Origin of the sequence: Methylomonas sp., assembly GCF_023228165.1 — a bacterium.
In the GTDB taxonomy this organism is placed as follows: domain Bacteria; phylum Pseudomonadota; class Gammaproteobacteria; order Methylococcales; family Methylomonadaceae; genus Methylomonas.
The window spans coordinates 1-57671 of the sequence record NZ_JALOBS010000015.1 but is presented as its reverse complement, the minus strand read 5'-3'; the positions used below and the strand labels follow the sequence as shown (position 1 = coordinate 57671).

The following is a 57671-nucleotide window of genomic DNA, read 5'->3' as shown; positions in this document are numbered from 1 at the left end:
CGGCGCACTTGCCAGCGAGGAAAACGACATTGTAGTCATTGATCAGAAACCGCATTTATTGTCCGCACTGAAAGGCCGGCTCGATATCGCCACCATCGAAGGCAACGCGGCTCACCCCAGCATACTTGAACAAGCCGGGGTCGGCACGGCCGACATGGTGCTTGCGGTAACCAATAACGATGAAACCAACATGCTGGCCTGCCAGGTCATCAATACCCTATATACCAAGCCCAAAACCATCGCCCGGGTGCGCGCCCTGGACTTTTTAAACCACCCGGAGTTATTCGCTCCCGGCGGTATCGATATCGTGATTAGCCCGGAACAAGTGGTCACCGAAGCGATTCACAACCTGATCAAATACCCTGGCGCCTTGCATGTGTCGGAATTCGCCGAAGGCTTAGTGCGCTTAGTCTCCATCCGCGTAGTACCCACCGGTTTTCTGACCGGTAAACGCATACAGGCGGTCAAGGAAAAACTGGCCGACAGTATGATTCGGGTAGCGGCAATTTTCCGTAACGGCAAGGCCATTGCCGTCAACGGCGAAGCCTTGATTGCTACCGGGGACGAAGTATTTTTCGTGTGTCCGCGCGACAAAGTCCGCAAAACCTTGGTTGATTTACACAAATTGGAAGCACCCATCAAATCCATCATGCTGGCGGGCGGCGGCCATGTCGGCAAACGGTTGTCGATGGCGTTGGAAAATAATTATCATGTCAAGGTCATCGAACAAGACATTAACCGGGCCAAGGAAATTTCCAACGACTTACGCAATACGTTGATTTTACACGGCGATTGCACTGATCAATCTTTGCTGCAAGAAGAAATGATTGAGGAAGTGGATTTATTCTGCGCTATCACCAATAACGACGGCGTCAATTTAATTTCAGCCAGTTTGGCCAAAAAACTGGGCGCTAAAAAAGCCATCTGTTTAATCAACAACACGTCTTACTTACAGCTGGTCGACGGTACCGATATCGATCTGGCCATCCAACCCAAGCTGGAAACCCTGGGCAGCATACTTAGACATGTCAGAAAAGGCGATGTAGTCGGTGTCAGTTCGGTGTGCGGCGGCAGCGCGGAAGCTATTGAAGCCATTGCCCACCGCAGCGTGGCGGCCAAATCCGTGGTGGGTCAACGGGTCGATCAAATCAATCTTCCCGACGGGGTAATTTTAGGCGCGTTGATTCGGGATAAGGAAGTGATTCCGGTTCACCACGACACGGTTTTTGCCGAAGGCGACCACGTGGTAATGTTTGCGCTGGATAAAAAACTCATTAAGGCCATCGAAGGTTACTTTCAACCTATCTAAACCCCATTATCGATAAAGGCCAGGGTCTTTTGCGGCAAGGCTACCGGCTCGGCGCCGTTTAATGAACTGACACTGTCTTCGTGTACGGCCGTCATGAACCGCAGCAATTGCATTTCCACCTTGAGCTTTTCCACTGGATCCGGTTCGTCCCACATCCTGTTCAGCAATTGTTTGGCGTGATGATGAATAGTAAATGCCACGGCTTCAGGCAAGTGGGCAAAATTTTCCCGTAAACTGAGCTTGAGTTTGTCCAGCGATTGTAAATATTGCTGATAATCTTTCAAATCCTGCTTGCACTGGATTTTCAACATAGCCAATTCGTTACTGCGCCTAGTCTCGCCCATCGCCAACTCGTGCGCCAATTGCCGGGCCTGTTTTTTCAATTGCGCCACCAAGGCCTGTTCCGCCAAGGCCCTGGCTTGGCGTAAGGCGGCAACATCCTGCTGCCGGGCTAAATGCCAGTGCAGATTCTCATCGCGGGTGCTGCGCCAAAGGCCCAGCACCCCGTTCAGCCAGCGATTGAAGATCGACATAACACCTGATCACGTAATGCCAGTATCGCCTGCGGATTGGCTTGATTGCGATGCTGCTTAAGATGTTTTTGCAAGGATTTAAAACTGTCCGGCTCAACAGACTGCTGCAATTCCGCCGAAACAGCCTTGAAAAGTGCGCGGCTATGTTTTTTATTGTCGGCAATCAATAGACGCTGCCGCTTCAATTCATATAAATAGTGTATCTGGCTCTTTTCCACCAGCAGCCGTTGCCTGGCATCGCTATGCAGCTGCCGCAACATAGCGACTCGCCGCAATGCCACGGCGTCCCAGCGAAAATACACGGCCAATTCCACATATAAGGCGTGTATGAACAGCCCGCATCCCAGCATTAAAAGCAACAAAAAAGCCGACAATATAATTTTACCCGCCAAGGGATAAAACCAACTCGCCCAGTTAAACCATCCCAACTGCCAGCAACTGAAACCGACAGTCAGCAGCAGCATCGCCAGACTACAGGTAAACAACACCGCATAAAGGACTATTTTGGTCATGGAAAATCACGACGGTCGTTCGATAAACTCAAGCGCATTACCATCCCGGTCCCGACAAAACAGCGCTTTACGTCCGGAAATACTCATGGTGAATGACATACCCGCTTTTTCCAGCTCGTCACGCAGCGCATTCACCGAACGGCAATGCAAGGCCACATGCCGGTCTCTTCCCCCATGGGTAGGCCTACCGGAAGTCGGATCGGGATTGTCCAGCTCCAACAGATGTATCTGCTGTTCACCGATTTGCAACCAAGCCCCAGGAAAAGGCAAAGGTGGGCGTTCAGTAGGCTGCATCCCCAAAATATCCCGATAAAATGTCAGCGATTGCTGAGTATCGGAGACAATTAAGCTGGTGTGATGAATGGTTAGATCGAATTTGGACATAGCAAAGACCTGTAATTTTAACGCCCGGGCATTATAACGCGGCTAGTTCGGTTCCCCCTGGGTTTTCATCCAGCCCAAACCATCCTCCGTACTCGGGCCCGGCTTGTATTCCGCCCCCACCCAACCCTGATATGGTAAAGCGGCGATCAGTGCAAACAGCTGGGCAAAATCCACCACGCCGCTGCCGGGTTGGCCCCGGCCCGGACAATCGGCGAATTGTATGTGCCCCACTTTATCGATGTGTCGGGACAAAAATGCCGCGCAGTTCTCCAGCATCCGGCTCATGTGGTAAATATCGAATTGCAGGCGCAATTGGGGATGGTTCAACTCGCCTAATATCGACAACATTTGGGCGGAACTATCGACCATAAACCCCGGCATATCGTGACTGTTAATCGCTTCGAATACCGTCGCCACCCCAATACCGGCGAATATATCGGTCGCATAACTCAAGTTGTCTTTAAAAGTCTGCCGATACTCGGGTAAGCAGCGGATATCCAGACACCGGCCCGGCAACACATTGATGCAATCCGGCTTTAACACCTTGGCATAATCGAATGCCTGCGCGACGGCAGCTTTAAACCGGGCCTGTTTTTCCGGCACCGCGGCCAACCCCTCGCCTCCCCGCAGCAAGTCATCGGCATCGACATTAAACAACACCAGCTTTAAATCGTGCTCGCGTAACGCCGTTTGAATGGTCTCGGCCGACATGTCGTAAGGAAACTGCATTTCAACAGCGGCAAAACCCTGCTGTTTGGCGGCCTGGAATCGCTCCAGCAACGGCAACTCGGTAAACAGCATGCTGAGATTGGCGCTAAAACGCAGCATCAGACCGACCGGTATAACTTAATCAGGGTGGACGGGTCTTGCTCCAAAAAGCCCCGACTGCCGTGTAATTGCATCAATTGGGCTGCCAGCCCTGACATAGGCATGGCACTGCCATGCGCGGACGCCAGAGCGCCTGCCATATTTAAATCTTTCAACAAGGTTTTTACCCGCCACTTTACCGGCTCGAATTGATCGGCCGCCATTTCCGGAGCGACGATTTGCAGCGGTTTGGAATCGGCAAAGCCGCCGGCCAAGGCCTCGGGAATTTTGGCGCTATCGACCCCGGCGCGCTCGGCCAGCGCCATCATTTCCGCAATTACCAGCACATTGCAACTGACGATCATTTGGTTGCAGATTTTAGTGGCCTGCCCGCTGCCGACCGGCCCCATATGCGTCAAACGACTGTATAGCGGTTGCAACACATGCCTAGCGACCGCAATATCCTCCGCCTCGCCACCCGCCATGATAGCCAAACTACCCTGTTCGGCACCGGCCGTGCCGCCCGATACCGGCGCATCGAGCCAATGCATGCCGCAACGCTGTTTTACGCTATCGGCTAATTGCCGAGTAGTTTCCGGCGCTATGCTGGATAAGTCGATAATCAGCTTACCGGCACTGCCGTGCGGGATTATCTGCTCATTGACCACGGTTTCGACCACACTCGTATCGGCCAGACATAATAAAATAACCTCGGACGCAGCGACCAATGCCGCAATACTGTTGCAAGCCCGAGCCCCGGCCTGGGCAACGGTGGTCAGTTTGTCGGCGCTACGGTTCCAGACATTGACCTGAAACCCCGCATCCAGTAGCCGCAGGGTCATGGGTTGTCCCATTAAACCGATACCGATGAATCCCAGCGCATAGTCTTTTGTCGTCATGCTTTATTCGTAAAGTGTTTCGCTTAAATCCGGCGCCTGTGGCAGAGTTTCCTTGGCAATACGTTGATTGTAATCGTGTCCGGCCGCCGCGCTGTTACGTCCGCTTTGCATCAGATTGGCATGCACCAGATTAAACGCTTTGTCGAAATCGGCATTGATGAAGCCGCGCGCCAATTGTTCGCAGATATTGTACAAAGCGGAATAATGAATAGTTTCGCCGGACGAACAATGGTTGATTTTGTCCGCCAAAACCCGCATCACGGACAACACCGAACCATCTTGCCGCCAGGCCACCGAGGTGGACACCACATCGTCGCCACGGCAGGCAATGGCTGCCAGAGCGTTGTAAGCCAAATCCACCAGACCGGCCAGAATCTTGACCAAATCGCCGCCGGTAATGGCTTTAAACGCCTCGCTGCCGCAGTCCATAAGTAGCGCTTGGCGCATGACGATATCCATATCCGACAAATGAGTGGTGTCGGGATATTCGGGTTGCTCGATACCGAATTGGTCGTGAAAAGTGCGGACGAGCTGTAAATGTTTGTTCATGTCGTTCTCCTGTAGAGATGCAGTAGTGCACGCAGTGTATAAGGCAAGTTGCAAATCGCAAAACCCGCCAAATGGCGGCTTAGCTTATGCGTCGCCGGGCCTGAATTAACGAGATAATGACTACGATGATCAACACGGCCAAGGAGGTTTCCAATAACAAAAAAGCCGCGATTTTGAAATAGGCAAAGCCGGGATGCACGAACAACACCAACCAGCCGGCGGCTTCATCCGCAATAGCGGATCCATACACAATAACACTGAGCCATACTTTAACCATGGTCGGCAAATGCGTCATCAACATTAAATGCGTCAATGTCAGCACCAGCATACCCATGGCAAACAAATGAAAATGCGTCACTTCCAACAGGCTTTGATAGCTTCTGGGCTGGGTAAATTCCTGTTCGGAGCCCAAATAATAAGCCAATACCGAATCGACGCTGAGATTCATTTTATGGAAATACATCAGGCCGTTGCTCACCCATAACAGGGCTACGTAAACCAGAAACATCAAAATCAGAGTATTCATCAGCAATTGGCGATTTTGCTCACCGGTGACAAAAAAACGCATCAGTTTTCCGGCTGTTTCAACATGACCTGAAAGACGGCCATCACCTTACGGGCACTATTGAGAGCAGCTCGAGTGCTCAGGGTTGCCCCGGAGACCCCTTGAATATCTTTGCCGAAACTCAGATCTTCCAGCTGATGATTGAGTAACTGGGCAAACCAACGCTCGGGCGGTTGATATTCGGGCGGCTCATGAAAGGCCAGTGTCACCACCTGCCGCAAGTTGCCGTTGGGATCGAGCACAATCAACAGAGTTTCCGGTTTGGTTCTGACGTTGTGCGACTCGATCGCCGCATAACCTATGACAGCGTCCTGTTTTTTGCCGACATAAAAACTGAACAATTTGGATTCCAGTTTGACTTTGGCCAAACGTTCTATTTCCGCCATTTGCTCAGCGGACGGAAATAACGACTGCATTTCAACCGTTGCATCATCTCCGAAGGCCAGCGTCATGGCCTCTTCCTTGCTGTAAAACACCTTAGCCCACCCCGGCAACATCCAAAAAGCCAACAAAAACAGCAGAAAAACCACGGGCACGGATTTATGTATTTGCATAGACGATTACAATCAAACCAGTAAAAACAGCCTTTATGATAGAGAGTGGCCGTGGATTTGCCAATCACTTTGCTCATCCACGGCCAGAAGATTGCAGTTGGTGAGATCGCGTCACGAAACCGCCGGTTGGTTTTTTTAGAAAATAAAACCGACACCCAGATTAAAGTCGTCCGGCGCTTTACCCGCTTTTTGATTGAAATTGCGGTAATCGGCCTTGATAACCACGTTCGGTATCGGTTTGTAGTTCAAACCGATCTGGAAGATTTCCAAGTCCTTGCTCAAGTCGTCCACAAACCCAACCGGTACGCTGGCCAGGGTATCCATTTTTTCGTAGCGGAAAAACGGTGCCAGGTATTGGGTACTGTCGGGGAAAATATGCGGCAGAATGTCGTAACCAAGCTCGCTGTACCAGCCGTAGTTTTCGGAACCGATGGTTGTTTTGTTTGCCGCGCTCAATGCCGCTGCATCGCCGATCCGGCCAAACGAGCCCAAGGTACGGAACTCCAAGCCGCGATATTTCCATTGCAGATGCGCTTCGTATAATTGGGTCGTTACTTCTAATTTATGGCCGTTGAAAAGTTTGTTCTGCCCCGAATTGCCGATATAGGCCGAACCGCCTATGGTCACACCCGGCAAGTAATCCGGCGCATAATCCAGGCGACCGACATAGGCCAAATCTTCCGCTTTGGCTTGCGCACCTGATTGCCGACCGCTACGAATGCCACTACTACTGAAATTGTCGGCATTCATGCCATTGACGACGTAGGTGGTGTACGTCAAACCGGGTGCCAGTTCGCCGAACAAACCGGCACCGATTTCGCGCCAGGTACTCGGGATAATACGACGTTCGACTTCCGGACGGTTGTTACCGAAGAAGAATGGCGGCTCATGTATCTGGTTGATAAAGCCCATCGGCATCAACACCATACCCGCCCGCACATTAGCCATGTCGTTGATAAAAAAGTCCAACGCAGCAAATTCAACAGAAACTTCCCCGCCTTTGCCGGTAGAAGAATGTTCGAATTCAATTTCACTGTTGAACAGAATATTGTCGGTAAACTTGTAACCGGCATAAATAACCAAGCGTTCAAAATCCGCATTATCCGGATTAACCAAATTGCCGTCCGCGTCTCTACCGCCTTGATCATCGACCCGAGCCTGATAATTGGCCTCGCCATATCCGCCAATCGAAAGTCCTTTACCCACCTGATAAACCTTGGATGCTGCAGGGCCTAAACCATAGGCGCTCTTGTATTCGGTTTTTTCAGGCACCACCAATTGGGTGCGCAGCTTTTCCACTTCTTCGGTCAATACGTCGGTTTTGCGCTCGATTTGGCTGACATCACCTGCAACCTTCTTCTCTGCCACAGTTTCCAGCTTTTTGGTCATGCTATCGATTTGCTGCTGCTGCGCCTGGATGATTTTCCACATATCTTCCATCGTTTGTGGTTTTTCAGTCGGAATGCCAACGGCACTAACCTGCGCATTAGCCGCAAGTAGCGTTACAGCGGCAGCCAATTTTGTGGTTCTTGATTTCATGTCACTCTCTCTCCAGTAAAAGGTCGAGGAGAGTATAAGTCAAGAGCTAGCGGTAATGCAAACGATTCTCATATACAAATAAAGGAGACGCCCAACCTCCTCTTCTTCCTCTACTGTACTTACTCAATCCCTGCAATCAGTTTGAGTTTATCACTGCGAGCCATCCGTTTTATTTCTGCCTCCCGCTGTGCCGCAGAACCTCGGCTGTGCCCAGCTTCTGCAAAAACGATGCGACTGGGCTGACAACGCCTGAAATACTTTGCGCCCTTACCTGCTTGATGCTGTAAAAACCGGCGTTGCACGTCGGTGCTGATACCGGTGTATAAGCTATTATCGCTACATAAAACGATGTAGACAGACCATTCCATGGCAGGAGCTGTCAATTTCGCGTTTTATTCAACCAAAAATTCACTGCCGCGGCGACCGCTAACCCGACGCAGATATAGGCATACCGCACAATAAAAATCAGCGGACCACTCGGATTATGGGTAGCGGCGTCCTTGATGCCGGGCGTTACAATCAAACTCCACAACAAAGCCGCCAGAAAATACACGATCACCCCCGAAACACCCCATGACACGGGCGGACGCCCGGAACGCGCGGCGGTACTATAAAACCATACCCCAACCAATGAGGCCGCAATCACACCTACCATAGTTATCTCCTGTTTTTGTCATTTTGACTGGCTTAACTGTTGAATACCTTGATTGGCCAGACTATCGGCTGTTTCATTTCCTGGGTCGCCCGAATGGCCTTTTACCCAAACCCATTCGATGCCGTGCCGTTGGATTGACTGATCCAGGCGACGCCACAGGTCTTCATTTTTGACCGGCTTGTTAGTGGTGGTTTTCCAACCGCGCTTTTTCCAGTTGACCATCCATTCGGTAATACCTTGCAGCACATATTTAGAATCGGTGTGTAATTTAACCGCGCAGGACCGATTCAAAGCCTCCAAAGCCTGAATGGCCGCCATTAGCTCCATCCGATTATTCGTGGTTTCCTGCTCACCGCCGCACAGCTGTTTTTCTTGGCCCTTATAGGACATACATACGCCCCAACCACCGGGTCCGGGATTACCTTTACAGGCTCCGTCGGTGTATATCGTTACAATCTCAGTCATATTATTGTTTGGTTCTTTGTAAATTCGACTCGAGGCCGATATTGGCTGCCGCCAAGCGGGTTTTACCTTTGGTCGCGGGCGTAAGCGGAATCAAGGAATACTGTCTCTTGACGGCTTTTAGTCCATAAGCCATGGAAAACAGCGCTTTTATGGGTGCGGAAAACCCGCCATGCGTGATGGTAAAGGCATCCAAACCGAATTCCGCTGTATGCAATATTTCAAAATTCAATAATTTCAACCAATCAGACAGGCGAGAACGCGTCATAAAATGTGCACGCCAAGACTCCCCGACTTTTTTATCCCATAAAAACTGAAAGCGTACATACAAACTAAGCGAATTGAAATTCAAAATAACCAGTTCTCCGCCGGGCTTTAACACCCGGTGTACCTCACGCATGGTACGAAAGCGCTGCGCATCAAATTCCAACATATGCGGGATAATCACCAGATCCATCGATTCGGTTTGTATTGGTAAACTGTAGGCCTTTGCATTCACTTTTAAGGCGTGCGCGTCGCCCATGCCTTTCCCGTCAAGAATTACATAATTTCGGTACAGCGAACAATCGACAAATTCGCTCTCCCAATCCAGCCCACCAATTTGCAACTGATTTTGCTTGCAGCTTACGGTAATGCAGCGTTTCAGGTATTTCGCTTCCATGGTTTGCAGCAATTTGCCTCGCGGTGTTTGATACAGTGCAAATAAAAATTTTCTCTTCATCTAATACTCGCCCAAGTGGAAGGATTGTTGGCTTAATCGATAAAGCCATGGTAGCATCTAATTTTTTGATTTTAAGAGTAAAGACAATGCCTCGCTCAATTTCTAAAAAATCGGCCCGACATCTGTCCTATTTGCTGCCTATTCTACTGGCAACAGGTTGTAGTCAAACCGCTCATAAAGACCCATTATCGCCATCAACCAGCAGCAAGTTTTCCGTTTTTACCCGCAGTCACAACAATAATCACCGCTTTAATAAAGACGACGATTCAAAAGAACATGCGACGGTTTGGGATCGCATGCTGTCGCTGTACGCATTGCCTGAAATAGATAATGCCAGGATCGATAGAGAAGTAAACTTCTACCTGAAAAATCCCGAATATTTGAGCCGGGTTCAGCAACGCGCGGAACCCTACCTGTTTTTTATTCTTAACGAAATCGAAGCTAAAAATATTCCCGGCGAAATGGCGTTATTGCCAGTCGTGGAAAGCGCATTCAGACCCGACGCGGAATCGCCGGCAAAAGCCTCCGGCCTTTGGCAATTCATCCCGCCCACCGGCCGGTTATACGGTTTGGAACAAAACAGTTGGTATGATGGACGCCGCGACGTCATTGAGTCGACCCAAGCCGCCACCACCTTTTTGAAACAACTCAGCGAAGAATTCAACAACGATTGGCTGTTGGCCCTGGCCTCCTATAACGCCGGCAAAGGCAATATCAAACACGCCATGGATAAAAACCTTAGCCGTGGTCAAGCAACTGATTATTGGTCGCTGGATTTAAACAGCGAAACAGCCGCCTATGTTCCCAAGTTGTTAGCCATCGCTAAAATTTTCGCCAATCCGGAAAAGTACAATCTCAATTTGCACCAAATTGCCAACGAACCCTACTTCGAGCTGATTGACGTGCAATCCCAAATAGATTTAGGCAAAGCCGCGGAATTAGCGCAAACGCCGATGGATGATTTTTTAAAACTGAATCCGGCTTTTAACCGTTGGAGCACGGCGCCTAACGGCCCACACCGCCTGTTGATTCCTGTCGAAAAAGCCGATAGTTTCAAAGAAAGACTAGCCGAACTGCCTCATCACGAGCGCATCAAATGGGAGCATCACACTGTCGGTAAAAAAGAATCTCTAAAATCCATTGCTCAGAAACACCACACAACGGTCGAACAAATCCAGCAAGTCAATCATTTGGATGACGACCTAGCCGCTCAAGGCAAAACCTTGTTGATTCCGATGTCTTATAAAAACATCAAGGGATATGAAGAGCCGGTGGTGGCCAGTTCCGAATCTAAAGCACCTACTCACGTCAGTGTGAGCAAACAGGAATACACGATTAAAAAAGGCGACACCTTGTGGAGCATATCCCAACATTTCTCAGTCGATAAAAACGACATCTTGAGCTGGAACAAAATGTCCGGCAAATCAACTTTGAAACCCGGCCAAAAGCTGACTATCAAAAAGACAGGCGGCAATATTCAGGTAGCTTCTACCGCACCGAGTTTTAAACAAATCAGCTACACCGTCAAACCTGGTGACACTTTATCTAAAATTTCCAGACAATTTAAAGTAAATGTCACCGACTTACGTAAATGGAACAACGTGCCTAAAAACCGTGCCGACATCAAACCCGGCTCGAAATTAAAGATCACGGTTGAAGTAGGTCATTCTTCATCATAATCCACACGTTTTAAAGTACTGAATTAAATGCAAAACGGCGTAGCCATGTTGAAATGGCTACGCCGTTTTTCTGTTTGGCACCTAAATAATTGTAGCCGTTACTCAAGCCGGCATTATGCACTGTTAAGACGATCAAACCGCTAACGGATTCTCCAGCAAAAATTATTCTGAGTGCTTTACAATGTCGGCATGCATAACATTGCCGACGTAGCCCAAACACTATTCCCCGACTTATCCGCCAACGACCTCATCTTGGTCAACAACGCTTTGTCACTAGTTGAACAGGCTTGCGCGAATAACCCGCAAGCTTGCCAGAACCCGCGTCCAAAAGGTATTGATGTTGCGAGCATTTTAACTACCGTGCATATTGATATTTACTCCATTCTGGCTGCGGTTTTAAGCGACTCCAGACTGGATGACTATCTGGACGAAACCACCATAGAGATCCAGTTCGGCCCGGTAGTTGCCACGTTGGTAAAAGACGTCAACTGGCTCAACAAGGTCAGTATTTACAATCTGGATATGGCTAATCAGCCTAACCAGACCGAAATCCTGCGCCGCATGTTACTGGCCATGACACATGATGTGCGCGCCGTATTGATCAAACTGGCTTATCGCATTCAACGCCTGCGCGGCCTGGACCAGGAAGACGCACAGCTCCGCAAATTTATCGCCCGAGAAACCCTGGATATCTACGCACCGTTAGCGAACCGCTTGGGCATCAGCCAATTCAAGTGGGAGCTGGAAGATATGGCTTTCCGCTACCTGGATCCAGACCGCTATCGCGGCATCGCCAAATCCTTGGCGGATAAACGCGTGCAGCGCGAAGCATGTATCGAAACATTTCTGCATGATTTGCAACAAGCGCTGAACGAACACCGCCTCAACGCCAAAGTGTACGGCCGCCCCAAGCACATTTACAGTATCTGGTGCAAAATGCGCCGCAAACAACTGCCCATTGAAGAACTCTACGATCTCCTGGCGGTAAGGGTGATAGTGGACGATGTCACCGCTTGTTACACCGTGCTGGGCCTGGCGCACGGACGCTGGCAATACATACCCAAGGAATTCGACGACTACATCGCTAATCCCAAGGAAAACGGCTATCAATCCCTACACACCGTGGTGGTGGATAAGCAAGGCAACCGCATGGAAATCCAGATTCGCACCCGCGCCATGCACGAATTTGCCGAACTGGGGGTTGCCGCGCATTGGCGTTATAAGGAAGGCGGCAGACACAACACCGCCTCGGAAAAAAACATCACTTCGCTACGTTTATTGCTGGAAGAACGTGGTCACGACAACCTACTGGAAAGCTTTCATACCGAACTATTTTCCGACCGGGTGTTTGTACTGACCCCCACCGGCAATCTAGTGGATTTGATTAAAGGCGCCACCCCGCTGGATTTCGCCTATGCCATTCACACCGATATCGGCCATAGCTGCCGAGGCGCCAAGGTCAACGGCCAGATCAAACCCTTGACCTATCAACTGCAATCCGGCGAACAGGTGGAAATCATCACGGTCAAAAACGGCCAACCCAGCCGTAACTGGCTGGATCCGAATTTGGGTTATCTGAAAACGCCGCGGGCGATCGGCAAAGTCAAAAGCTGGTTTAAACAACAGGAACTCGGCGACAACATCGCCGCCGGCAAAAACCTGCTGGATAAGGAAAGCAAACGGCTTGGCGTGAAAAAGGTCGATTTAAACGACTTGATCCGCCATTTTAAAATGGCGGATGCCGATCATCTGTATCAAGCCATTGGCCGAGGAGACATCAACAACCGCCAACTGGCTGGAGCGCTGAAAATACCTGAACTGGCGCCGGTGTCGTTTAAACTCTCACAACCTAAAACCAGCAGCATATCGACCGTTACGGTGGCCGACATGGATAACCTCGTCACCAGTCTGGCGCACTGCTGTTCGCCGGTCAACGGCGACGATATCATTGGTTACATCACCCACACCCGAGGCATCACTATCCATCGTACGGACTGCAGCAACATTCTGCACCTAACCCCGGAACAACAAACTCATTTGGTCACGGCTGAATGGAGTGGCAACCATCATGCCCGCCACAGCGTACCTATCGTCATCGAGGCCCTGAGTGGGCAAAATTTGCTGATCGAAGTTTCGCAACTACTGCATTTCGCCAAGGTGCAAATCACCGACGCCTCGCTAAAAACCAATTCAGACCAGTCGGCGACCTTGACCATGCAGTTACAAATAGAAAATACCGACCAGTTGAGCCTGGTACTGGGACGGATCAGCCAGCTGGCGAATGTTGTGGAAGTCCGGCGCAAGGTGTGATCAAACCGCGCAAGTATGGTGATTGACGCTTTAGCTAGCTCTGCCGCCCTGATCATTGCCGAGATTTTCAACGAAAGCCTTGAAAAAATCACCCGGCACCCCCAGTTCGCCACAGTCCCGTTTTTTAACTTGCATGAGTGTAAATATGACTGTAGAAGCAAAAAAAGAAACCCTGGGTTTTCAAACCGAAGTGAAGCATCTGTTGCATTTGATGATTCACTCGCTGTACAGCAACAAGGAAATCTTCCTGCGCGAACTGATCTCCAACGCGTCCGACGCCGCCGACAAGCTGCGCTTCGAAGCACTGGCCAACGACGGCCTGTACGAAGGCGACAGCGAACTGAAAATCCGCGTTGCTTTTGACGAAGCCCAAAAAACCATCACCATCACCGATAACGGCATCGGTATGAGCCGCGAGGAAGTGCAAGATCATATCGGCACCATCGCCAAATCCGGCACCAAGCAATTCTTCGAAAAACTCACCGGCGACCAAGCTAAAGACAGCGAGCTGATCGGCCAATTCGGCGTGGGTTTTTATTCGGCTTTCATCGTGGCAGACAAGGTCACCTTGACTACCCGTAAAGCAGGCGCATCGCACGAAGAAGGCGTACGCTGGGAATCGGCCGGCGAAGGCGATTACAGCATCGAAACCGTCGATAAAGCCGAGCGCGGCACCGAGATCGTGCTGCACCTGAAAGAAGGCGAAGACGAGTTTCTGAATGGCTGGAAATTGCGCTCCATCATCAAAAAATTCTCCGACCACATCTCCCTGCCTATCATCATGGACAAGGAAATCCCGGCGGAAAAAGACGACGAAGGCAACGAAACCTCACCGGCTAGAATAGAAGACGAAACCGTCAACAGCGCATCCGCCTTGTGGACCAAAAACAAAGACGACATCAGCGCCGAAGAATACAACGAGTTTTACAAACACGTCGCCCACGACTTTCAGGACCCGCTGATACATGTGCACAGCAAGGTCGAAGGCACCAACGAATACACCTTGCTGCTGTATGTACCCGGCCGCGCCCCTTTCGATTTGTGGGACCGCGACGCCAAACACGGCGTCAAACTGTACATCAAAAAAGTCTTCATCACCGACGATGCCGAGCAACTGATGCCGCGCTATCTGCGTTTTGTGCGCGGCATTATCGACACCGACAGCTTACCGCTGAACGTCTCTCGGGAAATCCTGCAACAAAGCAAGCAAATCAGCAACATCAAAGCCGGTTCGGTGAAAAAAGTACTGGGCATGCTGGAAGATTTAGCCGAAAACGACGCCGAAAAATACCAACTTTTCTGGGAACAGTTCGGTAACGTCATCAAGGAAGGCCCGATCGAAGATCACAAAAACAAGGATCGTGTCGCCAACTTGCTGCGCTTCTCTTCGACTCACACCGACGATAAAACCCAGAATGTCTCGTTGGCGGATTACGTCGGCCGGATGAAGGAAGGTCAGGACAAAATCTATTTCGTTACCGCGGACAGTTTTGCCGCCGCTAAAAACAGCCCGCATCTGGAAGTGTTCCGCAAGAAAGGCATCGAAGTCTTGTTGTTGGCCGACCGTATCGACGAATGGCTGGTCTCCAGCCTGACCGAGTTCGACGACAAGCACATGCAGTCGATCGCAAAAGGCGAACTGGACCTGGACAAATTCGACACCGAAGAAGAGAAGCAACATCTGGAAGAAATCAACAAGGACTTTGAATCGGTACTGAAACAAATTCAGGACGTGTTGAAAGACAAAGTCAGCGAAGTGAAAGTCAGCCATCGCTTGACCGATTCCCCGGCTTGCTTGGTAACCGGTGCTTACGACATGAGCCTGAACATGGAGCGCATCATGAAAGAAGCCGGCCAAAACATGAATATGATGGGTATGGGCGGCAGCAAACCGATTTTTGAGATCAATCCGGATCACGCCATTGTACAGGCTTTAAAGAGCGAGCAGGACGATGCCCGTTTCGCCGACATCAGCCACATCCTGTTCGACCAAGCCATCCTCAGCGAAGGCGGTCAATTGGATGATCCTTCAGCGTTTGTGCATAAGTTGAACGGGTTGTTGCAAGGGTTGTTGAAATAACCTGTTTTGATTTGGGAAAGGCCGGGAAACCGGCCTTTTTTATTGGTTTTGAGATTTTTATGATAAAAAATGCCTTATATCCTCTCAATTTTGGATGATATGCAGAAACTATTTTAATGCCTTGTTTGAAGTGAGAGAAAATGAGCGAGTTTAAAGAACAGGCGGAGTCATATGCGCAATGCCACCAAAAGGTGTTTGATGCCATCAATAACTACAATACAAAGATTATCTCATTCGGTTTTGTTGCCTTTTTCGCGATGGCAACCCAAGTTAAAGACGTATCGCCACGGTTGCCTTTCATGGTTGCCATTATTTTTATGAGTCTTTCAATCACAATTTTTGTTATGCACGAGTTAGTACGCACGGTCATGTACAACAGTTACGTTAGTGGAAAATCAAAAGCCTTCAAAGAACTTCCCGACAACAATTTGCTGTCACAGATTGAAGACAGCCACGTGGCCTTTCAATTAAGGTTCCAAGCTTGGAATAATTATTTTTTCTATCCGTCGTTAGCCTGCGGTTTTATTGCACTTGCAATTATCTTTTATTGCTATCTTGCGGCTATTATTTGCTAACAAGCACGCGTAGCTCCGATTAGCGAAGCGTAATCGGAGGAATGTAAATCCACGCGCGATTTAAAATATATTGTTTCGCTATCGCGAAGCCTTATTTAACGCCGGTTCGCGGACCGGCAACCGCGATACTTTTCTTTGCGCGGCCAAAGAAAAGTATCCAAAAGAAAGGCCGCCCCATGCCGCTTTTTCCCTGCGCTCCTCGAGTTTGAACGGGGTTTTTCGAAGGGGCATCCAAGCCCCTGCGAAAAACGCGATGCATCCTTGCATCGGGCTGATCCGCTCAAACCCTCCGGTGCTCGGCGCAGCATCAGGGGGCATACCCCCAACAATGTTGGTTACGTGACTTTGCATGATACGCAATTCCGTACGCTGGGTTGAACGCAATAAAACCCAGCTATCAAGCCACTGGCGCCGGGTTTCGCTTTATTCTTCCCAGCCTATCTTCACATCTGCGACTGCAAATAATTTTTAACGCCGATCTGCTCTATCAGGCCCAACTGGGTTTCCAGCCAGTCTATGTGCTCTTCCTCGCTTTCCAAAATATCCTCGAATAATTCACGGGAAATGTAATCGCTAACTGTTTCGCAATACGCAATGGCTTCGCGTAACACCGGCACAGCCAGCTTCTCCAGTTTCAAATCGCATTCCAACATTTCCTTAGGATTTTCGCCAATCAATAATTTGCCTAGATTCTGCAAATTGGGCAACCCCTCCAAAAACAATATTCGCTCGATTAATTTATCGGCATGTTTCATTTCATCGATAGATTCGTGATATTCCTTTTCATTGAGTTTTTGGTAGCCCCAGTTTTTATACATCCTGGCATGCAAAAAATATTGATTAATGGCAGTCAACTCGTTTTCTAATACTTTATTCAGATATTCGATAACTTTCTTGTCGCCTTGCATAAAGTTCTCCTAAGTTTGAATGGGGTAAAAATATGTCGTTTGGTATCGGCATAGCGTCAAATTAGCACACTCTTTTCGTGGTAACCAGCTCGACATAAACCTTTTAGCCAAATAATCATCCACTTTTTCCGCGTGGCCTGTTAGGCCGCAACCAAAAGATATATCCTCAGATTAAACGCACCATTTTGAGGAGAAGCTGCACCAAATTAAAGCCCAAAAAAACCACATAAATTTAACAAAAATCAATTAAATAACCCGCCAAGGAGGTTTGGCATGCCTTCTGCTAGCGCGGTAAAGGTTTAGGGAATATTAAACTGACTAACATTATTGCTAGAATCTCTCCACTCAAGCTGAGTTTGTGAAAGCCTAACAGGCTAATTCAACAACAGGATTAGTGAGGAATATAAAACAACGCGGCTGACACTAAACCGGCCGAATTTCACCTTGGCTCTTTTCACTAACAAATAACGGCATCTTATGAACGCTCTTTTAAAAGCACATACTCCAAAATTGCTTACCGCAATGCCTGACGTTAAAAGCTTTGAAAATCGCTTAGCCCAGTTAAATGCCTGGTGGGGCAAGATTACTTTAATCGGCAAAATCAATAGCCATAACGTAGCGGCCACCATCTTGGACGATATGAACCGCACCCAAAGCAAGTTCGGCGAGTTGCAACAAAAACTCACTCATAACTTGTTATATGAGAATGTGCAAAAGTTGGTTTTGGATAATTCTTCCAAAGCGCAAGTAGCCATCGATTTATTAATTCGAAATTTATTCGAACGCACCGCGGATGTGGGCTTTTTGGCAACGGATAACGATATCCGCGTGTTCCTTGCGGAGCAGCAACCCAGCCAACAGCAAATCGATTTCATCGAAACTCGTTTACAGGAATATGTCAAAAAATACAGCGTCTATGACGAAATTATGGTGTTTGATACCAAGGGCCAACTCAAGGCTCACCTGGACAAGAGCAGCCCGGTAAAATTTTCCGACGACCCATTATTAGCCCAGACCTTGGCTAGCAGTGACGATTATGTAGAAACATTTCGTTATACAGACTTACAACCCGGCCGACGCCACTCGCTGATTTATTCTTGCAAGATCACCGAAACCGACCAGAAAACCTCGAAGTCTTTAGGCGTCCTGTGTTTATGCTTCCGTTTCGATGATGAAATACATGGCATCTTTGCCAATTTATTGAACCAGGAAGAAAAGGGTATCCTCACTATTCTGTCGGTTGACGGACAGGTTATCGCCAGTAGCGATGAACAACGAGTACCGTTAAGAGCCAAATTTAGCGCGAATACGCCGTTACGACTCAACATCTATCAAGGCAAAGATTACATTACCAATACCCGTGAAACCAGCGGATATCAGGGTTTTTTCGGCCTGGGTTGGTACGGGCAAATGATGACGCCGCTGAACGAAGCATTCAGCGGCAAACACGCCGCCAGCCAACGCAGTGATTTTACCGATATTATGGAGCAAGCCAGCAGCTTCCCCCAAGAACTGCGCAACATACGCAAGGCATCCGCCGATATCAATGCCGACCTGGGCTTGTTGGTATTAAACGGACAAATTGCTTCGGCCCGCAAAAACGCTGCTGAATTTATGCCGGTATTGGAAGCCATCAAACAAATCGGTTCGGACATCGCCAGCATCTTTACAGCGTCGGTTAACCGCTTGCAAGAAGTCACAGTCATGTCTTCTCATTTGAACAACGCCGGCTTTTTAGCTGCGCTTGCGGCAGATATCATGGACCGCAATCTTTACGAACGAGCCAATGATTGCCGCTGGTGGGCTTTGACTTCGGCCTTTAGACATAACTTAGCGCAACCGGAGTTGTCCCCCGCCGACAAACGCCAAATTAGCGAGATTTTGCAATACATCAATGCGTTGTATACGGTATATACCAACCTATATGTCTACAATGTGCACGGGGAAATTCTGGCCGTATCCGACAGCAAACAAACGCAATGGGTCGGCACCACCGTTGACGCTTCAACCGGGGCGCTGGCCGCACTGCAAAATTCTAACAGTCAAAAATATAGCGTATCGCCATTCGTCGACACGCATTTGTATCAAAATCGCCATACCTATATCTATAACGCCGCCATTACCGATCTGACCGATCCGAAAAAAGTGTTAGGGGGCATAGGCATTGTGTTTGACAGCGAACCGCAATTTTCCGCCATGCTGGAAGAAACGTTGCCGCGCGACGAAAACGGCCAATTGTTAAAACACTGTTTTGCCGTGTATACCGACCGAAACAAAAACCTTATCGCGGTTGCCAACCGGGCGGACCTCAAGGTGGGCGACAAGCTAACCCTGGAAGATCGTTTTTTCGGCTTGCCCAATGGTCAACACAGCTCCGACATCATCCAGTATGACAACCAGAGTTACGTACTAGGCATGGCGGCGTCTAAAGGTTACCGCGAATATAAAACCGCGGATGGCTATCAAAATGATGTATTGGCGTTGGTGTTTATTCCGTTTTAATTAACCGAAAGTCGAGCCGTTCCAGCCCCAAAATTCGGCGGGACAATTACTAAACTCGACATAAACCCTATCCATGGGCACGGATAAGCGCTGCTGTAACAAATGCGCAATCCCGGCCGACAAGCTATTGGCTTGCGCTTTGGATAGACCTATGCTTTTGCATTCCGCATACGCTAATGGATCGGTATTGCCGCCGAACATCATGACGTTATCCCCCGCCAGTTCCACCATCACATATCGTTCCGGTTTGCCGGTTTCCTTGGACAATAGGCGGGAAAAGTCCGCCAGTAATTGCGATGACTGTTCGGGATTGATTTTGACATTGGTGCTCAATTTCAGATAAGGCATCGTTATTCCTCACAAATTAGAAAATAATTGGTACTCTTAAGCAGATAAAAAATAATAACCCACAGCGGAGATAGACCATGAAAAATCATTATGTAACCCTTGTCGCGGTAATTTTGAGCCTGCAGGTCGGTTCAGTTTACGCCTATGGCAGCAGTTCCAGCTCCAGCAGCTGCGATAAACCCAGCTATTCCGATTTTAAGCCGTCCGCCAACAAATATTTACAAACCTTTCGCGAATTTTCTTTTGTCGCTTCCTCCAACACCACGGCGAGTTCAATTGAGGTCAACATCAGTGCCGGCGAGCTTAAAGAGCATTTTTCGGCCAAGGAACTGCAAATCACCCCACAAAAAAGCGGCCGTCTGGAAGTGAAAGGCAAACTCGACAAACCTTTTCAACACGGCTTCGCCCGTATCAGCGTCACGGCCCACAGCAAGCCGGGTTGTGAAAAAACCGATGGATATTTGATCAGAGTACAATAAGCTAGCGCCTAAAATTCGGTGTATTTAATTAGTTTGAAAATATCATCGTTAGTTATTAACCCGGCTCCCATCAGCTGAGCCGCCGTTTAATTCCGTCTGGTGCGACCCGGAATATCCATAACCCCAGACAGGATTAAGCCTTATCTCATCCGCGGCGTTCTCAACGGTGTCATTTTTGATAGCGAATTTAAACCTTGGCTTTAGAACTCTGTTTTTTTACGGCTGTTTCCTTGTGTCATCGGCCTCGGCGCTTGCCGATGCCGACATTTCAAATTTTATCGTTCTCAATTACCACGATGTCATATCCGCTGCTAGCGCTGGCGGTCCGGACGCGCGTTTTGCGGTAAATAAAAAAAACCTGGATGCTCAATTTGCTTGGTTACGAAGTAACCACTATACGGTCATCGACGTACAAACCCTGCTAAATGCCAGCAACGGTAAGCAATCATTACCCGACAAAGCAATATTGCTAAGCTTCGATGACGGCTATCAAAGTTTTTATACCGAGGTGATGCCGTTATTGGAAAAATACCACTACCCGGCCACGATTGCCGTTGTCGGTAGTTGGCTTGAAAACCAAAATGCGCCCAAGCAACATGCCTTAATGTCGGTGGATCAAATTCGTGAAATCATGAAATCCGGTCTGGTTGAACTGGCCTCGCATGGCTACGATTTGCATCGCGGCCTGATCGTCAATCCACGCGGCGACCATCAGAGCGCGGCCACGGCCCGGGCATTCATAGCCAACGGCTATGAATCGGAACAGCACTATCGCCAACGCATTTTTCAGGCACTGGACAAAAGCGCCGAACAGCTATTTCAAATCATTGGCGTTCGCCCCAGGGTGATGGTTTGGCCATATGGCGATTACAACGCCGTAACGCTGGAAGCCGCTAAACGCGCCGGCATGCCGTTAACCATGGGCTTGGGGGATGGCAATAATACTTTGGCCGACCTGGGTGCCGTAAAGCGCCTGATCGTCACCGACGATCCGGATATTCGACAATTCGCCCGTCTGGTACAGGAACAGCGTCTCGGTCAGACACTGCGCGTTGCTCAAGTGGATTTGGATTATGTCTACGATGACGACCGGGAACAGACTAACCGCAACATCCGCTCACTAGTCGACAGAATCAAAAATACCGGTGTCAACACGGTGTTTCTGCAAGCCTACGCCGATCCGGACGGCGATGGCCGGGCCGACCGGCTGTATTTTCCAAATCGCCACCTTCCCGTCAGGCGCGACCTGTTTAATCATGTAGCATTGCAATTACGCTCGCAAGCCAAAGTCAAAGTTTATGCCTGGCTGCCCATCATGGCCTACCAATCCGCATTACCGGATGCTTGGTATGTTCATGAGTGGCGTGATGATGAAGCCCGAATTGCAACAAAAAGCCGCTTATCGCCTTTTAATCCGGAAGCCCGCCAATATATTGGCGATATCTATGAAGACTTGGCGATACATTGCGACTTTGACGGGGTATTGTTCCACGACGATGGGGTTTTATCCGACTTTGAAGATGTGTCCGAGCAGGCGCTGGAGATCGGTCATAGCGTTTGGGGACTACCCGCGGATTTCGAAACCCTGCATGCCGACGCTACTTTTCGCATGATATGGGCCCAACACAAAACCGAATTGATCGCCCAATTGACCGACGTGCTTACCGATAGAGTTAAATTTTACAAGCCCTCTATCAAGACAGCCCGCAACTTATTTGCGTTGCCTATTTTGAACGAAAGTAGCGAAGAATGGTACGCGCAATCCTTGGCTAATTTTCTGAACCATTATGATTATGTCGCCGTGGAAGCTATGCCATTTATGGAACAGGCGAAAAACCCCCAAGACTGGCTGCAAATATTGATAAACAAAATTGCCGCCTATCCGCAAGGGTTACAGAAAACTATTTTCGAACTACAAACAGTTGACTGGGAAAAACGGCAACCCGTGACAAGTGCGGTTTTTATTGAACAGGTTCGCTTGCTTGAAAAAAATGGCGCTCAACATATCGGCTACTATCCAGACAATTTCCACATTGACCACCCCAATAGCCAAGCGTTAAAAAAACTCTTTATTCAAAATTAACACCACTACCCCACTAGAGCTATATGACAACACTGACAGCGCAACCGCCATTTCTGTCAGTAGCCAAAAAAACAGCACGCTCCAATGCCCGAACGTTTAGAATCGTCGACTTCACCGACTTCACGAAAATAAATAAGCTGTTGTTTTTATAACCCCCTAGCGCCCTAGGTCTGGTCATTAAACACCCCCGCATATCCTCGTGCGCAAACACTATCTTAAGGCACGAAAACTGCTGGTTACATCTCAGATTGCCAACTCAATGTCTATTCAAGGAACAACAACCATGCTTATAAAGCTCCTAACTGCCTTATTATTTGCCTCGGCCAGTGTATCGTCGTTCGCATCACCGGTATTTAACGCTTCAAACGGCCATTACTATGAATTGCATACTTTCACGGACGATTGGCGGCTTGATTGGTCGGAAGCAGGAATTTTCGCCGGAAATTTGACATATCAAGGCGGCAGTGGTTATCTGGCGACGGTAACCAGTCAGGAAGAAGACGATTTTCTTTGGCATGTCCTCGGCGCTCAGGGCAGTTTTTTAGGCGCCTATGATGTCAGCAACTTTGACAGCAATCTTGGCCAGTGGCAACATCAAGCTTGGCAATGGGTAACCGGAGAAACCTTCAGCTACACAAACTGGTTGCCCGGCGAACCGAATAACTGGCAGGACGGTTCTGTCCTAACACCCGATAACGAAGACTATCTGATGTACTGGTGGCAAGCAGACGCCAACGGAGGCACCTGGAACGACACCAACCTGGATTCTTCCTACCTTTCAGATACAGGCATTACCTACAGTACCCGTGGTTTTGTAGTCGAGTTCACCCCGGTTAGCTCCAACCCTGTGCCGCTTCCGCATTCATTTTGGCTATTCGCCTCCGGCTTGATATTACTGTTTAAACGCCGCAGGAACAGAATTTAACCCATTAAGCTGCCCAATCATACCTGCTCTGAGTTTTAACGACTGCAGCCACTTTCAGGCAAAAAGGTGGCTATACAGGGCTAAGGGTATTCATTTCCGTAAATCAGGTTACCCGTTCGCGCTACTTGCATGGTTTCGGACTTTTAATAACAGATATCCATTTTTCAGGAAAGTAGTTACTCACGGAAAACTCGCTTCGATATACTCTCGAACCTAACCTCAACAACTCAGAAAATTACAATGCAATTTTCAGTTTTTATCATTTGCGGCGCTATACTCGCCAGCGCAATCAATCCCACTTAACGTCCATACCTCAAATCCTTACCGCCACAAAATCAATGATCCGCAAAACTCTCGCGGCTTTGCTATGGCTACCAAGCTATAACTTAGTTGCCCAAACAAGCGATGAAGCCACCTATCAACAGGCCATCGAGCAGGCTCGCGCCGGTCAAACGGAAATTGCTTTACAACAATTACGCACATTGGCTTCCGAGCATCCGGATCGCAAAAGATATATTTATGATTATATGCAAGTCTTGCTATGGGCCGAGCGCAACGACGAGGTGCTAAGAGAAGCCGAAAACCTGGATTTACAAATCGCCCCCGCCTATGCATTGGAAACCGTGGCTAAAGCGGCCCGCAACCAGGGCCAATGGGATAAAGCCCTCGCTCTTTACAGCCAAGCAGCCCAGTCGACACCTGATCGACTGACACCCAAACTGGGTATAGGCCTGGTTTTATTGGATCAACATAAAGCTGAAGAGGCAAGCCGGTATTTCGACATCTTGGCGAAAACCACTCGAGATAAAGAGGTGTTGTCTGCTCAGGCAGCAGCGCATGACATGGCAGGCCAAGCCCTTTTAGCCAGCCAGCTATATCAACAAATATTGAATAACGACGCGGAAAACCCGGAAGCCGCACGCAGTTTAATTCGCAACCTGACGGCAGCCGGCCGGCCGGCCCAAGCCTTGCAAATTGCCAAACAACACCGCCAGTTAGTTTCAGACGAGCAATGGGCCGATATGAATTGGAAGCATGCCGCCGGATTAATTCGGCAAGGTGAAATGGCATTGCAAAAAGACCCGGCCAACTTCCAATATATCGACCGGGCCATCACAGCGATTAGAGCTAATTTGCAATCGCTGTCCGGCCTCGAAATCCGCGACAAATCTATCTGGCGAACACGGGCTATCGCCGACCTGTTGCTGGCTTTACGCGATAGCCGGCGGTATGCGGAGGTCGACAAGGAATTTCAAGCCGCCCAAACACAATCTCTCGATCTGCCCGCTTATTCGCTATTGGCAGTCGCCGACAGTTACCTGAAAAATCAACAGCCCGATGCGGCGCGGCACGTATTTACCCAAATTATTGCCGACGATCCCAACAATCTGACCGCACTTACCGGCCTGATCCGCATTGATCTGGCCGCCGGGCGAACGGAAGATATCGTTCCCGCGCTGACCAAAATTCAAGCCTTGACGGAACAAAACCCCCACCAGCCCCGCTACCGTTACGATTTTCTGGAAGTATTGTCCTGGCTGGGGCGCGACGAAGAGGTATTGCAACAGGCGCAAACCATAGTTTGGGAGTCGGCCCCCGTCTATGTTTTGGAAACGGTAGCCCGTTCGGCGCGCAACCGGCAAAACTACTCACTAGCCGAGAAGCTGTATAGCCTGGCTGCCGACCAAAATCCCGCTCGACTAGCGCCTAAACTAGCCCTGGCCGGATTAATGCTGGACCAGCAACAAAATTCGGCGGCAATTGCATACCTGCAACAACTGCGGGACAGCAACCCAAACTCGATTGAAGTGATTTTGGCGCAAGCCGATGCCCTAAACTACAGCAATCAACCGGTTAAAGCCGCGGAACTATTCCGGCAAGCACTCGCTATTCAGCCCTCGCAAGCCGATGCGTTACGTGGTTTGGTATTTGCGCTCGCCAACACAGAGGATAGCAATCAGGCCCTCCAGCTTGCAGACAGCAACCGCTCTTTATTTAGCGACGAGGAATGGGCCGGTCTGAAATGGAAACAGGCGGCTAGTTTAATCCGCCAAGGCGAACGGGCCTTGTATCAAGATGCCCGCGACTACCGAGCCATCGATCAAGCCATTATCGAATTACATAACAACATCGCACTGACCGAACAGCTTAATTTACCAAACTCGGCGCTATGGCGACAACGGGCTCAATTCGATTTATTGGTTGCTTTGCGCGATCGGCGCCGGATGAGCGACACCATTACGCTTTACGAGCAATTAGAGCAACAACAGTTAGAGCTACCCGTTTACGCACGCATGGCGGCGGCGGATGCCTATCTGAACAATCGCCAGCCGAAACAGGCCCGCGATCTTTATCTAGGTGTGATTCGGGAAGTACCGGATTATTTCAATGCCAAAGCCTCGCTGGCCTATGCCTATCTGGAAGCCGAACAACCGGGTTCGGCACTAAAAACCGCGCAACAACTGGCACGGGAGCAGCCAACCACTATCAGCAGCCGGCTGGCCGACGGCAGCGAAATCAGCATCCCCAATCCGAAAAAGGCAACAGCGGAGATGACGGCTGCGATCTTCCACGCCTATGTCGACGATCTGCAAGGTGCTCAGTCCCGTCTCGAAAAATTACAGCTTGAGTATCCCGACAATATCGACATCCACAGCAAACTGGCGGAAGTTTATTACTTCCGAGGCTGGCCGCGCAGAGCGCAACGGCAAATCGCTGTTGCCCGTCAGCAAGCACCCGAACATTTTGGCTTACAACTTAATCAAGCCAAAGTGGCCCATGAGTTGCGCCATTACCATCAGGAAGCCTCGCTAACTTATCATCTTTACACGGATTACCCCGACGATTCCGGCGCTAAAAAACAGATGCAAGCTTGGCAGAGGCACAATAGACCGGAATTAAAAATATTCGCCAGCGGCGGCGTCAGTACCAATCAAACCAACAATACCGATCCTAACCCATTGCTCGGCAACAACAATACCGCTATTGATGCTTATATGTATTCAAACCAGTTGACTAAAAACTTTCGCATCTTCGCGCATGAAGGCTGGCGAACCGGATTGTTTAAAGCTTCCGAGGGCGGACGCGGCTATTTACAAGTTCATGGCAGCGGTGTTGAGTTTGCGAAAGGCGGTGCCTTAGCCACGGCGGAAATTCATTACGACAACTTCCGTTCCGATGCCGTAGGGGTCGATCTGGGCCTGGATTATCAACTTACCGACCAATGGCAGCTGTTTACCCGCCTCAGCAGCCTGGACAACAATATCTCCCTGCGCGCCCTCAGTGCCAGGGAAGAAACCGTCAAAGCCAAGTCTGCTAAATTGGGAGCGATCTTTCGCGTCAATGAATCGCGATTCTTTAGGGCATCGGCCGGCTACACCCGCTTCAGTAACGACAATGATCGATTCGTGCTGGACAACACCTATTTCGAGCGCTGGTATAGCGGCCCGATCTATAAGTTCGCCACGTATTTAAACATGGCCTATTCGACGAACTCCCGTCCTAACCAGGGCTTTTACTTTAATCCCAAGCAGGACGCGATTACCTCCATCACGTTGGATAACGACTGGCTGACCTATCGACATTACGAAACCAATTTCCATCAACGCATCGCCTTAACGATAGGTAATTACTGGCAGGAAAATTTCGGCTCCAATCCGGTCGGCAATATCGAATACGAACATCGCTGGCGGCTGGGGCCGGATATCCAATTAAGTTACGGCGCAGCCAGGAGTTACCGCTATTACGACAATGCCTTGACCGAAAGCTGGCAAGGGTATTTGACTGCCGACATCCGTTTTTAATCCTCGCCACTCACCAGACAGCCCATCATGCCTGAATTATTAAATCAGTTAACGGACGAACTGACGCTAATCCTTGCTTTCAGCAACCAAGCTGCCGCTATTGTCTGGCACGCCACGGTGGATTTTGCCCGGGGGTGGATGTCCGTGCTGCTGGAGTTTGCCTTTTATTACCCCTTATTCATGGCTTATCTATGGATGATAGGCGCCTGCATTTATTATTTTCACTGGGAAAGAAACAGCAGGTTCGATCATGAAAACCCACCTGATCTACCCAGTTATCCGCCGGTTTCCAATTTGGTGCCCTGCCATAACGAAGGCCGGGATGTCGAAGAAACCATGGAATTTTTATTGCAGCAGCACTATCCGGATTTCGAAATCATTGCCATTAATGACGGCAGCCAGGACGATACCTTAAAGATACTGCTGGCGCTAGCCCAAAAGCACCCGCAATTACGGGTCATCAACTTGGAACAGAACCAAGGCAAAGCCGTGGCGCTGAATACCGGCGCGCTGTTTTCCGCCAATGAATACCTGATTTGCATAGACGGCGATGCCTTGCTCGCCCCCACCGCCACAACCTGGATCATGCAGCATTTGTTATCCGGCCCGCGTGTCGCGGCCGTGACCGGCAATCCACGCATCCGCACCCGTTCCACTCTGCTCGGTAAAATTCAGGTCGGGGAGTTTTCAGCCATCGTCGGCCTGATCAAGCGAGCACAACGGGTGTATGGTCGGGTTTTCACGGTGTCCGGCGTGGTGGCCGGATTCCGTAAATCCGCGCTGCAACGGGTGGGTTATTGGAGTAACGACATGGTTACCGACGATATCGACATCAGTTGGAAGCTACAGCTCGACCATTGGGACATACGCTTCGAACCCAACGCCCTGTGCTGGATCCTGATGCCGGAAACCTTGCGCGGCTGATGGCGACAACGCCTGCGTTGGGCGCAGGGCGGCGCGGAAGTATTGCTCCGTTATAGCGCCCGCCTGGGCTTATGGCACTCGCGGCGCATGTGGGGCATTTATGTCGAATATCTCACCAGCGTATTCTGGTCTTACACCATGATCATGATTCTGCTGTTATGGACACTTGGCTGGTTTTTCGATCTTCCCAAGGAATTACTCATTCCGACCTTGATCCCCAGTTGGGGTGGCGTTTTATTGGGAGCCACCTGTTTGCTGCAGTTTGCCGTCAGTCTAATCATCGACTCCCGTTACGAGAAAGACATCACTAAAACCTATTACTGGATGATCTGGTACCCGCTGATTTACTGGTTAATCAACGTATTAACCACCGCGGTCGGCTTGATCAAGGCCATATTCAAGGAGCGCAACACGCGCGCCATCTGGACCAGTCCGGATAGAGGTATACGATGAACAAGCCGTTAGTAATTGACAGCCCCTCGCTGCAGAGTTTGCGGCAACGCTATTTATCCGCCACCTTTACTTTTGTATTTTGGGTAATATGGATATTGCTGTGGACACCATTAATAACGCTAATCGGCTGGTTATTCGGATTGGATCTGGTGTACATTGAGATGATAAAACTGGAAGGTTATAAAGGCGTAATCGCCGATTTCGGCCTATTCTTGATTTGCATAACCGTCATCGGCAGTATTTTAGGTATTTGGGCCGCTTATAATTTTTATCGTTTCAAAGACCTGGAACGGCGCGCGGCCATCGAACCGGTCAATAACCGGCAATTAGCGGCATTTTTCAAAATTGAGCTGCAAACGCTGACTAAACAGCAAAAAGCTCAGTGCCTGTCGGTCAGCTTCGACAACCAAGGCCATATCATCGTCAGCCGGCAAATCGATCCGGCAATTCAGCCAGCCGACGATTTGCAGCATTCAACGCCATAAACCTGCTTTATGCCGTCCGTGCCGGGTTTATCGAAGCATGTGCGTTTTTCACTCCCGCCGGCGTACGGTTTTATTCTCAACCTCCATGACCGCCCGATTCAGCAAACTTAACTGCTTCTCTTCGGCAAACTGCAAACCCAACGCATAAAAAATCGGCATCCACAATGTATTGATCATCATAGCCCCCAAAATGCTCTTAGCGGTGCGCTGCCAGTTTTTTAACGGGTTAAAGCCCTCGCCCAACGTGGCTTTGGGGTGCTCGACAAATATGTCGGTTATCGGCCGCAACAGCGATAAATCATGCCGTCCATCCACTGTAGCCAAGGCAACAGCCAGTTTGTCCCGAATGCCCAGAAAATTCAGGCGGGCCACGCAAACAGACACCACAAAAACCAACGCCATCAACGGCAACAAAACCCGGGGCGGTGCAATCGGCGCGAAAATAGGCGCCATCATCACCAAGCTGTAACCCAACATCAAAATGTCCTCGCCGCGCTCGACATCCTTATCGACACCGGCCACGATAGCCACCACAGGGTGAGCTGAAGAATCCAAGTAAGTTGTAGATTGAGACATGACGAACCTCCGCACCGGGACAAAAGCAACGGCCTATCTATGCCTTAAAAATGGAAAAAGTCAAGTTTGGCAGAAGAAAACATTTTTTGGGACTGTTATTATGAGTAATCCATTGCGCGCCCACAATTTCTTACCCCATTGATAATATTACTGTTTATACAAAACGCTTACCGTCTATAATGTGGCCCCAGCATTAATGTTGCCTACAAACACCCGGAAATAAATATATAGCCATACATATGACTGACAAAGAAATCACCGATATTTTTCTTGCGCTGTGGCTTGGGTTTTCCAGTATGCATCTTCTCTATTGGAAAATTAGTACATTTGAACTTCTAAGGATTGAAAAAGCATTAGGCTGGAAAGCGAATTTCCTTTCATTTACGGTGCAATCAATAGCAATTGTAATTGGTCTCTCTGGGGTTCTTTGTTTAGCCAGCTTGATTGGATCATACGCAAAAACTGAAAACAACTATATATCCCTTCTTTCGCTTATTGGAATGGGTACTTATGCCGCTCAAGCATATCTATTTAAATGCTTTAAAAGAATACAGGCAAGTAAGTACATTGTCGTTACGTGACATCCGAGAGCACAGGTACCGATGCTGCCTGCCCCAAAATCCCAGACCAGGGTATTAAAGCTTGCCTTTTACCCCTTCTTCCTGTCCGGCCGCATAGGTCAACAGCGCCACGTTTTCACGGGTAAAAAAGCCTTGGAAATCACCAAAGCGCTGTACGTATTCGATAATCAATGAGGAAAAATCCGAGGCCGAGGAAAAAATCTGTTTCAAGCCTTCCTCGCGCGAGCCGACCGTATCCAGTAAAAATCCTTTGCCCTGGGCGGCGATAGCTTCCACGATATAGTCGATATTCTCGCGGCCGTTGATTTGGCCGTCTTTTACTTCCACGGCGATATGGTGTAAACGCGGGCCATAGTTGCGGACAAAAGTTTCGGTCGGACTGGGCAGTTTATCCAGATGACCGACACAATAGGGGGAATTATTGGCGGTAAATACCTTGGCCGGACTGATGGACTCCGGTTGTTGTCGGACGTTTTTGGTGACATTGGTAGAGGAGTTTTGATCGTTGATATCGTAGCTGCCCCAATAGTAATAACTGGACAGGGCCAGATATTCCAGCAACGCCGGTTCCCGGTTCTGACTGTAAACCCGGGTTGCCAAGTGGTCGATGGGCATGATCAGATCGGCAATACCCAAACGCTCCTGCATCTCCTTGCCTCTGTCGTTGGCCGCCTGGGCCGCAGACAAAATCACGCATTCGCCATGGTGATAGACCCGGATACCATCCACCGGACGCTCCATGTAGCCCACCATGTTTTGCGTATACGGCGACGGCGTGGACAGGCTGACATTCAGCGGCAAATCCAGCTCCGCCAATTGGCCGACCGAGAAAAACCGGAACTCGCGCTGCTGCTGCTCGGCCACCACGGCGTGCCGGTCGCTGGCCAGCAGAATCTCGCCCAGATATCGGCTATGCGGTCGCTTGGCTCCAACCGGGTACAAGTCGTTCAGGCTGCGAAAAATGTCGCTTTGCTCGGGATGTTTCACCTCCCGCAACAAGATGTCCGGCGATTTCATATCGATGCGCAGCACATGGGTCATATGCTTATCGCTATCCAAGGTCACCAAGTATTGATAAGGCGTCATCAAGGCCAGCTCGGCAATGTATTCCACTGAGTTGCCCGGTTCGACGCTAATCATCAACGCTTCGATACCGCCTACCATCTCGGTCAGGCCGCTACGGTCGCGTTCTTCGAGCAAGCGCGGCAGATATTCCTCGAAAAAATCCGAATTTTGTTTGTCGCCGAAGCGCGGTAAGTTAGTTGAGCAGAGCATTATTTAATCCTCTTTAACAATGCAAAAAATGGGTCGCTACTCAGTGCGGCTTTGGTTTTGCGGCAGCGGCTGCGGCAGCCGCAACCCAAAGCCGCGTCATTATTTCAACAGCACGCTGTCATCTCGGCTGCCAGCGTAAATCCAAGGTCATGGGGAAACGCGGATTCACCGCTTCTTCTTTAACCTGCATAGTTCCGGCGCTGTGGCCGTGTTCCCAGAAACGGGAGCGGCGGCGGGCTTCCGCTTCGTTGGCGTTGACCGGGAATGTGTCGTAATTTCGACCGCCTGGATGGCTGACATGATAGGTACAGCCGCCAATAGAGCGACCATTCCAGCTATCCAGCAAATCGAATACCAGCGGTGCATGCACGCCAATACTTGGATGTAAGGCCGATGGCGGCGCCCAGGCTTTAAAACGCACCGCCGCCACAAACTCGCCCGGCACGCCGGTCGGATGCAACGGAACCAAACGGCCGTTACAGGCTACTTGGTGGCGACTGCCTATCATGCCGCTGACTTTAATCTGCAAGCGTTCTACCGAGGAATCCACATAGCGCGCGGTACCGCCGCCACTAACTTCTTCGCCCAATACATGCCAAGGCTCGATGGCTTGGCGTAACTCCAACTGCACGCCTTCGTAAACCACGCTGCCGTAATGCGGGAAGCGGAACTCGATAAACGGCGCGAACCAAGCATCGTCGAATGCATAACCCGCGCTGCGCAAGTCCCGGCAAATATCGCGCATGTCCTGTTCGATGAAGTGCGGCAGCATAAATCTATCGTGCAAGGCGGTATCCCAATACACTAACTTACCGTGGTGCGGGTTTTTCCAGAACCTCGCCACCAAGGCCCGCAGCAACAGCGACTGCAATAAACTCATCCGGTAATGCGGCGGCATCTCAAAGGCCCGCAGCTCGACTAAGCCCAAACGACCGGTGGCGCTATCCGGTGAATACAGTTTATCAATACAAAATTCGGCTCTATGCGTATTGCCGGTCAAATCGATCAACAGATTGCGCAACAAACGGTCCACCAGCCACGGCTGGGCGCTTTCTTCGCCATCGTGCAGCTTGGTTTCCATTTGCTGGAAGGCAATTTCCAGCTCGTACAGATTGTCGTCTCGGGCCTCGTCGACGCGCGGCGCCTGACTGGTCGGGCCGATGAACTGCCCGGAAAACAAGTACGACAAGGCCGGATGCTGTTGCCAATAACCGATCAGACTTTTCAATAAATCGGGACGGCGCAGGAAAGGGCTTTCGGCGGCCGTGGCGCCGCCCAAGGTAATATGGTTGCCGCCGCCGGTGCCGGTGTGCCGACCGTCCAGCATGAATTTTTCCGTCGCCAACCGGGTCAGTCGAGCTTCTTCATAGAGTGCCAGAGTACGGCTTTCCAGAGTATCCCAGCTATCGGACGGATGAATGTTGACTTCGATAACACCGGGGTCGGGCGTAACCGATAAAGACAACAAGCGGGGATCGCGCGGCGGCGGATACCCCTCCAGACGCAACGGTTGCTTTAACTTACCGGCGCAATCTTCGATGGCGGCCACCAGCTCCAGCCAAGCTTCCAGCGTGGTGACCGGCGGCATGAAGGCATACAGCAGGCCATCCCGCACCTCTAACCCTAATGCCGTGTGTATCACTTCCTTAGGAGCCGGCGCTAGTCTGACCGGCTCGGGCTGTTTGGACTGTTTACTACGCGGGTAATCGGCTAATTGTTCTCGCGCGGCAAACGGATCGGCCGGCAGTTCCACTTCAAAATCAGCCGGCGCTACCCACGGCAGACTGTTCAACGGCAAACGCAAACCCATCGGCGAATCGCCAGGCAACAAATACAGGCGCTCGTGCTTCAACGGCCACAAACTGGACTGCCAGATAATCTCCTTATCTTCATTGGCCTTTAATGGCAATACATAGCCTTTCACCGCGGACAATCCGGCCCGTAACTGTTTGACCAACGCGCTGCGCACTTCCACCTGCTTCAAATCGGCGGCATGCGGGTCGATATTGGCCGGCATGCGGCTTTCTTCGTCCAGCGCCAACCAGGGGTCTTCATAAGCCGGGATCAGATATTCGGGATTGATACTCAAGCGTAAGGCCAGTTCTTCGGCGAATCGTTGCAAGGCAACGGCATCGATATCGCCCGCCTGCTCGGCAATCAGGCTTTGCTGCTGCCAAACCGGCACACCATCCGCACGCCAAAATATATTCAAGGCCCAACGCGGCAAGGGCTCGCCGGGATACCATTTACCTTGACCGAAATGCAGCACACCGCCAGGCGCAAAGCGCATCTGTATTCGGCGCAATAAATTGTTGGCCAGTAGCCATTTTTCCGGGCCCAGCGCGGCAATATTCCACTCATCGCCATCCATGTTGTCTACCGACACGAAAGTCGGCTCGCCGCCTTGGGTCAGCCGCACATCGCCCGCTTTCAATTCCTGATCGATGCTTTGCCCTAAATCCCGAATCAATGCCCACTGTTCCTCGGTATAAGGCTTGGTAACCCGTGGATCTTCGTGAATACGGGTCACCAGCATTTCCACGTTCAACTCGGCTTCGCAAATACTGGTCAAACCGCTGACCGGCGCGGCGGAGGCGGGAGAAGCGCTGACCGCCAGCGGAATGTGCCCTTCCCCCGCCAACAGGCCGGAGGTGGCGTCCAAACCCACCCAGCCCGCGCCGGGAATATAAGCTTCACACCAGGCATGTAAATCGGTGAAATCGGCCGTAGGACCCGCCGGACCGTCCAACGGTTTTTCATCCGCCACCAGTTGAATCAGATAACCCGATACGAAACGCGCCGCTATACCCAAGTGCCGCAACATTTGCACCAGCAACCAGGCACTATCGCGGCAAGAGCCGGATTTTTTCTGTAAGGTCTCTTCACAACTTTGCACGCCGACTTCCATCCGAATCAGATAGGAAATTTCGTTATGCAGTCTTTGATTTAGGCTGACCAAAAAGTTGGTCGTGGTAATCGCCGCGGGAATGTCACGTTTGACCGCATCCATCCAGGCTTTCAGAAAAGGTCCTTGCGGTTCGGTTTCCAGAAACGGCGCCAGCTCGATTTGTAAAGTCGTAGGGTATTTGAACGGAAATTGTTCAGCCCATTCTTCGACGAAAAAATCGAACGGGTTGATAACCGTCATATCCGCCAGCAAATCGACTGTGATGTCTATTTCCTTGGTAGGCTCCGGAAAGGTAATCCGGGCTACGAAATTGCCGTATGCATCCTGCTGCCAATGTATGAAGTGTTTTTCCGGTTTAACTTTCAATGAATATCCGGAAACCGGCGTGCGGCTGTGTGCCGCCGGCCGCAAGCGTATTTCATGCGGAGAAGCGACCACAGGCCGATCGAAAACATAATGCGATTTATGATGCAGTGCAACGCGAATAGTCATGATTTTGCCGTGTTTAATTTGGTTTGGGTCGCCATGGCGACACCCATTTTAAAGTCGTCTGCCGCAAATGCGGCGTCAGTTTTTATTCATTAATAGTCCGGCGGAAACTGACTGTTCAAATCAACATCCGCCAACCACTCCGGATTAGGCAGTGATGCAAATACGCCTTTTAAGCCATCGCTCCAGCGGCGGCTAATCTGGGAAAAATAAGGGTCATCCTGCGTTATGTGCTGTTCAAAATCCAGGCGCAGGCCGGCCTGGTTGTAGCATGCAATATCAATAGGCAAACCCACCGATAAATTACTGCGCATGGTGGAATCGAATGACACCAGCACACATTTCACTGCCTCACTCAGCGGGGTTTCAGGGGTTATGACGCGATCGATGATGGGCTTGCCGTATTTGGTTTCGCCTATCTGAAAATAAGGGGTCTCTTCTCCGGCCTCAATAAAGTTACCCTCGGCATACACCATGAACAGCCGCATCTGCTCAGTTTGAATTTGACCGCCAATAATGAAATTAGCGCTGGCGTCCACATTATTTTGCGCCAGAAACACACCGTCATGCTTGCGTACTTCCCGCAAACACTCGCCCAATAATTGCGCAACCTCGAACATGGAATCTACGGACCAGATATTGCGTGCCTCTTCATGACGGCCCTTTTGCTCCAACAAATTGATGGCATTCTGAGTAATCGACAAGTTGCCCGAGCTTAAAATGACGATAACGCGGTCGCCTTCGTTAACAAAGCTACTCATTTTTTTGAAGCAGGCAATCTGATCGATACCGGCGTTAGTGCGTGAATCGGAGGCAAAAACCAAGCCGGCATTCAGTTTTAACGCAACGCAGTAAGTCATGGCGGTTCAGGAAAATTCAAAACGGTTTATTGCATTTGCAAGGCGGTGCGGCGCATCGTTACGGTGGTAGGCTCGAAATGATTGCGCCGCGACATATAGGCATCGCGGATCTCACGCCCCAGCAAAGCGGTATGAGCCAGAAACTCGGTTAAATATTCGTGCAATCCCTGGGAAAAAACATCTTCGATCAAGCCAAAATGGATGGCGGCGTGTTGTTCGCCGGCCAGTCGGCGGGCTTCCCGACCGGAACTGCCGTTGATATCGATCAAGGCGGCCTCGACTTCATTCATGCAGGCATGCAGCGAACGCGGCATATCGTCGCGTAAAATCAATAACTCCGCTACCCGCAAGGGCGAAATCACATCGCGGTAGATTTTTCGGTACGCTTCAAAAGCACTCACGGAGCGCAGCACCGACCCCCATTGGTAATAATCCGCCGCCCCGCCGACATCGTTCACACTGGGCAGCAATATGTGGTATTTCACATCCAGGATGCGGGCAGTGTTGTCGGCACGCTCCAAAAAAGTACCTAATTTGATAAAACTCAACGCGATATCCTTGAGGATGGTACCCAGCGTAACCCCACGGAACATATGCGATCTGTCCTTGACCCACTCGAAAAAGTCGGGCAACTTTTCGACATCCATATTCCAAGTCATACGATTCAATTCCAGCCAAGTGGCGTTGATCACTTCCCACATTTCCGAGGTTATTGCCCCGCGCACCGCGCGAGCATTCTCCCTCGCCAGCTTCAGGCAGCTATAAATACTGCCCGGATTATCCGGGTCCAAGGCCATGTAGTGCGTCACGGAATCGGCGCGCGCCAGTCCATATTTCACTTCATAACTGGCCGCGCAACCGGTGATATTCAGCGGGGCATACCAGAGATAGGCTTCGGCACCTTCGATATCCAAAGGCAATAACGCAGAACGGTGGGCCACATCCAATACCCGAGCAGTGTTCTCGGCGCGTTCAATATGCCGCGCCATCCAGAATAAGTTGTCTGCTGTTCTTGCCAACATGATTTAATCCTCCAATACCCAGGTATCTTTAGTCCCGCCACCTTGCGAGGAGTTGACCACTAGCGATCCTTCTCGAAGCGCTACCCGTGTCAAGCCGCCCGGCACCAACCTTATCTCCTTCCCGGACAAGACGAAGGGCCTCAGGTCGACGTGTCGAGGCGCTACGCCGGACTCCACCATGGTCGGACAAGTCGATAGCGCCAATGTCGGCTGGGCGATAAAATTATCCGGTTCCGCCAAAATACGTTGTTTGTATGTATCAATTTCTTCTTTCGAACTGGTAGGTCCCACTAACATGCCATAGCCGCCGGAACCTTGAACCTCCTTGACGACCAATTCCGGCAAATGCGCCAGCACATATTTCAAATCGTCGCTTTCGCTCAAGCGCCAAGTCGGCACATTGGATAACAACGGCGCCTCGCCCAAATAAAACCGGATCATTTCCGGCACATACAGATAGGTCGATTTATCGTCCGCCACGCCGGTACCCACCCCATTGGCCAGCGACACATTACCGCTGCAATACGCATCCATCAAACCAGGCACACCCAAAGCGGAGTCGGGACGAAAAGCCATCGGATCAAGGAAGTCGTCGTCCACCCGTCGGTAAATCACGTGTACCTGCTGCGGACCTTCGGTGGTGTACATATAGACTTTTTGCTTGTGGACGAACAAGTCCTGGCCTTCGACCAGTTCCACTCCCATCTGGCTGGCAAGAAAGGCGTGTTCGAAATAAGCGCTGTTGTAGGCCCCCGGCGTCATCACCACAATAGTCGGGGCCGCCACATTGGTTGGCGCCGCCTCGCGTAAGGTATCGAACAGCATCTGCGGATAGTGTTCTACCGGTTCGACCAAATGGTTGGCGAATAACTCCGGAAACAACCGCATCATGGTATTGCGGTTTTCCAGCATATAGGACACGCCGGACGGCGTGCGCAGATTATCTTCCAGCACGTAAAAATCGTTTTCCGCTACCCGCACCAAATCGATACCGGCAATATGCGCGTAAACTTGATTCGGCAAGTCTATACCCTGCATGGCCTTGCAATACAGCTCGTTGTCCAGCACCTGCCGCGCGCTGATAATGCCGGCCTTGATGATCTCTTGATCATGATAAATATCATGCAAAAAGGCATTTAAGGCCCTGACCCGCTGCTTGATGCCCATTTGCAATCGCTGCCATTCCTTGGCGCCGAAAATGCGCGGCACAATATCAAACGGAATCAGTCGCTCGGCACCGGCAGTCTCGCCATAAACCGCAAAGGTGATACCCAGCCTGCGGAACAGCAACTCCGCCTCGGCGCTTTTGCGTTCCAGCGTGCCTTCGGCTAATTGCGACATCCAGTGGGTATAGATTTGATAAATATCACGCACCTGATCATCGTCGGTACGCATTTCGTCAAAACATTTTAGAGTAGTTTTTGTATTCATACCTTCCTTGAAGCAAGAGGTATGCCACGGGAAAATTGTGGCGGATAAAGCCAAAAGCTAGGCTCGTCCATATTAGTATTGCACCATTCAGGAATATTCGTTAGTGCATTCGCACCAACTCGGGGAGTTTAAGATAAAAACAAAGGCGCAAGGTCTGGCAATTGCCCCGCTAACCTTAATACTCCAGTACAGGAAAGTCTTTGGCTTCTTGCTTATTTAAACGCGGCAAGGCAGCAAACCCGTCACTAAGTTTTTCTTGCCAGATCCGCCGCAATTGAATCAAATAATCGTCGCTTTCTTGAAAGCGGTAATACTCATCCAACATCAGGCTGTCTTTGTGATAAATCAACATATCGACCGGCGGGCCGACGCTGACGTTGCTGCGCATGGTGGAATCCATGGAAATCAAACTGCACAGCGCGGCCTCTTCCAATGGCGTATCGATTTTTAAGATCCGATCCAATACCGGTTTACCGTACTTATTTTCCCCAATCTGTAAATAGGGAGTTTGGACTGAGGTAGTGATGTAGTTGCCCTCCGGATAAACCAGATAAGCACCATGCGGTTCAGAGCCGATTTGCCCGGCCAATAGAAAAGTCGCGGCCGGGAAAAAACTGTTCTGGCCGGAATTGGCATGTTTATGCTGCTTCTCCAGACTGACATGACCCAGATATTCCGCAGCCTCGGACAAATATTGCATTGTATTGAGATTGGTTTCCGCGCGTTCTTTGATATCGCGCCGCAATTGATCTAATACCGATTGGGTGGTCGCCAAATTCCCCGCGCTTAACAACACAATTTTTCTGTCTTCACAGGTCGCAATCACATGCATTTTGCAATGCACGCTTACATTATCAATACCCGCGTTCGTTCTGGAATCCGAAGTTAGAACCAACCCTTCCTTGACCGATACCGCAATACAATATGTCATGGCCAATCACTTTTAAACAACATTATAGCCGGCCAGTTTACTAAAGTTACTCTGCAAAAACCAATTGCGATCTTTGCGGAATGCGCGAAGTACCCAACAATATTATGACCGCAATCGCAATTTTTCATGACCGGTGCAGACGTTTTTCCAGCTCAGATTGAACCATGCCATCATAATGGCGCCGCAACACCGAATCAGTCGGCCTTGGCGACATAGCCGCGGAAATTTCCGCTTGCAGCTGACTAAGATAATGCCGCTTCAAAACCGAGTCCTGAGGCAGCCGTATGTCGGCCCCTTTTGTTCCGGACTGCAACTCTACCGCCGGCAATTCGGTAACCCGCGCACCTCTTTTGATTGCTTGTTCGATGATACTGGCGCTACGCGCGTCAATTTTTTGTTCGCCGGCGGCGCTTGACGATGGCTTAGGCGCCACTTCGACTGCTGCTGGCGACTCGTCCAACTGCAGCGCATGCAGCGTATCGTAATGGCGCCGCAGCACGGAGTCCGTCGGATACGGATGGGCCAAGGCTTCTTTTTTAGCCGCCAGCTCCGCGTCAAAATGCCGATGCAATACAGAATCTTCCGGCTCGGGCATGACCGCCTCCCCCTTATCATGCAGAGACGCAACGGGTTCCCGGGATTTTTCACCCACCGGTTTTTCGGAGCGCGACGCAGGGGCCGCAACCGAAGGCTGACCGGAACCGGCCGGCCGCGGCGCAGGCACCTTGTCTTGGCGCAGCTCGGGCTCTTGGTGGTAGCGATTAGGTTGCGCCCGTTTGTCGGCGGCTGGCGTCGAGTCTGACCCACGCCGAGAGGCCCGCACAATCAACCAAACCAAAATAAGGGCAATCAGCACAAATAGTGCCGCAACCAGACTGGTGCCCATTGAACTAAAAAAATCCACAATCGTTTGCAAAGCGTCCATCTCCCCCTCCATTAATTAATTTTTATAAGTTGGATTCAACAGATTCGTCGTATCATTTTTATAATTAAAATGGGATACGATCAAGGATTTTGTTTTTACTATAAAAAACATGGCAAAGATACCTTTTAAGCGGATATTCATGCAGATAGTTGGTTTTTGCAAGGTTGGTTTTGCCGAATCTGCCGTTGCAATAGTACTATCGCTACCAACACCTCTGTTACCGGTCCCAATATCCCATCAATCAAGGAGTTAATACCATGACCATCGAAGCCTGCACCTACGTTATTTTTGGTGCAACCGGGAATCTGGCCCGATTAAAACTGATGCCCGGATTTTATCATCTGGATATGGAAAACAAGCTCCCGGAAGGCACCCGCATTGTAGCCGTGGGACGCAGACCCTGGGATAGAGCCCAATGGCTCAGCGAAGTGCGCGGCATGCTGGAAGAAAAATTCGGCGGCAAACTGGACGAAAGCGTATTTGCCCGCTTTAGCGAACGCTTGTTTTATCATCGCGGCAATCTGGACGATGATCAATGCTATCAGGGGTTGGCGGCAACCTTGAATGACCAAGCCGAGCAGTTTCCTAAAAACATCGCCTTTTATCTGGCCATCGGCCCGGACGATTTCGGCCATGTCATCGAATCCCTCAGCCATGTCGCTTTATTAAACGAAGAATACGGCTGGCGCCGGGTCGTCATCGAAAAACCCTTCGGCTACGACCTGGAAAGCGCTCAAGCCCTGCAAAAGCGCCTGGAACGCTACCTTACCGAAGAGCAAATTTATCGCATCGATCATTATCTCGGCAAAGGCATGGTGCAAAACGTGCTGGTATTCCGCTTTGCCAACATCATGCTGGAACCGATATGGAACCGTAACTACATCGACCACATTCAAATCACCCACTCGGAAGACATGGGCATCAGCACGCGCGGCGAATACTACGACAGTGCCGGCGCCATGCGCGACATGCTGCAAAGCCACCTATTACAGTTGCTGACCCTAGTGGCGATGGAACCACCGGTGGCGATGGATGCAGAAGCCTTGCGCGACGAGAAGGTTAAAGTCTTAAAGTCGATTCGTCATATTCCCAAATCCGCCGTACATGCGCACGCCTTCCGCGGCCAATACACCAAAGGCACCATCAAGGGGCAAAAGGTCAACAGCTACCTGGAAGAAGCCAATATCCCGACGGACAGCACTACCGAAACCTACGCCGCCATGAAACTGAATATCGACAATTGGCGCTGGCGGGGCGTGCCGTTTTATCTGCGTACCGGCAAGCGCATGGCGGCCGGACAGTCCAGCATTTCGATTTGTTTTCGTCATCCGCCCTTGCAATTTTTTCATGGCACACACGTCAGTTGCATGAACCCCAACTGGGTGATTTTAGGCATACAGCCGGAAGAATGCATCCGTATCGAAATGATCGTCAAGGATGCCGGCCTGGAAATGCGCACCCATACCGCCAGCCTGGATACCGAGTTTCGCCAGCCCAACCAACGCCATGTCGACGCTTACGAAGATTTGCTGCTGGATGTGATTCAGGGCGACCGTTCGCTGTTTTTACGCTTTGATGAAGTGGAGGCTGCCTGGCGTATAGTCGATCCTATCCTGCAAACCTGGGCTAGCGAGCGCGACTACATTCCCACCTACCCCGCCGGCTCCTGGGGACCTACGGAAAGCCGGCGCCTGTTTGAAAAAGAAGACCAGTACTGGCGCAGCTCCTTGATGCCGGAATGTGCCCCTTAAACCTTAAACCCGGCTAGAGAGGCAAAATTTTGCCTCTCTAGCCTTATTGCTTAACCGGTGCTTTCCTCACTGCCTAAAAAGCGATACACAAACGCACCGATCACAGCCCCCACAATCGGCGCCAACCAAAACAGCCAAAGTTGCACGATTGCCCAGTCGCCGACATAAATGGCTACCGCCGTGCTACGAGCAGGATTCACCGACGTATTGGTGACGGGAATACTGATCAAATGAATCAAGGTCAGACACAAACCGATGGCGATGGGCGCAAAACCTTGCGGCGCACGGGTATCGGTAGCCCCCATAATCACCAGTAAAAACATCATCGTCATCACCACTTCGGTAACCAAAGCCGACAGCATGTTGTAGCCGCCCGGCGAATGTTCGCCATAACCATTGCTGGCAAATCCGGCCGACACATCGAAGCCGGCCTTGCCGCTGGCTATCAGGTATAAAACTCCGCCCGCCACAATACCGCCCAATACTTGCGCGGCAATATAAGGTGCCAGTTTATTGGCCGGGAAGCGACCGCCCACCCATAGGCCAATCGATATCGCCGGATTCAAATGGCAGCCGGAAATATGGCCGATCGCAAACGCCATGGTCAACACCGTCAAGCCAAATGCACAGGCCACACCCAGAAAACCAATACCCAAGTCGGGAAAAGCGGCCGCCAAAACCGCACTGCCGCAACCACCCAAGACTAACCAAAATGTTCCAAAAAATTCCGCACCATATTGTTTCATGTTGTTCTCCTGCCCTATTAATTGTGTTGTACGTCCGTAAACTCCGCTAAAAGCATATTGGACGCTTGTTATGTAGGCCTGCTGAAAAACACCGGGCGGGAATATAACCCGCTAAAACACTCCGGCAATTCGGCATCTGTGTAACAGCTGTTTGCAGCTTTCCTCTATGGCTACATGGGCTAACAGTAATTAGCCCAGCCTAACTTACCTCCCTAGCGGCCAAGTCTAACCGTGAACCCACCAAAGTCAATTATGTTTTATAAGCAAGGAGTTACGCTTGTTATGTTTTTCAATTACCGGGCACGCTTAAAGCACTCGGCAGGTTTTGCATGCGCTGTAACATTCATAGGCTTATGCAGCGGTTACAATGTCCGGGCGATTACCCAAAATGGGTAGATAGCCACTCATCATCCAGTGAATTTATAGAACTATTGAACCCTAACTTTTCCGTTCATCCCAGCAATTTCAGCTCCCTAATGCTGTTTGGCTTAAGCCTGTGCAACTACACGCTGATGTATTGGGCCAATATATTTTTGGCCCAGCACTTAAGTGTTAACGCGTTCGATGATTTCAATGTAGCGGTTTCCGTGGTCACGCTGCTGTCAACATTCGCCACGCTGGGTTTAGAAAAATATGCTTTACGTTTGGTAGCGTTATATATGGAACGAGAAAACTGGCCCCGTTTACTCGGTTTCTGGAAGTTTTCCTTGGCAACGATCCTACTTTTCAGTTTTGTGTTAATGGGCCTCACCAACGTAGGCTTGACGATTGTGTTGGCCTGGCATAATGCCGAATCTCACACGGCAACTTTGCTATATACCCTATTTTTACCTGCTATAGCCTTGTGCTTGTATCTCACGGAAGCTATTACTGTCTTCGGCGCTCAAATTTTAGCCTTGGTTTTGTATCGCCTCGTTTTGCCGACAGTGTTTTTTCTGCTGATTATTGTCCTGCATGGCAGCCAAGCGGAAATGACTGCCGAAGCGGTAATGATTTGTTTGGGTTCTGCATGGGTTTTAACGTTATTTATGATGCTTTTGGCGGCACATGTCGCTAGTCCCAAAGCCATTAATCAGGTAAAAGCCGATTATCACGGTAAACGCTGGTGGCTGAAGAACTCTCTACCGTTATTACTCAGCAGTTTAATGATGACGTTATTAATGACGGCCGGTACTATTTTGCTGGCAACCTGTCACGCCCCTCCCACCACGGTAGGCATTTATGCTGTAGCCATGAAAAGCAGCGGTTTTCTGGCCTTGCTGGGCACATCCACCAACCGCTATTACCTGCCCATGCTGATCGTATTAGTCGAACGCCGCGATCTGACCGGCATAAATGAACTGCTGAATAAACGGACAATATTTATCGGCGGATTGATTATGTTATTTCTGTGTTTGATTAGCATTTGGGGCCTCGAAATACTCGCGTTGTTCGGCCCAACTTTTTCAAAGGGTTATTGGACTTTGTTAATCAGTTCAGTCGGCGGCGCGTTTATGACCTTATTTTCGGACTCTTTATACTATTTACAATTTATGAACCGCAATCGCCTGGTGATCGGACTATTATCCTTGGCGGCAATCAGCACCTTGGTTTTAGGCTATAGTCTGGGCTCCACTTACGGCGCAACCGGCATGGCTATCGCCTACGCATTACCGACCATAACTTTGTTTAGCTCGCTAAAATGGCTAGCCAGACGGCATATGATGCAATTCATAGCAGGTTAATCCAGAAAGCATGTTGACTTCAAACCAAGGCAGACGAAAATCAGGCCGGTCGCGCCAGCGTACGCCTTAATTTGTTCATGAATTCCGACCCCGTATTTTGACTCAAAATATGTAAATCAAGGAGTTTCATTGAACCCCAACTTTTCCGTGCACCCCAACCATGGCAGCAGCCTGATATTGTTCGGCTTGAGCCTATGCAATTATGCGCTGATGTATTGGGTCAACATCTTTCTGGCCAGACACTTAAGGATCGGCGAGTTCGACGATTACAGCGTTGCGATTTCGGTGGTAACTTTATTGTCCACGCTGGCTACTTTAGGCTTGGAAAAATATGCCTTGCGTATGGTGGCGCTTAACATCGAACGGAAAAAGTGGGGCCGACTGCGTCACTTCCTGCACTTTTCGGTACGCATCATCGTTGTGTTCAGTTTGATTTTATTGGGCACCTTATCATTGAGTTTGGAAGGTATATTAACCTGGCGACATGCCGATTTTCATATCGCTATCGTCATATATGCCGTTTTCCTGCCGGCTGTCGCAGTCAGCCTGTTTTTGATTGAAATCGTCACTGTTTATGGCTTCCAAATAGTGGCTATGGTTTTGTACCGACTGTTTCTGCCATTGGTGTTTGCGGGGTTTCTTTTTAGCGTACAAGGTTTGGGCTATGCGCTTTCAGCCACCTCCGCGGTATTATGTTTCGGCCTAGCCTGGTGTTTTACCTTACTTATGCTGGATCTCGCCGAGCGTTTCGCCAGCCCAAAACCCTTGAGACAAGCAAAGCCCACTTCGCATGACAGGCGCAAATGGCTTAGCAATGCTTTGCCGCTCATGCTAAGTAGTTTGATGATGACCGTACTCACCAGCGCCGGCACCATCGTCTTGGAAATACTTTACCCGTCCGAATTTCAAGTAGGCCTGTTTGCCGTCAGCATGCAGACCTGCTCTTTGATTTCCTTGATTGGCACTTCAACCAATCGCTACTATTTACCGATGCTGGTGGTGTTGATTGAACGACAAGATACATCAGGAGTTAAGTACTTGTTGGTCAAGCGCATCCGCTTAGTAACCCTGTTGACGTTGCTTTACCTGATCATAATAGGCATTTACGGTATCGAAATTTTAGAATTGTTCGGCCCCGACTTTTCCGAAGCTTATCTAGCTTTATGCATATGCTCGTTCGGCGCAACCATAAACGCCCTATTTTCGGACTCGCCCTATTATCTGCAATTCATGGGGAAAAACCGGCTGGTGGTTGGCCTGATGAGTCTGGGCGCAGCCGGCATGGTGGGGTTAAGTTTTATTTTGGGTACTTTTTACGGCGCCACCGGGGTTGCCATCGCTTACGCGGCGCCGACAATCATCCTATTCAGCCTGCTTAAACTATTGGCCCACCGGCATCTGAACCGTTATTTATCCGTCAATGCTCTAGAATGAATTCGCCGCGCACAATTTTAAAACAGGCTACCGTACCGTTCATCTCGTTGGCGGACAAAATATAATGCTCGCCACCGCGTTCAAAATGCGCAATCCCTTCCGGAGAACGGCTTTCTTCGCCGGGAATTTTGCCCAGCGCCACCACTTTAGGCTGTTTTGGGTTGCTTAAGGAAATCAATACCAACGCATCCGCCCGCTCCATTCCCACCACTGCCCAAGGCTGACCGTCCATTTCGAACGAAACCACGCCCTCCGGCTCGGCGCCCTTTTTATTACTGCGCCGATCGGGGTAAACGCCATGGTTAAAGGTAATTTCATCCAATTGATTACCGGTGTCGGCAATAAAGTCGCCGGTTTTCGCATCAAACACGCTCATGGTCCTGCCGCCGCTTTGTAATGGCTCCTCATCGTCCTGCGCATCGGTATCGGTATCGCCTTCATCGGCGGTAAGAAAGTATCGCCCATCCGGCGTCAGTGCAATACCATCCGGTTCACGCAAGGCCATTACCGATTGATTAAACTCTATCCAACCGTCGGATTTACGATCGGCTTCATGCTCGGCAATTCCCATATTGAAATAGCCCAAAACCTTGCCATTTTCCACATCCACTTCCGCCACTTCATTGGTTTCCTGCAGTGTGACGTAGGCACGCCTGGCATCCGGTGACATGGCGATATATTCAGGTTCCAACAACGTTTTGGAATCCGCGGTAATGGGAATCAGGATTTTGGCTTCACCCTTTTTCTCATTTCCATACACATCCGCACCCTCAAAATGGCCCAATTTGACGCGTTTGTTAGCGATGCTGCCGTCGCCGTCGAAGTCGGTTTGCTTGCTGATTTTGCCGTCTCCGTCCCAATCAACTTCGCGTTCCAGATAATGACCCTTCTCAGCTACGATAAAACCTTCCCGATGCGAGACGTCGGCCATTTCGATGTTGGCGTTGGCTTTAATACGGCCTTTGCTGTCCAACCGTACAATGGAGATGCTGCCATCTGCGGAAAAAAATTCGCCGTCTACCTTGTCGAAAGTAAATTCTTCGCCCTCGTTGGCCACCAGTAATACCGAACCATCCTCCGAAAACACCACCGAATCCGGCCCATAGCCAACTTGTACATGGTCCAATAACCTACCATTACCGGCCTCGCGAATCTCCAAACGTCCTCGTTCCTCACCAGCATCGACGACGGCGGCAAATACATCCAGTGTCGGATGGAATGCGACAGAGGTGAGTTCCTCACCTTTTTTCAGCTCCAGACTAAGACGCTGTATGCGGCTGATTTTCTCCGGTTGACTCAAATCCAAAATATCCGCGGCTCCGGTTTTAAAATTACTCAATACCGCGCGCAAAGTGCGTTGTTGTACGCTAACAATCTCGGTGCCTTTATCATGTCCGGAGTAATAAAGGCACTCGGGTTTCAAATGCCAATCGGCGACCGGTGAGTCAACCGCAGACCGACCGGCACAAGCGGTTAATAGCAAACTACCAAGTAAAACCGGATATTTTTTCAAGAGAACCCTCATAGAATTTCACGCTAAAGCTTCGCATCATAGCGCAAAACATTCACCACAAAAAAACCGCGCCGGAATAACCCCGACGCGGCTTGAGTCTGACTGGAAAAGTCAGATTTCCTAGAACGCTAACTGGCCGCGCAACATAAAGGTATCAACATTTGGATCACCGCCGCCTACAGTGATAACCGGCGAATTACTCAAATCAAGCGTTTTGTTGTAATCGGCCATAAAGCGGATGTTGTCGTTGATATACCAGTTCAAGGCGACGGTCAGCAAGGACATTTGACCGCCGGTGATATCGCCGCTGTTCAAGTCCGCCTCGGAGTAGCGGCCGGCTAATTCCCAAGCACCCCAAGTACCGTTTTTCGGGCTGAATTTTTGCTTGGGCGATAATTTATAAAACTTACCTTTTTTGTACTTACGCGATTCGCCGGTCAGCGTATAGGCGGCCTCGGCATACCAAGCGCTGAAATCCAAGTTTGATACGTTAGGTGTCGCACTTTCTCGATCGACCCACATCTTCATGTACTCGCCACCGACGGTGAACGGACCATTCAAATAGTTGGCTTCCAAACCGACCATTTTAAGTGCGCTCACGTTAGTAATGGAGCCGGTGTTAATTAGCTTAAGATTAGACATATGGGAGGTTTCCGAAGCAAGATCCAGCTGTCCTTGTTTCTTTCCTTCCGCAGGTACTTCGTTAGCCTGGTTAGGATCACGGTAGTTACCGGAGACACCTAAATGCACCACATGCGTCTTCTCGTTAAGCGGCGCATAGGTCCAACGGGAGCTGATACCCCAGCCTTCGTCACCAGCATTCTTCGAGCCGCTTGGCGTGACGGTTTCACCATATACACCAACCGCACCGGTCCAATCTTTTCGGAAGGTACCGACACTCAAACCAATCGCACGGTCCACGGTCGATTCCGCCAGGGAGTTCATCAGGGACCGTTCCATGAACATTAAGTCATTCGAGCTTTCATATAACTCGCGGCTCATCAATTGCTTTTGTTGACCCGCGGTGATGTGAAAATCTTTGATCCCCGAGTATTGGATATACAAGTCTTTGGTGGTAACCGCATTGTCGGCAAAATCCCATTGGCTTTTGAAATCCCAATCTTTCCAAAAGGTACCTATCATTTCGATACGCGCCCGGCGAATTTCCGTGCCATCGTTGGCCTCAACATGCTTATTACCATCCTTCGTATCGATAAGGTTGTCATCACCATTGCTATGCGAGGCATCGGCATGAATACGGCCGCCCATTCTAAATTTGAAGTCTTTATCGGCGGATTCGAATTCGACACCTTTGCTGCCCATTTTGACCTTAACTTCCTCGGCCACTTTCATGTGCTCGTCCAACGCTTTCAATTCGTTGTTTTTCAGCGCCAAGTCTTCTTTGATTTGTTGAATTTCAGCTTTTTGCGCGGCCGTGTCTTCGACTTTTTCAAACGAACCCAATTTTACCCGGCCATTACCCGGCTCGGCGTAAATTTGCTGAGTCTTGGTATCGACATATAAATCCAAAGCCAATGCTTCTGTAGCAAGACCGGTACCCATTACCGAGGCCATGGCCAGACCCAGTTTAGTTAACTTCATTATCAAATCTCCAAAGTTTTTTAATTAAATCAAAACAACAAACAGCGACAAGCACGGGGGGGAAAAGACCCGGTGCATTTGATCAGTCTTGGGGGAAATAAACCAACGCCGTTCAGTTGGCGCGAATTGTAGGCAGGTAATATGACAGTTTTATGACAACGGACTATTTACACGACATTCCGTTGCGTTCTTGCCACAGCTCACAAAAACAGCTTAAGAATCAGCCATGTTTCCAGTATTTTCACTGGCAACTTAACGGTGAATAGAATGTTGCTTATTTACAGAGGCGTCTCTGCCAATCAATTAGCAAAGATTTCTTAAAGGCAAGCCTTGAATCCAAGACTTCTTACAGGGAAGGGAAAAATAACTTAAAAATATCTTCAAACTCATCGTGAGTTTTATCCATAACGAGACTGATTTGCTCGGGCGATAGCTCAAAGCCGTTGCCTTCAAAAGCATCGTAATGATTGTCGACACGACTGAAATGATCGGCAAGCCTAATCAGGGTGGCAATTTGGGCATGACTACCAACATGATCCGGATATCGATGTAAGCGAATCGATTCGACCACCACTGGCGGCAGCTTCCATAACCGGCAAAGCTCCGCGCCTAGGGCGTAATGATCGAAACCGATGACTTGCTGTTCAATGCCAGCTTGGTCTACTTCCCCGGCCGACTGAGATTGCACTAGTAAATCCACTTCGCGTGCCAATATCGGAATACGCCGATACAATACCAATTGACCGATGTCATGCACCAAACCGCATAAAAAAGCGGTATCGCTGAAGTTTTTACCCATCTGCAGATCCAACTCCCGGGCAATCAAGGCACAACGCAGGTTTTTGGCCCAAAAATCATGCACGGAAAATAACTGACCGGGCAAATCGGAAAAACGCTCGATCACCACGGTAGCCAGAACCAAACTTTGCAACTCCCGCACCCCGATAAGGGTAATGGCCGTGGATATGGCACTGATCTGGGCGGGAAAGCCGTAAAAGGCGCTGTTGACAATCTTGAGCAATCGCAAAGCCAGGGCCGCATCGCTTTCGATTACAAGTGCTGCATCCTTCGCCGTTTTGGTAGGGTTCTCAATGACTTTTTGCAAGGCCAAATACACAATCGGGGGGGAGGCAAGTTTGATATCACCCTTTAATAAATCAGCTATGGTCAAAGTCTGGGTAGAAATTATCATCTAAGATTACAAATTTTAAATTGTCGCCTATACTGGATTTAACGTGAGCAGACGGGGGGTTGCGAGAAAGTAAGCCTAACTGGTTTTATCAGAATTACAAGGTTCATGTAAGTATTTGATTACTTAATGCTTTTAAGTCTCATCCAACCATTTTGTTATTTATAACTCAAAAATACCGGGCCGGTATATGACTGTTTGCGACCCAATCAAAGAAAAAATTATTATTGTTGCCGAACACGACAGTGTATCCGCCAATCAAATTACTTTAACGCTACAGGAAAACGGATTTTCGGACATCCGCCACGCCAACCGTGGCGAGCAAATTTATGACATCCTTCGGCCGTTTCACGACCAACCCGAAAAGATTGGTTTGATCATACTGAACGACAACCTACCCAATTGCCAATCGTTCGAAATGAGCCAAAGCCTGTCCTGCGCCACCGATGGATCGGTGATTCCTTTTGTGATTTTAATGAGTGTCGCAACCAAGCCAGAAGGAAATCAATCCCGAACGGATACCGGAAAGTGCCTGGTTTACCAAATGGACTCTCCCGCCGATCCGCGGATATTGATGCTGGCCATTCACTTTTTGTTACAGCTCAAGCGGGAGCGCACCTTGCGCCAGCAACAGGAAGAACAGCTGATCAACGAACTGGCCTCGAAAAGCGTCATCGAAGCCAAGCTGAAGTTTCTAGCTGCTCACGACGAGTTAACCGGCTTAGTCAATCGCAATACGTTTGAACGCCAGCTGCGCTTGATCATGAATCTAAGCAACAAGCTAAAAAAAGAAGGGGCTTTATTATTCATCGACGTTGATCGATTTAGTTTAATCAACGAACTGGAAGGATTCGATGTCGGCGATCGCCTGCTGGTTGAACTGACAATTCTGGTGCGCAAGCTAGTACCAGCCAGCAGCCTGTTCGCACGTATCGGCGCCGATGAGTTTTGCCTGTTTCTGGAAAACAAAACCAAAAAACAGGCGCATATCATCGCGGAAACCATCCGTACCACGGTTGAAAATTTCCGGTTTTTCACCGGCGAGATTTGTTATAGCGCCAGCGTGTCGATCGGGATTACCTCGCTGGACAATGCCTCCCCGGCCCAACATCCCGGCGAAATGATTTTGCACAGCCGCCAGGCTTGTAATTTCGCCAAAATCAATGGCCGCGACAAGGTCAAGGCCTACAATCAGGATGATGTTGCCATCAAAGAACGCCGCCGCGATATTTATTGGGTGCCTATCATCCGTAAAGCGTTACGGGAAAGCGATTTCTTTTTAATGTTTCAACCGGTCGTACAATTAAACAACGGCGATATTTCTCATTACGAAGTATTGATTCGGATGCGGGGGGAAGATGGGAAAACCATTACCCCTGATCAATTCATACCTGTCGCTGAGCGGATGGGTTTAATTCATGCTATCGATTTATGGGTGGTGGAGAATGCCATCGACTTTTTGGCCACCCTGCCCTCGTATATGTCCCGTATTTCCCTGGCCATCAATTTATCCGGCAGCGCCTTTCAATACCCTGATTTACTTCAAACCATACGCGAGAAACTGGAATTAACCTGGGTAGATGCCGGCCGCCTGACCTTTGAGATTACCGAAACAGCCGCCGTGGATAATTTCGAGCGCACCCGGGACATGATCAATAAAATTCGGGATTTGGGATGTAAGTTTGCCCTGGATGATTTTGGCGCCGGTTTCTGTTCGTTTAATTATTTAAAAACCTTTCCCGTCGATTATGTAAAAATCGACGGCCAGTTTATCCGCCATCTGGAAGATAATGAAACCGATCGTATTTTGGTAAAATCCATGGTCGAAATTGCCGGAAAATTAGGCAAAAAAACCATTGCGGAATTTGTTGAAACACCCAATATAGCCCTGAGACTCAAGGATATTGGAGTTAATCTGGGCCAAGGATATGCCTTTGGCAGACCCGAGCGGAATTTACTCGATGGTCACCAAGTATCCTTGGCCATTATTTTGAATTCCAATAGCCCGCAAGTTTCGAATAGTGAATTTCGGAAAAACGATACTTTTTAAAAAATATGCATTTTGCCGAGCGCGGTAATATCCTAGAATTATGCCTTTGGGGTATTGGTGTTTACCGCTCTGACTAGCTCTGGTATATTCGGGCCAGGTGTCATTCGTCGCAATAACATCCATTTATCAACTTAAAATTAAAAAAGCGAGGGGAAGAGTTATGGGAGAGCTACTTTTTATAGCAACAACCGTTTTTGTTGCCTATGTTGTGTATACGGCTATCAGCGGCGGCAATAAGGATAACCCGGAGCAAGCCTCCAGCCAGCCAGACCCTACCCCTGAAAGCATTGTTAGTTCAGAGCCAGCCCCCGTCCCGCCAGTTGAAAACACTCCTCCCCCACCTCCTTCATCTAGCCCCGTAACAGCCAAACCGGTCAGTAAAACACCGGTCAAAGCACCGGCCGCAAAAGCCAAAGCCGCTCCCGCCAAAAAAGCCAAACCTGCCGCCGACAGCGTTAAAAACCCAAAAACCGGTGAAGTGGCAAAACTGCCCGGCAATTATGCATTTGCCAAACGTTGGATTAAAGAAGCCTTGGTTGAAGAAGGCTTATTGGACAAAATCTACAAAAACAACGAACTTGATAGCGATACCACCGCTAAAATACAGACCGCCCTACAAGCATTAAAAGCCTTGAAAAAGTATCAATAACACAACTCGATTAGCGGTGCGGCGCGAGGGCATCAAAAGGCCCGCCCCGCACCAAAGTCATATTGAGAGCTGCCGATTATTTATTCCAGACCCAGTTTTTTTAATCGATAGCGAAAAGACCTGAATGTCATACCCAACTGTTTGGCGGCGGCGGTTTTATTCCAGCGATTATCTTCCAAAGCAGCGGTTAGGGCCTTTTTTTCGACATCCTCCAAATAATTTTCCAAGGACATTTGCTCCGCATTGAAATTACTTTGCTGCGTTGCAATCTCGTCATGGCTGACCTGTAAGCTTAAGTCGTCAACATCAATGTTATCGCCCTCATGTAACGCCAGCGCCCGTTCCAGGATATTCTCCAGCTCTCTGACATTACCAGGAAAACTATATCGCTGTAAGGCAGTTAAAGCCTGCTGGCTAAACTTCGGCACCGGCACTTGGTTTGCTTTCGCCAAACGCGCCAACAAATGTTCGGCTATTTGGGCAATATCGGCGACCCTGGCGCGTAGCGGCGGCAAACTCAACTCAATAACATTAATGCGATAATACAAGTCCTGCCTAAAACTGCCCTCCTGTACCATTTTCGCCAAATCCTTATGGGTGGCACTCAACAGACGCACATCCACCGGGATTTCATGCTGCTCGCCCACCGGCCGAATTTTCTTTTCCTGAATGGCCCGCAGTAATTTGACCTGTAAACTCAACGGCAAGTCCGCCACCTCATCCAGAAACAGAGTGCCGCCTTCAGCAGCCTGAAACAAACCTTGTTTATCGGCAATGGCGCCGCTGAAACTGCCTTTTTTATGCCCGAAAAACTCGCTTTCCATCAGCTCTTGCGGAATAGCCCCACAGTTGATGGCCACAAAAGACTTCTCGGCCCGCGGACCTTGCTGATGGATCAACTTGGCGACCAGTTCCTTACCGGAACCCGATTCGCCGCTGATGTAAATCGGCGCCTGATTGCGCGCCACCTTTTGAATCTTAGAACGTATCTCGCACATCACCCCCGACTCGCCCAACAAGGTATCGCGGGTACGGCGGTCTTTTTCAAGCGTATTACCGGGCGACACCTGTAACGCGTTGCTGACCAATTGTCGCAAAGCGGCTAAATCTACGGGTTTGCTCAAAAAGTCGAAAGCACCTTTTTTCATAGCGCTGACAGCAATGTCCATACTGCCATGGGCGGTAATCACCGCTACCGGCAATTGCAACCCGGATTCCTGAATATACTCGACTAAACTCAAGCCGTCGCCGTCGGGCAAACGCATGTCGGTCAAACACAAGTCAAAATGCTGGCTGTCCAGAAGCTGCCGGGCTTCTTTAATGGTTTCAACACAGCAGGCGCGGATATTCATGCGGTTTAACGTAATATCCAAAAGCTCCCTGATATCGGGTTCATCGTCAACGACTAAAGTAACAGGTATATTCATCAGATTTCGATTACAACGTGATCGGCATTGGCCAGCAACAAGCTAAAACAAGATTTATTCCGGTTTTTAGCATAGCTTAATTCCGCTTGATTGAGTTCGGCCAACTCTTTTGAGATATAAAGGCCCAGCCCCGTCCCTTGTCTGGAAGTAGTAAAAAACGGCTCGAATAAATGTTGTAAGCCCTCGTGATCAATACCGGGCCCATTATCGACTACCCGAATGCGGGGTTGATTATTCTCCATGTCGGCTTCCACTTTAATTGAACCCAACTCCGGCTGCCCGTATTTCAGCGCATTGGCACAGAGATTATCCAGAATCTGTTTTAAATGTCCCGGATCGATATAGGCATTGAGTTCGCTCTGTTTGAACGTTAATTTAAAAGCCTGCTGATGCTCGGCATGTCCGAGATTCTGCTCTTGCACATACGCTGGCAACCATTGATCCAGTGTGATTTTTTGCTTTTGCGATGGATTACGCCGTGATAGTTTCAGGATATCTTCGATGATATTGTTGACGCGCTGACAATGGGTTTGGATGATACGGGTCAGCCTTAAATCCACCGGCTTCAGCTCGGGCGCCTCCGACAGCAACTGGCCGGCGTGGCTGATAGCGCTCAGCGGGTTGCGTATTTCATGAGCGATACTCGCTGTTAATCTACCCAGTGAAGCCAATTTGCTTTGCTGTAAACGTTGATTGTGCAAACTGATATCTTCGAACAGCAGCATATGCAAACATTCGTTTTCGACTGTCAACGAGGAAAACCGCACCTGGATTTCCTCCGTATTGTCCAATTGGATAATGGCAAAATCCTGTTCCGGACTTTGGTTCCACAATAAAAAAGCATGTTGCAACATGCTGGACACATCGGCCAAATGGGTGGGCGATTCGCTGATACCCATCAGACGCAAGGCTGAATAATTACTCAACACGATGAATTGCTGGTCATCCACAATCATGATGCCCGATTGCAAATGTTGAATGATGTACCGGTTCAACTCCTCCAGTCGTACAATGGTTTGGGCGTGCCGCTGCGCCAAACTGGCCGATTGTTCGACCCGCTGCGCCAGGATCATCGAAATCAAGGCAATGGCAAAAAAAGTGACGCCTAACAACCCGGAATAATTTAACGAACTTAAATTAAAAGCATGGGTTTGCATGTCGTAGACTTGTTCGGCCAATACCGCCAAACTAGCCAAGGCGGCAAACAGCAAGGCACAACGGCCGCCGATCAACAACCCGGCGGCCGCGATTGAAATAGCCAACAAGCCGCCGACACCGCTGGTTACGCCGCCGCTGGCATGCATTAATACGGTAATAAAGACGATATCGGTAAAAATAAACCACTGAGACAACCGCGTGTAACTGGCCAGCCGCCTGAAAATAAACGGTGCGTTTAACAACGAAATCCCTAGATAACCCAGACTGGTGAACTGATACAATTGCGCATCATGCGCCCCCAACCCCATCGGACCGAAGCGGAAGAAAAACAACATCACAAACAAACTGGCGCTGATAAAGCGATAGATGAAAAATATCTTCAGCAACAACCAGGCTTGCCGGGCGGGAATACCGTATCCTTTCGAAAAAGGACAGGGATAGATAGTGTCGACTTGATTGGGCGGCATCGGACAAGTTTTTTCGAGTGGGCTAAAAGCAGGATAATAGCAAACTCTGTTTAATCGATTACAAAGCCATTACAGTGGAGCCAAAAGATGAACATTCATGAATATCAGGCCAAACAGTTGTTTCGCGATTTCGCGATTCCGGCACCGTCAGGCGGCGTGGCCGATTCGGCTGAACAGGCCCGGCGGGTCATGCGAACATTGTCCGGTTCGGCCTGGGTCGTCAAAGCCCAAATTCATGCCGGCGCGCGCGGTAAAGCCGGTGGCGTAAAGGTGGCCCGTAGCGAACAAGAAGTCGCGGACTTCGCCAATACCATGCTCGGCAGCCAATTGGTTACCCATCAAACCGACGCTAACGGTCTGCCGGTCAATTGCGTTTGGGTAGAAGAAGCGTCCGCCATTAAAAACGAGTTTTACCTTAGCCTGTTACTCGACCGCGATAGCGAGCGCCTGATATTCATTGCCTCCGCGGCCGGCGGCATGGATATCGAAGCCGTTGCGGCGGAAACCCCGGAAAAAATCGTCCACGTTAAAATCCATCCTGCCTCCGGTTTGCAGCCTTATCACTGCCGTCAAGTGGCTGCTGCCTTGAGATTGGGCAAAGAACAACAAAGCCAATTGCAACAGATCATGACAGGCGTCTACGAGTTGTTCCTGGCCAAAGATTGCAGCCAAATCGAAATCAATCCCCTGATCGAAACCGAAGACGGCAAATTGGTAGCCCTGGACGCCAAAATTAATTTCGACGATAACGCGGTGGCCTTGCATCCCGAGATTGCCGCGTTGCGTGACGCCACCCAGGAAGATGCCAAAGAAGCCGAAGCCAAACAATTCGACCTCAACTACATCACTTTAGCCGGCAACATCGGCTGCATGGTCAATGGCGCAGGCCTGGCCATGGCCACCATGGACATGGTGAAACTAAAAGGGGGAGCGCCAGCAAATTTTCTGGACGTCGGCGGCGGCACCAACAAAGATAAGGTCAAGGCGGCTTTTAAATTGATTTTATCGGACGGCACCACCAAGGCGGTATTGGTGAATATTTTCGGCGGCATCGTTAAATGCGACGTGATTGCCGCCGGTATACTGGCGGCCGTCGAAGAGATGCACCTGACCATACCGGTGGTGGTTAGACTGGAAGGCACCAATGTCGAACTCGGCTTGTCCATGCTGGCACAATCCGGTTTAGGTTTGCATACAGCGGAAGATTTAAACAGTGCGGCCGAACAGGCCGTAAAATTGGCGGAGGGCGTCTAATGTCTATTTTGATCGATCAAAATACCAAAGTATTGTGCCAGGGCTTTACCGGCAAACAAGGCACCTTTCATTCCGAACAGGCCGTGGCTTACGGCACCCAACTGGTCGGCGGTGTCACACCTGGTCGTGGCGGCTCAACGCATCTGGATCTGCCGGTATTCGATACCGTGCAACAAGCCGTGCAAGCTACCGGCGCCACGGCCAGCATGATTTACGTGCCGCCGTTTTTCGCTGCGGACGCCATCTTGGAAGCCGTCGACGCCGGCATTCAACTGATCGTCTGTATCACCGAAGGTATTCCAGTGCTGCAAATGCTGCGGGTTAAAGCCGCCATGCAGGGTAGCAATTCTCTGCTGGTCGGCCCCAACTGCCCCGGCGTGATTACACCCGGCCAATGCAAAATCGGCATCATGCCCGGCCATATTCATACCCCCGGCAAAATCGGTATCGTCTCCCGTTCCGGCACGTTGACTTACGAAGCCGTGCACCAGACCACTCGTCAAGGCTTGGGGCAAAGCACCTGTGTCGGCATAGGCGGCCACCCGATTCACGGCATGAATTTCATTGACGTACTCAGCCGATTCCAGGACGACCCGGACACCTGCGGCATGGTGATGGTCGGCGAAATCGGCGGCAGCGACGAAGAACAGGCCGCCGAATTTATCA

At 49.9% G+C, this 57671-nt stretch carries 50 protein-coding genes (1 of these 50 running past the window's edge); 21 read left to right on the top strand and 29 right to left on the bottom strand.

All coding sequences use genetic code 11. The features are described from left to right. Nucleotides 1-1309, top strand: the 3' portion of a protein-coding gene (gene trkA / locus M0R33_RS12845; RefSeq protein ID WP_292569614.1) for a Trk system potassium transporter TrkA. It extends 47 nt beyond the left edge of the window; only the last 1309 of its 1356 coding nucleotides appear in the window; its start codon lies beyond the left edge, outside the window; the stop codon is at nt 1307-1309. On the opposite strand, the gene M0R33_RS12840 is transcribed toward trkA, so the two are convergent. The 13 genes from M0R33_RS12840 to M0R33_RS12780 all read right to left on the bottom strand — a co-directional run bounded on the left by M0R33_RS12840 (nt 1306) and on the right by M0R33_RS12780 (nt 9489). Next, nucleotides 1306-1842: a hypothetical protein gene (locus tag M0R33_RS12840; RefSeq protein ID WP_292569612.1), complete on the bottom strand. Its 537-nt coding sequence runs from the start codon at nt 1840-1842 to the stop codon at nt 1306-1308. The genes trkA and M0R33_RS12840 overlap by 4 nt on opposite strands. After that, complete coding sequence (locus M0R33_RS12835; protein WP_292569609.1) at nt 1818-2354, bottom strand: hypothetical protein; 537 nt, start codon at nt 2352-2354, stop codon at nt 1818-1820. Before M0R33_RS12835 ends, M0R33_RS12840 begins: the two co-directional genes overlap by 25 nt. A gap of 6 nt (nt 2355-2360) precedes the next feature. Continuing rightward, entirely contained in the window at nt 2361-2738 is a 378-nt protein-coding gene (locus M0R33_RS12830) for a VOC family protein (RefSeq protein ID WP_292569606.1), read from the bottom strand. Between the two features lie 42 nt (nt 2739-2780). Then, nucleotides 2781-3566 (bottom strand): TIM barrel protein, encoded by a 786-nt coding sequence (locus M0R33_RS12825; RefSeq protein ID WP_292569603.1) that lies wholly within the window; start codon nt 3564-3566, stop codon nt 2781-2783. Continuing rightward, nucleotides 3566-4444, bottom strand: a complete 879-nt coding sequence (locus tag M0R33_RS12820) for an NAD(P)-dependent oxidoreductase (protein ID WP_292569601.1) — start codon at nt 4442-4444, stop codon at nt 3566-3568. Before M0R33_RS12820 ends, M0R33_RS12825 begins: the two co-directional genes overlap by 1 nt. A gap of 3 nt (nt 4445-4447) precedes the next feature. Then, nucleotides 4448-4993, bottom strand: a complete 546-nt coding sequence (locus M0R33_RS12815) for a nucleoside triphosphate pyrophosphohydrolase family protein (protein ID WP_292569598.1) — start codon at nt 4991-4993, stop codon at nt 4448-4450. Between the two features lie 79 nt (nt 4994-5072). Then, nucleotides 5073-5561 carry a hypothetical protein gene (locus M0R33_RS12810; protein WP_292569595.1) on the bottom strand — a complete coding sequence of 163 codons (489 nt, stop codon included), beginning with the start codon at nt 5559-5561 and terminating at the stop codon, nt 5073-5075. After that, nucleotides 5561-6112 carry an FMN-binding protein gene (locus tag M0R33_RS12805; protein ID WP_292569592.1) on the bottom strand — a complete coding sequence of 184 codons (552 nt, stop codon included), beginning with the start codon at nt 6110-6112 and terminating at the stop codon, nt 5561-5563. Before M0R33_RS12805 ends, M0R33_RS12810 begins: the two co-directional genes overlap by 1 nt. A 135-nt stretch (nt 6113-6247) precedes the next feature. Next, nucleotides 6248-7651, bottom strand: coding sequence for a hypothetical protein (locus M0R33_RS12800; RefSeq protein WP_292569589.1), 1404 nt, complete (start codon nt 7649-7651; stop codon nt 6248-6250). A 119-nt stretch (nt 7652-7770) separates the two neighbouring features. Beyond that, entirely contained in the window at nt 7771-8019 is a 249-nt protein-coding gene (locus tag M0R33_RS12795; RefSeq protein ID WP_292569586.1) for a GIY-YIG nuclease family protein, read from the bottom strand. An 11-nt stretch (nt 8020-8030) separates the two neighbouring features. After that, nucleotides 8031-8306 (bottom strand): hypothetical protein, encoded by a 276-nt coding sequence (locus M0R33_RS12790; protein WP_292569583.1) that lies wholly within the window; start codon nt 8304-8306, stop codon nt 8031-8033. An 18-nt stretch (nt 8307-8324) separates the two neighbouring features. Then, entirely contained in the window at nt 8325-8771 is a 447-nt protein-coding gene (rnhA, locus tag M0R33_RS12785) for a ribonuclease HI (protein ID WP_292569579.1), read from the bottom strand. A gap of 1 nt (nt 8772) precedes the next feature. Beyond that, a complete protein-coding gene (locus tag M0R33_RS12780) occupies nt 8773-9489 on the bottom strand; it encodes a methyltransferase domain-containing protein (RefSeq protein ID WP_292569576.1) in 717 nt (238 codons plus the stop codon). An 86-nt stretch (nt 9490-9575) separates the two neighbouring features. Here M0R33_RS12780 and M0R33_RS12775 point away from each other — a divergent pair, with 86 nt between their 5' ends. The 4 genes from M0R33_RS12775 to M0R33_RS12760 all read left to right on the top strand — a co-directional run bounded on the left by M0R33_RS12775 (nt 9576) and on the right by M0R33_RS12760 (nt 16133). Continuing rightward, a complete protein-coding gene (locus M0R33_RS12775; RefSeq protein ID WP_292569573.1) occupies nt 9576-11168 on the top strand; it encodes a LysM peptidoglycan-binding domain-containing protein in 1593 nt (530 codons plus the stop codon). 189 nt (nt 11169-11357) lie between these two features. Continuing rightward, the gene (locus tag M0R33_RS12770; protein ID WP_292569571.1) at nt 11358-13478 is read left to right on the top strand and encodes a bifunctional (p)ppGpp synthetase/guanosine-3',5'-bis(diphosphate) 3'-pyrophosphohydrolase; all 2121 of its coding nucleotides are present in this window, start codon (nt 11358-11360) and stop codon (nt 13476-13478) included. 145 nt (nt 13479-13623) lie between these two features. Beyond that, nucleotides 13624-15558 carry a molecular chaperone HtpG gene (gene htpG, locus M0R33_RS12765; protein WP_292569567.1) on the top strand — a complete coding sequence of 645 codons (1935 nt, stop codon included), beginning with the start codon at nt 13624-13626 and terminating at the stop codon, nt 15556-15558. Nucleotides 15559-15698: 140 nt separating this feature from the next. Then, on the top strand, nt 15699-16133 hold the full coding sequence (locus M0R33_RS12760; protein WP_292569564.1) for a hypothetical protein: 435 nt from the start codon (nt 15699-15701) through the stop codon (nt 16131-16133). A 443-nt stretch (nt 16134-16576) separates the two neighbouring features. Here M0R33_RS12760 and bfr read toward each other — a convergent pair whose 3' ends face one another. Beyond that, nucleotides 16577-17041: a bacterioferritin gene (bfr, locus tag M0R33_RS12755; protein WP_292569561.1), complete on the bottom strand. Its 465-nt coding sequence runs from the start codon at nt 17039-17041 to the stop codon at nt 16577-16579. Nucleotides 17042-17563: 522 nt separating this feature from the next. On the opposite strand from bfr, the gene M0R33_RS12750 reads away from it, so the two are divergent. Continuing rightward, entirely contained in the window at nt 17564-19543 is a 1980-nt protein-coding gene (locus M0R33_RS12750) for a cache domain-containing protein (protein WP_292569558.1), read from the top strand. Here the strand turns inward: M0R33_RS12750 and M0R33_RS12745 are convergent, their stop codons facing one another. Further along, nucleotides 19544-19891 (bottom strand): phenylpyruvate tautomerase MIF-related protein, encoded by a 348-nt coding sequence (locus tag M0R33_RS12745; protein WP_292569555.1) that lies wholly within the window; start codon nt 19889-19891, stop codon nt 19544-19546. Nucleotides 19892-19968: 77 nt separating this feature from the next. On the opposite strand from M0R33_RS12745, the gene M0R33_RS12740 reads away from it, so the two are divergent. The 7 genes from M0R33_RS12740 to pgaD all read left to right on the top strand — a co-directional run bounded on the left by M0R33_RS12740 (nt 19969) and on the right by pgaD (nt 29043). Further along, a complete protein-coding gene (locus tag M0R33_RS12740) occupies nt 19969-20370 on the top strand; it encodes a hypothetical protein (RefSeq protein WP_292569552.1) in 402 nt (133 codons plus the stop codon). 232 nt (nt 20371-20602) lie between these two features. Continuing rightward, nucleotides 20603-22453, top strand: a complete 1851-nt coding sequence (pgaB, locus tag M0R33_RS12735) for a poly-beta-1,6-N-acetyl-D-glucosamine N-deacetylase PgaB (protein ID WP_292569549.1) — start codon at nt 20603-20605, stop codon at nt 22451-22453. 283 nt (nt 22454-22736) lie between these two features. Further along, nucleotides 22737-23378, top strand: coding sequence for a hypothetical protein (locus M0R33_RS12730; protein WP_292569546.1), 642 nt, complete (start codon nt 22737-22739; stop codon nt 23376-23378). A gap of 338 nt (nt 23379-23716) precedes the next feature. Beyond that, complete coding sequence (gene pgaA / locus M0R33_RS12725) at nt 23717-27181, top strand: poly-beta-1,6 N-acetyl-D-glucosamine export porin PgaA (RefSeq protein WP_292569542.1); 3465 nt, start codon at nt 23717-23719, stop codon at nt 27179-27181. 27 nt (nt 27182-27208) lie between these two features. Further along, nucleotides 27209-28105 (top strand): glycosyltransferase, encoded by an 897-nt coding sequence (locus tag M0R33_RS12720; RefSeq protein ID WP_292569539.1) that lies wholly within the window; start codon nt 27209-27211, stop codon nt 28103-28105. Between the two features lie 42 nt (nt 28106-28147). After that, nucleotides 28148-28558, top strand: a complete 411-nt coding sequence (locus M0R33_RS12715; RefSeq protein WP_292569536.1) for a hypothetical protein — start codon at nt 28148-28150, stop codon at nt 28556-28558. Next, nucleotides 28555-29043 carry a poly-beta-1,6-N-acetyl-D-glucosamine biosynthesis protein PgaD gene (pgaD, locus tag M0R33_RS12710; RefSeq protein WP_292569533.1) on the top strand — a complete coding sequence of 163 codons (489 nt, stop codon included), beginning with the start codon at nt 28555-28557 and terminating at the stop codon, nt 29041-29043. The genes M0R33_RS12715 and pgaD overlap by 4 nt, the downstream gene beginning before the upstream one ends. A gap of 48 nt (nt 29044-29091) precedes the next feature. Here pgaD and M0R33_RS12705 read toward each other — a convergent pair whose 3' ends face one another. Beyond that, entirely contained in the window at nt 29092-29619 is a 528-nt protein-coding gene (locus M0R33_RS12705; RefSeq protein WP_292569530.1) for a hypothetical protein, read from the bottom strand. Between the two features lie 239 nt (nt 29620-29858). Between M0R33_RS12705 and M0R33_RS12700 the strand changes: the two genes are divergently transcribed. Continuing rightward, nucleotides 29859-30200: a hypothetical protein gene (locus M0R33_RS12700; RefSeq protein WP_292569527.1), complete on the top strand. Its 342-nt coding sequence runs from the start codon at nt 29859-29861 to the stop codon at nt 30198-30200. A 54-nt stretch (nt 30201-30254) separates the two neighbouring features. Here the strand turns inward: M0R33_RS12700 and M0R33_RS12695 are convergent, their stop codons facing one another. The 7 genes from M0R33_RS12695 to M0R33_RS12665 all read right to left on the bottom strand — a co-directional run bounded on the left by M0R33_RS12695 (nt 30255) and on the right by M0R33_RS12665 (nt 40041). Next, nucleotides 30255-31475 carry a hypothetical protein gene (locus M0R33_RS12695; protein WP_292569524.1) on the bottom strand — a complete coding sequence of 407 codons (1221 nt, stop codon included), beginning with the start codon at nt 31473-31475 and terminating at the stop codon, nt 30255-30257. Between the two features lie 118 nt (nt 31476-31593). Continuing rightward, on the bottom strand, nt 31594-34875 hold the full coding sequence (locus M0R33_RS12690; RefSeq protein WP_292569521.1) for a transglutaminase family protein: 3282 nt from the start codon (nt 34873-34875) through the stop codon (nt 31594-31596). Between the two features lie 89 nt (nt 34876-34964). Then, entirely contained in the window at nt 34965-35732 is a 768-nt protein-coding gene (locus tag M0R33_RS12685; protein WP_292569518.1) for a proteasome-type protease, read from the bottom strand. Nucleotides 35733-35758: 26 nt separating this feature from the next. Then, complete coding sequence (locus M0R33_RS12680) at nt 35759-36754, bottom strand: alpha-E domain-containing protein (protein WP_292569516.1); 996 nt, start codon at nt 36752-36754, stop codon at nt 35759-35761. Nucleotides 36755-36757: 3 nt separating this feature from the next. Further along, nucleotides 36758-38149: a circularly permuted type 2 ATP-grasp protein gene (locus tag M0R33_RS12675; protein WP_366043814.1), complete on the bottom strand. Its 1392-nt coding sequence runs from the start codon at nt 38147-38149 to the stop codon at nt 36758-36760. A gap of 211 nt (nt 38150-38360) precedes the next feature. Next, entirely contained in the window at nt 38361-39116 is a 756-nt protein-coding gene (locus M0R33_RS12670) for a peptidase (protein WP_292569510.1), read from the bottom strand. Between the two features lie 124 nt (nt 39117-39240). Continuing rightward, nucleotides 39241-40041 (bottom strand): hypothetical protein, encoded by an 801-nt coding sequence (locus M0R33_RS12665; RefSeq protein WP_292569507.1) that lies wholly within the window; start codon nt 40039-40041, stop codon nt 39241-39243. A gap of 257 nt (nt 40042-40298) precedes the next feature. Between M0R33_RS12665 and zwf the strand changes: the two genes are divergently transcribed. Next, nucleotides 40299-41792 carry a glucose-6-phosphate dehydrogenase gene (zwf, locus tag M0R33_RS12660; RefSeq protein WP_292569504.1) on the top strand — a complete coding sequence of 498 codons (1494 nt, stop codon included), beginning with the start codon at nt 40299-40301 and terminating at the stop codon, nt 41790-41792. Between the two features lie 50 nt (nt 41793-41842). On the opposite strand, the gene aqpZ is transcribed toward zwf, so the two are convergent. Further along, complete coding sequence (aqpZ, locus tag M0R33_RS12655) at nt 41843-42538, bottom strand: aquaporin Z (RefSeq protein ID WP_292569501.1); 696 nt, start codon at nt 42536-42538, stop codon at nt 41843-41845. A gap of 353 nt (nt 42539-42891) precedes the next feature. On the opposite strand from aqpZ, the gene M0R33_RS12650 reads away from it, so the two are divergent. Together M0R33_RS12650 and M0R33_RS12645 are read left to right on the top strand one after the other, a co-directional pair. Then, nucleotides 42892-44262 carry a lipopolysaccharide biosynthesis protein gene (locus M0R33_RS12650; protein ID WP_292569498.1) on the top strand — a complete coding sequence of 457 codons (1371 nt, stop codon included), beginning with the start codon at nt 42892-42894 and terminating at the stop codon, nt 44260-44262. A gap of 129 nt (nt 44263-44391) precedes the next feature. Continuing rightward, nucleotides 44392-45696 carry an oligosaccharide flippase family protein gene (locus M0R33_RS12645; protein ID WP_292569495.1) on the top strand — a complete coding sequence of 435 codons (1305 nt, stop codon included), beginning with the start codon at nt 44392-44394 and terminating at the stop codon, nt 45694-45696. Here the strand turns inward: M0R33_RS12645 and M0R33_RS12640 are convergent. The 3 genes from M0R33_RS12640 to M0R33_RS12630 form a co-directional block, all read right to left on the bottom strand. Next, on the bottom strand, nt 45680-47209 hold the full coding sequence (locus M0R33_RS12640; protein WP_292569492.1) for a hypothetical protein: 1530 nt from the start codon (nt 47207-47209) through the stop codon (nt 45680-45682). The two genes, M0R33_RS12645 and M0R33_RS12640, sit on opposite strands and share 17 nt — an antisense overlap. A gap of 120 nt (nt 47210-47329) precedes the next feature. Further along, nucleotides 47330-48811, bottom strand: coding sequence for a porin (locus tag M0R33_RS12635; RefSeq protein ID WP_292569489.1), 1482 nt, complete (start codon nt 48809-48811; stop codon nt 47330-47332). 346 nt (nt 48812-49157) lie between these two features. Continuing rightward, nucleotides 49158-50003 (bottom strand): HDOD domain-containing protein, encoded by an 846-nt coding sequence (locus M0R33_RS12630; RefSeq protein ID WP_292569486.1) that lies wholly within the window; start codon nt 50001-50003, stop codon nt 49158-49160. Between the two features lie 187 nt (nt 50004-50190). Between M0R33_RS12630 and M0R33_RS12625 the strand changes: the two genes are divergently transcribed. Together M0R33_RS12625 and M0R33_RS12620 are read left to right on the top strand one after the other, a co-directional pair. Then, nucleotides 50191-52050, top strand: a complete 1860-nt coding sequence (locus tag M0R33_RS12625; RefSeq protein WP_292569483.1) for an EAL domain-containing protein — start codon at nt 50191-50193, stop codon at nt 52048-52050. Between the two features lie 160 nt (nt 52051-52210). After that, nucleotides 52211-52699: a hypothetical protein gene (locus tag M0R33_RS12620; protein ID WP_292569480.1), complete on the top strand. Its 489-nt coding sequence runs from the start codon at nt 52211-52213 to the stop codon at nt 52697-52699. An 80-nt stretch (nt 52700-52779) separates the two neighbouring features. Here M0R33_RS12620 and M0R33_RS12615 read toward each other — a convergent pair whose 3' ends face one another. Next, nucleotides 52780-54126, bottom strand: a complete 1347-nt coding sequence (locus M0R33_RS12615) for a sigma-54 dependent transcriptional regulator (protein ID WP_292569477.1) — start codon at nt 54124-54126, stop codon at nt 52780-52782. Then, entirely contained in the window at nt 54126-55751 is a 1626-nt protein-coding gene (locus M0R33_RS12610) for an ATP-binding protein (RefSeq protein ID WP_292569474.1), read from the bottom strand. Before M0R33_RS12610 ends, M0R33_RS12615 begins: the two co-directional genes overlap by 1 nt. Before the next feature lie 87 nt (nt 55752-55838). On the opposite strand from M0R33_RS12610, the gene sucC reads away from it, so the two are divergent. Together sucC and sucD are read left to right on the top strand one after the other, a co-directional pair. Next, entirely contained in the window at nt 55839-57005 is a 1167-nt protein-coding gene (gene sucC / locus M0R33_RS12605; RefSeq protein ID WP_292569471.1) for an ADP-forming succinate--CoA ligase subunit beta, read from the top strand. Next, a partial coding sequence (sucD, locus tag M0R33_RS12600) for a succinate--CoA ligase subunit alpha (RefSeq protein ID WP_292569468.1) occupies nt 57005-57671 on the top strand: 667 nt, incomplete at its 3' end. The genes sucC and sucD, both read left to right, overlap by 1 nt.

Excerpts from the sequence above, each read along its gene's own strand:
- M0R33_RS12840 (WP_292569612.1), bottom strand. The coding sequence starts at position 1,842 with ATGTCGATCTTCAATCGCTGGCTGAACGGGGTGCTGGGCCTTTGGCGC.
- M0R33_RS12680 (WP_292569516.1), bottom strand. The coding sequence starts at position 36,754 with ATGTTGGCAAGAACAGCAGACAACTTATTCTGGATGGCGCGGCATATT.
- M0R33_RS12620 (WP_292569480.1), top strand. The coding sequence starts at position 52,211 with ATGGGAGAGCTACTTTTTATAGCAACAACCGTTTTTGTTGCCTATGTT.
- rnhA (WP_292569579.1), bottom strand. The coding sequence starts at position 8,771 with ATGACTGAGATTGTAACGATATACACCGACGGAGCCTGTAAAGGTAAT.
- M0R33_RS12665 (WP_292569507.1), bottom strand. The coding sequence starts at position 40,041 with ATGGACGCTTTGCAAACGATTGTGGATTTTTTTAGTTCAATGGGCACC.
- M0R33_RS12670 (WP_292569510.1), bottom strand. The coding sequence starts at position 39,116 with ATGACATATTGTATTGCGGTATCGGTCAAGGAAGGGTTGGTTCTAACT.
- M0R33_RS12630 (WP_292569486.1), bottom strand. The coding sequence starts at position 50,003 with ATGATAATTTCTACCCAGACTTTGACCATAGCTGATTTATTAAAGGGT.
- pgaD (WP_292569533.1), top strand. The coding sequence starts at position 28,555 with ATGAACAAGCCGTTAGTAATTGACAGCCCCTCGCTGCAGAGTTTGCGG.
- M0R33_RS12650 (WP_292569498.1), top strand. The coding sequence starts at position 42,892 with ATGCAGCGGTTACAATGTCCGGGCGATTACCCAAAATGGGTAGATAGC.
- M0R33_RS12730 (WP_292569546.1), top strand. The coding sequence starts at position 22,737 with ATGCTTATAAAGCTCCTAACTGCCTTATTATTTGCCTCGGCCAGTGTA.
- M0R33_RS12750 (WP_292569558.1), top strand. The coding sequence starts at position 17,564 with ATGCCTGACGTTAAAAGCTTTGAAAATCGCTTAGCCCAGTTAAATGCC.
- sucC (WP_292569471.1), top strand. The coding sequence starts at position 55,839 with ATGAACATTCATGAATATCAGGCCAAACAGTTGTTTCGCGATTTCGCG.
- pgaA (WP_292569542.1), top strand. The coding sequence starts at position 23,717 with ATGATCCGCAAAACTCTCGCGGCTTTGCTATGGCTACCAAGCTATAAC.
- M0R33_RS12810 (WP_292569595.1), bottom strand. The coding sequence starts at position 5,561 with ATGCGTTTTTTTGTCACCGGTGAGCAAAATCGCCAATTGCTGATGAAT.
- M0R33_RS12610 (WP_292569474.1), bottom strand. The coding sequence starts at position 55,751 with ATGCCGCCCAATCAAGTCGACACTATCTATCCCTGTCCTTTTTCGAAA.
- M0R33_RS12790 (WP_292569583.1), bottom strand. The coding sequence starts at position 8,306 with ATGGTAGGTGTGATTGCGGCCTCATTGGTTGGGGTATGGTTTTATAGT.
- M0R33_RS12825 (WP_292569603.1), bottom strand. The coding sequence starts at position 3,566 with ATGCTGCGTTTTAGCGCCAATCTCAGCATGCTGTTTACCGAGTTGCCG.
- M0R33_RS12760 (WP_292569564.1), top strand. The coding sequence starts at position 15,699 with ATGAGCGAGTTTAAAGAACAGGCGGAGTCATATGCGCAATGCCACCAA.
- htpG (WP_292569567.1), top strand. The coding sequence starts at position 13,624 with ATGACTGTAGAAGCAAAAAAAGAAACCCTGGGTTTTCAAACCGAAGTG.
- M0R33_RS12675 (WP_366043814.1), bottom strand. The coding sequence starts at position 38,149 with ATGCGTACCGACGATGATCAGGTGCGTGATATTTATCAAATCTATACC.
- M0R33_RS12815 (WP_292569598.1), bottom strand. The coding sequence starts at position 4,993 with ATGAACAAACATTTACAGCTCGTCCGCACTTTTCACGACCAATTCGGT.
- M0R33_RS12695 (WP_292569524.1), bottom strand. The coding sequence starts at position 31,475 with ATGCTCTGCTCAACTAACTTACCGCGCTTCGGCGACAAACAAAATTCG.
- M0R33_RS12740 (WP_292569552.1), top strand. The coding sequence starts at position 19,969 with ATGAAAAATCATTATGTAACCCTTGTCGCGGTAATTTTGAGCCTGCAG.
- M0R33_RS12805 (WP_292569592.1), bottom strand. The coding sequence starts at position 6,112 with ATGCAAATACATAAATCCGTGCCCGTGGTTTTTCTGCTGTTTTTGTTG.
- M0R33_RS12780 (WP_292569576.1), bottom strand. The coding sequence starts at position 9,489 with ATGAAGAGAAAATTTTTATTTGCACTGTATCAAACACCGCGAGGCAAA.
- M0R33_RS12635 (WP_292569489.1), bottom strand. The coding sequence starts at position 48,811 with ATGAAGTTAACTAAACTGGGTCTGGCCATGGCCTCGGTAATGGGTACC.
- M0R33_RS12690 (WP_292569521.1), bottom strand. The coding sequence starts at position 34,875 with ATGACTATTCGCGTTGCACTGCATCATAAATCGCATTATGTTTTCGAT.
- M0R33_RS12700 (WP_292569527.1), top strand. The coding sequence starts at position 29,859 with ATGACTGACAAAGAAATCACCGATATTTTTCTTGCGCTGTGGCTTGGG.
- M0R33_RS12820 (WP_292569601.1), bottom strand. The coding sequence starts at position 4,444 with ATGACGACAAAAGACTATGCGCTGGGATTCATCGGTATCGGTTTAATG.
- M0R33_RS12795 (WP_292569586.1), bottom strand. The coding sequence starts at position 8,019 with ATGGAATGGTCTGTCTACATCGTTTTATGTAGCGATAATAGCTTATAC.
- bfr (WP_292569561.1), bottom strand. The coding sequence starts at position 17,041 with ATGCAAGGCGACAAGAAAGTTATCGAATATCTGAATAAAGTATTAGAA.
- M0R33_RS12745 (WP_292569555.1), bottom strand. The coding sequence starts at position 19,891 with ATGCCTTATCTGAAATTGAGCACCAATGTCAAAATCAATCCCGAACAG.
- M0R33_RS12775 (WP_292569573.1), top strand. The coding sequence starts at position 9,576 with ATGCCTCGCTCAATTTCTAAAAAATCGGCCCGACATCTGTCCTATTTG.
- M0R33_RS12720 (WP_292569539.1), top strand. The coding sequence starts at position 27,209 with ATGCCTGAATTATTAAATCAGTTAACGGACGAACTGACGCTAATCCTT.
- M0R33_RS12625 (WP_292569483.1), top strand. The coding sequence starts at position 50,191 with ATGACTGTTTGCGACCCAATCAAAGAAAAAATTATTATTGTTGCCGAA.
- M0R33_RS12800 (WP_292569589.1), bottom strand. The coding sequence starts at position 7,651 with ATGAAATCAAGAACCACAAAATTGGCTGCCGCTGTAACGCTACTTGCG.
- M0R33_RS12835 (WP_292569609.1), bottom strand. The coding sequence starts at position 2,354 with ATGACCAAAATAGTCCTTTATGCGGTGTTGTTTACCTGTAGTCTGGCG.
- M0R33_RS12685 (WP_292569518.1), bottom strand. The coding sequence starts at position 35,732 with ATGACTTACTGCGTTGCGTTAAAACTGAATGCCGGCTTGGTTTTTGCC.
- aqpZ (WP_292569501.1), bottom strand. The coding sequence starts at position 42,538 with ATGAAACAATATGGTGCGGAATTTTTTGGAACATTTTGGTTAGTCTTG.
- M0R33_RS12830 (WP_292569606.1), bottom strand. The coding sequence starts at position 2,738 with ATGTCCAAATTCGATCTAACCATTCATCACACCAGCTTAATTGTCTCC.
- zwf (WP_292569504.1), top strand. The coding sequence starts at position 40,299 with ATGACCATCGAAGCCTGCACCTACGTTATTTTTGGTGCAACCGGGAAT.
- M0R33_RS12770 (WP_292569571.1), top strand. The coding sequence starts at position 11,358 with ATGCATAACATTGCCGACGTAGCCCAAACACTATTCCCCGACTTATCC.
- M0R33_RS12705 (WP_292569530.1), bottom strand. The coding sequence starts at position 29,619 with ATGTCTCAATCTACAACTTACTTGGATTCTTCAGCTCACCCTGTGGTG.
- M0R33_RS12615 (WP_292569477.1), bottom strand. The coding sequence starts at position 54,126 with ATGAATATACCTGTTACTTTAGTCGTTGACGATGAACCCGATATCAGG.